We start from the raw sequence: 55778 nt of genomic DNA on the forward strand, positions 1-55778 counted from the left end.
GGGTTCACTGGCCTCAACGAAGTAGCCACAAAGCGGGCATTTGAAACCGGGCGGGCAGTCATGTTCCCGGGCGCATTGACCTTGAGTCTGATCTGTCAGGACCATTTCGCGTACCGCTTCGCAGCGGCTAATCGGGGCGTCAAAGAATGACATCGGAGTCTCCTTGTTTTTAGTGTGGGTATATTCAGTCTAGTCGGGATGTCAGCGATTACCATGAATGAATAAAAATACACGCAGCCATCATTGTCATGCTCAGTGTTCAAGGTGCCGCGAGAGCCACATTGTCAGATGCTGAGCAAGGTCTTCGCCAGGTGCCAACAAGTACATTTCATGCATGCCAAGTAGATGCGAGTCGGCTCGCTGGCAGGCGGTCTGGCCAAAACTGTCGTCAATGTCGAAGAGCATGAGCAAGGGTGCGACCAGCAAGTCGAGCGCCTGAGCGCCGGCACGGTCAATCAGGCCGCCGTGGCAGACCAGTGCTTTGACTTGCGTATCGCGCTGGGCGGTGGCGCGGATGGCAGCCGGGGCGACATCGCCACTGGTGAAGATGGCGAGCGTGAGTGTCTGCATGTCGCCATCGCTGCGAATCAGATCAAGGATATCGATCAGGCGTGTGGTGAGGCGCGGGACGTTTTGCGTGGCGTCAACAAACTGCATTTCCTGGGCCGTCAGTAGTTCCATCGTGAAAGTCGCGTAACCACTATCAAAACAATTCGCAGCGATGCTGATGTCAGCTTCGGTGTGATGCGATCGGACAATCAGAAGCAGCCCGCGTGGGGTGCCCGGGCATTCAAGCTGGCCATGCAGCGATCCATGCGGGGTTTGCAGCGTGATATGGCGATTCATCGGGATAGCTGGACGGGAATACGGAAGGGGCCGAAGGCACTGCCGTCACGGCCGAGTGTTTTGCCAAAATGACCGGCGATGGCCGTTTGGCAATGTGGACAATGCCCTTCGGCGCTCAGGTCGTAGCGCCGAATATCGTACCAGTCGCGAACAATCAGCGCGGCATGGCAATTCGGGCAGAAGGTGGTGCCGCCTTCGCTGTCGTGAACGTTGCCGGTGAAAACGTAGTGCAAGCCTGCATCAAGCGCGATGCGACGGGCTTGTGTCAGGCTGGCCGGCGGGGTGGGCGGAATGTCGCTCATCTTCCAGTCGGGATGGAACGCCGAGAAATGCAAGGGCACGTCCGGCCCGAGTTCTTTGGCTACCCAGGTAGCCAGTTCGTTGATTTCCTGAGGGCTGTCATTCTGGCCGGGGATTAGTAATGTCGTGATTTCCAGCCAGCACTCGGTTTCGTGGTGGATGTAGGCCAAGGTGTCGAGTACAGGCTGCAGGCGGGCGACACAGAGCTTGTGATAGAAATTGTCGGTGAAGGCCTTGAGGTCCACGTTGGCCGCATCCATGACCGCGAAGAATTCACGGGCCGGCTCCGGGTGGATATAGCCGGCAGTGACTGCCACATTGCGGATGCCCAATTCGCGGCAGGCGAGTGCTGTGTCGATGGCGTATTCGGCAAAGATGACCGGGTCGTTATAGGTGTAGGCCACTGCATCCGCGCCGTAATCTCTTGCGGCCCGTGCGATATCCTGCGGGCTGGCGCTGTCCATCAGGCGGTCCATGTCCTTCGATTTTGATATATCCCAGTTCTGGCAGAACTTGCAGGCGAGGTTACAGCCAGCCGTGCCGAAGGAAAGGATGCTGCTGCCGGGATAAAAATGGTTGAGCGGCTTTTTCTCGATGGGGTCGATGCAGAAGCCGGATGAGCGGCCATAGGTCGTCAGTTGCATGGCGCCATTGACCATCTGGCGGACAAAGCAGGCGCCGCGCTGGCCTTCGTGCAACTGGCAGTCACGCGGGCAGAGATCGCATTGCACGCGGCCGTCGGGCAGGGCGTGCCACCAGCGGGCGGGGTGGAGGGATTCGGCGGTCAACATGAATTTTCCTTCCATTTTTGAACCTGATAACGCTCAAGATGGACGTCCGGCCCCCAGTAATTGGCTGGCAGGCCGGATTTTTGTTTCAGGTGAGCCATGAAACTGACCGGATCGGGTAATTGTTCCCAGACCTGCGGCAGAAAGGTGGATCGGTGATTTCCTGCGGTGAAAATGACGCCATCGATTTCCGGCCTGAGCTGGGCCAGGGCATCAGCTTCGCTGGTGAATGACATTGCTTCAGCCGGGGTTAGCAGTGAAACTTCGACGCGGGTGTTCGGCAACTCTTCAGCATTCAAAGGCTTGAAACGAGGGTCACGGAAGGCGGCGGCGAGGGCGTTTTCATGCACGTCCTTGAGCACTGGCCGCCAGGCTTCCAGGCTGCCAATGCAACCACGCAGGTTGCCATGCTGGGTCAAGGTGACAAAGGTGGCGCCTTTTTCGTGCAGTTCCGGGCGATCCGCGTATGCCTTTGTCGGTTGTCCCAACCGGGCGTTGATGGCATTGCGGGCCAATGCCAGCAGGGTCTCTCCAATATCAGGCATGGCCCACCACCGGAAAACTGAAGGAGGCATAGCCGACCACCCGGTTTCGGTCGCCCGCGGTATCGCCGGAATTGCACATGCTGAGCAGCGTGGGAGTCAGGCCGCGCTGGCGGGCTGCGAGCAGCAGGCCATTGATCGGAAAGGCACCACAGGCCTGCTCTGGACGGATGTGGCAGTCGAGTTGAAGGATGTGCTGACAGGTGTCGCGGTCAACCTGTTGCGCAGTCCCGTAGGGCAGGAAATGCGACAGGTCTGAACTGACGACGATCAGTATTTCCGGGCCATCCCATAACTTATCGAGCACTTCTGCCACGGCTTCGGCCGTCGCTTCGCCAACCGCAAGCGGGACCAGCGTGAATTGTTCGAGCACGCGCTGCAGGAAGGGCAGGTGTACCTCGATCGAGTGTTCAAAGGCATGCACCTTGTCGCTGAAAACGATTTGCGGCAGGTTGGCGATGGCGGCAATGCCCGGTGCGTCGAGCCGGATGGTGCCGAGCGGCGTCGAAAATGCCTCGGCTTCGGGGAGGGCGATGCCGTTGACTGCCACCCGGTGCGTCGGCCCGAGCAGGATGACGCGGTGGATAAGCTTGGCCCACGGCTTAAGCGTGGCGTAGGCGATGGCCGCTGTCGAGCCGGAATAGACGTAGCCGGCGTGAGGCACGATCAGGGCCTTCGGTTGGGCAACTGTGTCGTTTTGTGTATTGGCGAGCAGTTGGTCGATGGTTGCAGACAGCTCGCCGGCGTCCGCAGGGTAGAACATGCCGGCAACGGCAGGAGGGCGGGTATTGATCATGGTCTACTCCTTAAATGAGCATCAATCCGGCAGCCATGCCGACGCCGATGCCGAGCAGGCCGGGCAGGGCGTGGCGGGCCAGCTTGCTGCCACCGATACTGAGCACCAGCCCGATCTTGAAGATCAGGTTGGCCGCCAGGGCCAGGGTTACAGCGATGACGGCATCGCCTCCGGCCAGTTTTTCCAGATTGAACAGATGCAAGGTGGACAATACGCTTGCATCAGCATCGGTCAGGCCGGATACCACCGCAACGATGAACAGGCCGCTATTGCCGGCGATATCCTGCAACCAGGCAGAGGCCAGCAGCACGAAGGCATAGAGCAGGCCGAAAGAGATGGCGGTCTTCAATTCGGTCGGGTTGCTGACTTCCGGCATCGGCAAGGCACCAGCACTGGCCAGGGCGCGCCAGCTATAGGCTGTCAAGGCGATGCCGGGCACGATACCGCAGGCGAAAACGGTGACGATGGGCAGGATCAGGGATGGCGCGACGATGCTGGCGATGATGCCGATACGGATCATCACCATGACGTTGGCGATCAGGATGACGATGGCCGACATGCGAACGAGGTCGGCGTGGGCGCGGGCGTGCCGGGAAAACATCATGGTGGTGGCGGTGGACGAGGCCAAGCCGCCGAAAATGCCAAGCAGCGCAGCACCGTAGCGGGTGCCGACAATACGCAATGCAAGGTAACCAGCCAGCGCGAGGCCGGAAATCAGCACCACCATGTACCAGATCTGCCGTGGATTGATGGCGTTGTAGGGGCCGAAATCCTCGCTCGGCAGAATGGGCAGAATGACCAGCGACAGCACAGCGAATTGCAGGATGGAGTTGATATCCTTCGGCGTGGTGCTCTCGCTGAACTGGCGAAGTTCCGCCTTGAAATAAAGCAGCACGGTCGTTGTGATGGCGAGCATGACCGCCAGCGTCGCGTAGCCGAACCAGACGGCCGCACCCAGACCGTAGGTGATTATGATGGCGGCCTCCGACGTGAAGCCGCGATATTGCTCTTCCTGCTGGGCAGAAAAATTCGAGGCAACCATGCTCCCCGAGGTGACGAGCAGCCCGGCCACCAGTAGCCAGGGTCCGCCTGTTTTTTCGCCAAGCAGCGCAAACAGGCAACCGAGCATCGCCACCAGGGCAAAGGTGCGCAAGCCGGCGGCGGCGTCCGGACGCCGTTCGCGTTCCATGCCGATGAGCAGGCCGATACCGAGCGCCGTCGAAAATGCCTCGACAGGCACAGCCAGTTCGGGAACGACGAAGCTCATGCGATTCCTCTTTTGTCTGCGTTCTTAAGTAAAATTAAGCCATGCCACGCCATTACGCAATCGTTCCCGCTGCCGGCAGCGGTTCCCGCTTCGGTGCCGAGAAGCCCAAACAGTATCTCGAACTGCTCGGTCGCCCCCTGATATTTCATGCACTGGCCGCCCTGACCGCCTGCCCGGCTATCGAACGCGTCTGGGTCGTGCTGGCACCGGACGACCCTTGGTGGCCGCAATATGACTGGAGTGCCCTCGGCTCGAAGCTCGAAACCGTGCGTTGTGGTGGCGCTACGCGTGCTGAGAGTGTGACCAACGGCTTGCGGGCAGCGTCCATGGTCGCTGCAGACGACGACTGGATTCTGGTGCACGACGCCGCCCGGCCATGCCTGTCGGCCGCCATGCTCGAAGCCCTGTTTGCCGAACTGGCCAACGACCCGGTCGGCGGCATCCTTGCCGTGCCGGTCGCCGATACGCTCAAACGGGCCGATGGCGAGCAACGCGTCGCCGCCACCGAGCCGCGCGATGGTTTGTGGCAAGCGCAGACGCCGCAGATGTTCCGCTACGGTCAACTGGAAAAAGCGCTCAAAAATGAAAATTCCGTGACCGACGAAGCCGGTGCCATCGAAGCGCTCGGCCTCAAGCCAAAACTGGTGCGCGCCGATTCGACCAATCTGAAAGTCACCTATCCGGCCGATCTTGCCTTGGCCGCCATGATCCTGAGGGCACGCAAATGAATTTCCGCGTCGGGCAGGGCTACGATGTGCACAAGCTGGTCGAGGGCAGAAAGCTGATTCTCGGCGGTGTCGAAATCCCGCATCCAACCGGTCTGCTCGGTCATTCCGATGCCGACGCGCTGCTCCACGCGATTACCGATGCGCTGCTCGGCGCCGTTGCGCTGGGCGACATCGGCCGCCATTTTCCCGATACCGACCCCCGCTACAAGGGCGCCGACAGTCGGGTATTGCTGCGTGGCGCGGTGGCCTTGCTGGCCGAAAAAGGCTGGCGACCGGTCAATGTCGACGCCACCCTGATCGCCCAGCAACCCAAGCTGGCGCCGCACGCCGCCGCCATGGTCGTCAATGTCGCAGCCGACCTCGGCATCCCGGTCGATTGCGTCAATATCAAAGGCAAGACCAACGAACGTCTGGGCTACCTGGGGCGTGAAGAAGCCATCGAAGCGCAGGCCGTCGTGCTGGTGGAACGTGTCGGCTGACTAGCAAAACAGCCCATGAGTCATTGCTGCTCCGCATCCGCCTGTGAAAACACGCAGCTGAAAAAACAGTGTTGCCCAGTGAATGGCAACGAATGCTCGGAAGTGTCAGCGCGAACTATTTCGCACCACATCCATGATGCTTGGCATTGGCAACCATCCGCCCATCGCTATTTTTTCTGCGATGACCCTGCGTGTGATGTTGTTTACTTCGGTGACAACGGTTCAATCATTTTCAGGTCACAATTAAGAACTCGAGTTGGCATCAAGGATTTATCGAACGATAGTCTCCTGTGCTACTGCTTCGGTGTCACAAAAGGCGATTTTCTGGCCGATCCAGCAACCAAGGATTTCGTCATAGCCCAGACCAAGGCAGGTTTGTGCGCATGCGATACCCATAATCCTTCGGGACGATGCTGCTTGAAAGATTTTCCCAAGCCTGTTGGAGAGTGACGGCAGCACACAACTGCGCGACAAAGGCTGACAAGCGGATAATTTCGACTGGGCAACAGCACTGAGATAGGGTGGTCAAATTAACGCGATTCCGAAAACGCCGACTGAAGGTCGCCAGCAAAATGCCGTCAAGCCGGCTACGGCGAGGGTTTTCTTTGCCCTCTGGCCAACCGCGGCGCTGGCGGATCAGCTGGGACGGGTTGCTCGCGACGCCGCTGCCCGATTTGGCGGTCGGGCCACCCGGCCGGACAGCATTCATCTGACGCTCGCCTTTCTCGGCAATGTGCCCGAGTCGCGTTTGGCTGAACTGGCGGTTAGCGCTGCTGGCATCCGGGCAGCAGGCTTTACTCTGACTATTGATCGGCTCGATTTTTGGGTGCGCAACCATCTTTTGTGGGCAGGTTGTTCGGCGCCACCTGGCCTTCTGGCTCAGCTGGCCGTCGATTTGCGCGAGATGCTGAGCGCCGCTGGCTTCAAGGCCGGGCGGACGGCAGGCGTATTTTCACCACATGTTTCGCTGGTTCGCCGGGTGCCGGAGGGGGCGGGGGCGTCTGATCTTTGTCCGCTGCCGATGGGTGAGTTGCGCTGGCCGTGCTCCCGTTTCGTGCTGGTTCGCTCGCAGCTGACGGCGACCGGTAGCGAATACCGGATCATCGGCGAATTTCCATTGCACGGGGAATCACATGAGTGACGGGCTGAGCCTGATTGAAGGCGCGCATACCTTGCGCAACGTTTGCCGCGATTTTCCGGAATGGCATCGGGGCCGCTCACCCTATGTTTTCTGGGCGCTCGATGTCGATTTTCCGGCGGTTCGGGCGCAGGTAAAGCGGGCTGGCGATCATCTGAGTGGTCTGTTGCTCGACAGCTATTCGCGGCAGCCGCATGTAACGCTTGAGCTGTGCGGCTTTCCGTCACACGCACCTGCGGGTGACGACGAGTTTAGCAAAGAGATGATTGATCGCCAGTGTTCTGCCTTGCGCGCGGCGCAAGTGCCAGCTTTCGAGATCATCATCGGTGGCTTGGCCAGCTTTTCATCGGCGCCGTTTTTGCAAGTGGCTGATTTTGCCGGGCGGATTGCGGCGGTGCGCAATTGCCTCGCGGTCGATGGCCGGCATCGCCTGCTTGGCCGTTATGTGCCGCACGTGACGGTCGGGTTGTATGCTGATGCATGGCCGGTGACGAACATTGCGGCACGCTTTGGCCAATATGTGGCGGGTGAGCCATCGCATTGCCAAATCGAGCGGGTCAGCCTGATGAGCTATTCGCCATCACTGATCGGTGGCGAACTGAGTGCCGTGGCTGACTTTCATCTGGCTAGTGGCGAGATGCGCTGGCATCGTTCGCTGCCTTGAAGAAATTTCAATTTTGGCCATTTTTTCCGGTCGACCGCAGCAAGCCGAATTGCGCTGGTGGCGGTCACTGCTTACTGCCAGAAAGCCCCGCCGAAATACCTGGGCAGCATGACTGAACTTGATCCCATGCAGCTTCTTTAGGGCAAAATAAAGGCAGGAGGTGAGTTATGGTTGCGAAAGGTCTTGTTGATACATTGCGGTCGATCATCGGTCCCAATACCGAGCGCCATGGCCTCACGACGCGCACGCTGGAACAACTGCGCGTGCAGCTGCGCGAATGCGCCGACGGGCAGGGCGGCGAAGTGTCGGCCCGCGGTCGGGCGGCGCGACTGGCTGAAACCTATCTGCAGCTGAATGAGGACGGGCGATATCGCTTCCTGAAATTGATCGCGGTGGAATTCGGCCCCGATCCCGCCCGCGTGGCGAAGGCGCATGCGGCCTACCAGAAGGCCGTGAGCACGCCGGAGCAGTGGAATGCCGAGGCGGCCATGCGCATGGCGATGCGTTCGTCGCGTACCCGCATACTCACGCAGTTCAACGCCATCCCGCAGGGTGTCAAGTTTCTGGTCGACCTGCGCGCCGATCTGTTGCGTTACCTGGAGAATGACCGCGAACTAGCGGTGCTGGATCGCGAACTGGAATCGCGCCTCTCGGCTTGGTTCGATGTCGGCTTTCTGGAATTGCAGCGGATTACCTGGAACTCCCCGGCGGCCTTGCTTGAAAAGCTGATCGAATACGAGGCGGTGCATGAGATCCGATCCTGGGCCGACCTCAAGAACCGGCTGGATTCCGACCGCCGGCTCTACGGATTCTTTCACCCGCGCATGCCGGCCGAACCGCTGATTTTTGTCGAAGTGGCGCTGACTGATCATCTGGCCGGTAACGTCCAGAGCCTGCTCGATGAACATGCGCCGGTTTTCGATCATCGCAAGGCCGATACGGCGATTTTCTATTCGATCTCCAACACACAGGTCGGTCTGCGTGGGGTGTCCTTCGGCAATTTTCTGCTCAAGCGCGTCATTGACGACCTCAAGCGCGATTTTCCGAAACTTGCCCAGTTCGCCACGTTGTCACCGATGCCCGGTCTGTCTGCGTGGATTCGCAGGAATCCGCAGGTATTGGCCGATTCCGGAATCGAGTTGCCGCTGGATGAACTCTCGGCCGGCACCTGGGCGAGCGACAAGAAGCTGGTCCGCAAATTGAACGACCCGTTGTCACGACTTGGCGCCCGTTATCTGGCCACCGCCAAGCAGGGCGGCGGCGAGAGCGGGCCGCCGGCTGATCCGGTGTCACGTTTCCATCTTGGTAACGGGGCGCGAGTCGAGCGGCTCAATTTTCTGGGTGACGCGTCCGCCAAGGGGTTCCGCCAATCATTCGGGCTGATGGTCAATTATCTGTACAGCCCGGAAGATATCGAAACCAACCTCGAAGCCTTCGCCGGTCAGGGAAGCATCGCGATGTCGGCAGCCGTGCGTCGGCAGGCGAGGACGCCAAAGCCGTAGGCGAGTGACGTGCGGGGTGGCTGACGGGAAAAGCAGATTTCGTTTTTGGCCAAATTTTCCGGTTGACCGCAGCAACTGTCCCGGCTTCTGTGAAGTTTTCGCTTTTGCCGACTAACTGGCCGCTTGCGCCGCATGCTGGTCGGCCAGCGTATTGCCGCGGCATGTCGAGTGGCCCTTGATCCAGGTGATAGCGGCGTTTTTCAGTACGCAGGTCACGCCTTGGCCTTCCAGCATCTGCAATAGCGCCGGGTCCTGCGCGCTTTCCGCCTCCTGAAATCGACGCAGGCGGATCACTGCATCCTGGTTGTCGGAAAACAAGGCAAGCCGGCGACCGGGGAACTGGCGCTGGGCCTCGCCAAGGGCAAACAAGGCAGCCTGCAGTTCAAGTTCATTGCTGCCGATGATGGGCACGGTCTGCGTCGAGACCAGCGCTTCACTCCCCGGCGTGGCAAAGAGGACGGCCGCCAGTCCGCCGTGTCGTTTCTGGCTGGCATCGCTGAAGACCAGCAGATGATCAGCGTACTGTTCGGCGAATCGCAGGGGCAAGGGGCCGGCTGACGGATGGATGACGCGAACTATCTTCTTTTTTCGGCGTTTGGGCATGGGGTAATAGGTTAATCGCAATTGCCCGATCTGCCACGCAGCGAACGGGAAGCGACAAAAATCTGCCCTGAAAAGGCGAAAGCCTCGCACCGGGGGGAGTGCGAGGCTTTCTGGACGGCCGGGGGGAGGGGGTGGGGGTGGGGCCGTCAGGCTGATGTCTGGTCAGCGCATGAGTACAAGATATGGGAGTAAGCCCCTGATTTCAAGTAACCGTTTGCAACAATACGTGTCGCTTTGTGCGGTGCAAAAAAATCACCATGGCGCCTGGCTGGCGGTGATTCGCTGCGGCCCAAAACGGGCGGCGAGGAAATCGAGAAAAACGCGCACCTTGGCTGATAAGTGATGGCGGGTCGGATAGACGGCATGAATGTCGGCAGATGCGCCGACCCACGGTGCCAGCACACGCACGAGGTCGCCACGGCGCAGGTCGGCGGCAATATCCCATTCCGAACGGAGCACGATGCCGTGCCCGGCCAGCGCCCAGTCGACGGCGATCTCACCATGATTGACCGCTAGCGGGCTGCGTACCTTGACCATGGTTTGCTGCTTGCCGTCAGTCAGTTGCCAGTTGTTGAAGGCGCGATCGTTTTCGCGGATCACGATGCAGCGGTGGGCGAGGAGGTCACGCGGTTCGAGCGGGACGCCATGTTGCGCCAGATAGTCCGGTGAGGCGCAGAGCAGGCGGCGATTGGTGGCGATCTTGCGGGCGAGTATGCGACTGTCGGGCGGCATGCCGAAGCGGATGCCGATATCGAGGGCATGTTCGGTGAGGTCGAGTGGACGGTCGGAGAGCTGCAGGATGATCTCGACATCGGGCCAGGTCTTGACGAAGTCGGAAATAAGCGGCGCCAGATGGCGGCGACCGAAGCCGAAACTGGCATTGATGCGCAGCAGGCCGCGCGGTGTGCCACGACTTTCGGACAGGGACCGTTCGAGATTTTCGATGTCACGAAGAATCTGGTCACCATCTTCCAGATAGCGTTCGCCCTCAGGGGTCAGGCTGAGCCGGCGCGTCGTCCGGTTGAGCAGGCGCACCCCCAAGCGCTTTTCCAGCGCGGCCAAGCGGCGACTGACGGCAGGCGGCGTTACACCAATGATCTGGGCAGCCGCGGCCAGACTGGGTTGCCGGGCGAGCAGGCTGAAAAACGCGAGATCCGGAGCGTCGTTCATTCGTGTGTTCAGGTTAATAATCAAGTAATCGATACGCCATTGTAGCTATTGAGAATTTCAATATCATGGGTTTTTTCCTGTTGACCGCAGCAGATGCCCTTACTTCCCCTGAACGACTTCGCATTGACCCTGGCGCTTGGCGCCGCCCTTGGCTTTTTCGGCGGGTTGTTCGGGATTGGTGGCGGCATCATTGCCATTCCTCTGCTGGTGCTTGGCTTCGGCATGGAACAGCCGCTGGCGCAAGGAACGGCGCTGGTCATGATGGTGCCCAACCTGCTCATCGCCTGGTGGCGCTATAGTCGGCGCCATCCGGCTGGTTGGCGGCCTGCATTGATCATTGGTATCTCGGGCACGTTGACGACCTGGCTGCTGGCCCATTTTTCAACCCGGCTTGACCCGCAAATCCTGCGCTGGCTGTTCAGTGGATTTATCTCGGTGCTTGCCCTGCGCATGCTGCTTGCCCGGCATCGCAGTGCTCAGGATGCGGCCGGCGCCATGCCGACCATGAGGGCCTTGCCGCTGATTGGTGCGATGGGTGGCAGTTGCATGGGGCTGCTTGGCATTGGCGGCGGTCTGGTCGCCACGCCTTTGCTGTCTGGCTGGCTGGGTCTTCGCCAGAGCATGGCGCAGAGCTTGTCGCTCGCTCTGGTGGCGCCCAGTTCAATCATCGCGCTGACCACCTATGCCGGTGCCGGGCACGTTGATTGGTCGATGGGCCTGCCACTGGCGGCTGGTGGATTGTTGACGGTCGCTTCCGGCGTCGCGCTGGCTTATCGACTGCCGGAGAAAAGGATGCGAACCTTTTTTGCCTGGATGCTGATGGCGACTGCTGGCTGGCTGGTGATTGGCCCCTTGCTGACGGCGGTTCGCTGATCAACGTTTTAATTGGTCTGGCTTTCTGAAACCTCTGTAAGGTTTTCCATCCATCCATCCGTTCGTGCCCGGAGCCGGCACCTTTCCAGAGATGCATTCAAATTCTTCGTCATAATTGACGTTGTCTTATTACCAAGGTGATAATTCAATATAAATTTGAAAGACGTCGTGCCAGCCTCCGGAATTCCCCCTTTCGCCCGCGTTGCATTTATTTTGGCCTGCTCCTTTCTTCCGGGGCCGTCGGCGCTTGCGGAAGTTCTGAATATTCCGGGGAGTGGCAATTCTGAATTTGTATTGGGTGAGCTGGCGAAGGCGTTTAATGCCCGTCAAACCGAGCATCGCGTGCTGGTGCCATCCTCGTCGGGTCATGCCGGGGCGATCAGGGATGTCAGCGAAGGGGTCGCGGCAATGGGCCGGGTGGGCCGTCCGCCGAGCCATGAGGAGAGGGCCAGTGGGCTGTATTATCTTCCGCTGGGGCGGGATGCGGTGGTCGCCGTAGCGGGGGCTGCGGTGACGGCCAAGGGGCTTTCTTCCGATCAGCTCGCCGCCGTGTTCGCCGGAAAAATTAGCAACTGGCGTGATCTGGGTGGTCAGCCAGCTCCTATCCGGGCGATCGGCAAGGAGAGTTCGGATGCTATCCGCCGTCAGCTGCCGAATCGATACAAGGACCTTGTTTATGCCGATTCGGTCAAGATCGTGCATCTCGATCCACATTTGATTGATCTTCTTGATCGCTATCCCACCAGTTTTTCAATCGTGAATCGTTCCGCGCTGGCAGCCTGCAAGACCAAAGTGGTCATGCTGACGCTGGATGACATTGAGCCCAGTTATGAAAATCTGATCAGCGGGCGTTATCCGTTGACCATGGAATTTGGTCTGGTTTATCGCACCGGCGAGATATCGCCGGCTGGCAAGGCTTTCGTTGAATTTGTTCGCTCGCCGGAAGGTGCCGGAATACTTCGCAAGTATGGCGTGCTGGTGAACGGTGGTGGCAAGCAATGATGCCTGTCCGCAGAAGGAACCACCTTCGTCTGGCCCTGATGCTGCTGATCATCGGGCTGGTGGCGGTTTCTTACTGGGCATCAACCTGGGTGGCCGGCAATTTGTTGAGTCAGTCTTTGACACGGCGAGCCGAGGAAAAGGCGCAAACGGTCAGCCTGGCGCTTGAAAGCTTGATCGCTGCGCAGAATCGACATCTGCAAATCACGGCCAGTCTTACCGCCAATCGCAACAGTCTGGGGAGAAGCCTTGAGCATGTCGATGCAGCAGGCGCGCAGGGGGTGATCAAGGAAGTGCTTGATCGTTCTTTGCAGGATTCCGGCGTGGCATTTCTTGAGATGGTCGACAGGGATGAGCGCGTTGTGTACCGCACCAATCCGACTGAGGCGCCGACCGATCCGGCTATAAGCTGGGGGGCGTTCGAAGCGCTCTCCGGGCGCAATATCGTGTCAGGGGCAGTTGAAATGGGGTTGCTCACCCTGCGTGCCAGCGAGCCGGTCTATCACGGCAAGGATGTGGTTGGTGCGGTGACGGCGGGGCTGCGTATCACCCCGGATTTGCTCAAGGAGATTACCCGGAACCTGGCGGCGGATATTGCACTGCTTTCCCGGGAAGGCAAGGTCCTGGCCGCAAATTCGGAGAGTGTCGGGCATGTCGATGTTCAGGCGATCAACGAGGCGTTTTCGCAGAAAATTGCGATCTATCGCCACGACGATCAAGCACTGAAAACTCGCGGGTATTTTCCCGTAGTCTTGATTGATAGTGCTTACATCATGGTGGTTGATACCGACAGCGAGCTGGCCTATCGGCAACTGGCACAGGCAAGCCGGCGGGGCTCGCTGATTTTTCTCGGTATTGCGCTTTTGAGTCTTGTGCTCGGCTTACTGTGTCTGCGCTGGATTCTCCGTCCCTTGCTCCGGCTTCGGCAGCGAGCCGAAACATTGGCGCTCGAATTGACGGGCAGCAAGATTCAGGCTGATTCACGATGCGACATTGCTGCGGTGATCGAGGTGCTCGATGGCTTGCCTGAACGCCTGGCGAGCCGCAATGCAGAACTGCTCGCCGCTGGCGCTAAAGCCGAGGCGGCCAGTCGGGCGAAAACCCAATTTATTGCCAATGTCAGTCATGAAGTACGGACGCCGATGAACGCCATTATCGGGATGAGCCATATCCTGTCCCGCAGCATTCAGGATCCCGCGCAACGCGACAAGCTGGACATCATTCGCCATGCGGCTGATCAACTGCTGGAGTTGCTCGACAATATTCTCGACCTCTCCAGGCTGGATTCAGAGCGCATGGATCTTGAACAGCACCCATTCAGCTTGGCGTTGCTGATGCGCCATCTCGAAGCGCTGGTCAGCCGCCGGGCCGCGGCCAAGGGCTTGAAACTGATTTTCGATATTGACCGCAAGTTGCTGGACAAGGTTCTGGTCGGCGATGCGCTTCGCTTGCAGCAGGTTCTGGTCAATCTGGTCGGAAACGCGATCAAATTTACGCATCAGGGTAGTGACCGTGGCTATTCATCAGGAAGACGAAAGCGCTGCCCAGCTACGCCTGGGTTTCAGTATCACCGATACGGGGATCGGTATCCAGCCGGCGTATATACAAGGAATCTTTGCGCCTTTCGAGCAGGTGGATGGTGCCATGACCCGGCAATTCGGCGGGTCGGGTCTGGGGCTGACGATCAGCCAGCGCTTCGTCCATTTGATGGGGGGCAATATCGAGGTAGCGAGTACGCCCGGGACCGGCAGTACCTTCTCGTTCTCACTCGAATTTGCGAAGCCTGAAGCACCGGGCGATAGTGCGATGCTGATCGAAGTATCGGGAGCCGAGGCAGAAAAGCGCTTGCGGGCGGATTTTCGCGGCACCCGTGTATTGCTGGCGGACGATGATCTGGTCAATCAGGCCATGGTTCAGGAATTGCTGCGCGATGTTGTCGGATTTCACGTTGATCTCGCGGTTGACGGCGAACAGGCGCTGGCGCTGGCTGAAGCGCATGAGTATGCCTTGATCCTGATGGACATCCAGATGCCGAAGATGGATGGACTGGAAGCTACCCGGCGTATTCGCCGATTGCCGGGTTATGTCTTTGTGCCGATCATCGCGATGACTGCCAACTCCTTTGCAGATATCCGTGCATCGTGTTTCGAAGCAGGCATGAACGATTTTCTGAGCAAGCCGGTGGCGCCGGAACGGCTCTTCGTGACCTTGCTGACCTGGATGCAGACGGTGCTCAAAAGCTGATTTTCGGTGCTTGTTCCCGCGATGTATTTGCGGCGGGAAAAGTCCTTCGGATTGAGGCCATCTGCTAATATTCGCCCTCATTTTTCAGGCGTTTCTCCTTGTCCTCCCTGCAGGAAATTTTCTCTCCGGACGGCCCTCTGGCCAAATCCATTGGCGGCTATCGCGTGCGCGATCAGCAGGTCGATATGGCCGAGCGCATTGCCGCTGCCATCAAGGGTTGTGCGGTCTTCATTGCCGAAGCCGGTACTGGCACAGGCAAGACCTTCGCCTACCTTGTTCCGGCACTGCAGTCGGGCGGTAAAGTGATCGTGTCGACGGGCACGAAAACCTTGCAGGACCAGCTGTTCAACAAAGATTTGCCCATGGTCCGCGACGCCCTGAAGGCCCCGGTCAAGATCGCGCTCCTGAAGGGCCGGGCCAACTACGTTTGCCCCTACCACCTGCAACACGCGATCGCTGACGGTCGTTTCCTGACCCGCGAGGATGCCGCCGACGCCCGCCGTATCTCGGTCTTCGCCAAAACCACACAGAGCGGCGACAAGGCCGAGTGCATCGAGGTTTCCGAGAACTCGCCGGTGTGGAGCCACGCCACCTCGACGCGCGACAACTGCCTCGGCCAGGAATGCCCGGACTACAAGGAATGTTTCGTCATGCAGGCGCGGCGCGAGGCGATGGCGGCCGATCTGGTCGTCGTCAATCACCACCTGTTCTTCGCCGACGTGATGCTCCGCGACGAAGGCATGGCAGAGCTGCTGCCGGCCTGCAATACAGTTATCTTCGACGAAGCGCACCAATTGCCTGAGGTCGCCACGCTGTTCTTTGGCGATACCGTTTCGACCGCCCAAGTGCTTGATCTGGCTCGCGACACCCGTGCCGAAGCGCTGACCTCAGCCCGCGATTGCCTGGCTTTGCCGGAAAGCAGCAAAAAGCTGGAAAAAGCGGCCAAGGACCTGCGGCTGGCCGTCGGCGTCGACACCGGTCGCTTCTCCTACGGTCAACTGGAAGAAAAGCCCGAATTTGCAAATTCTCTGAAGGCACTGGAAGACGAAGTGGCCGCCTTTGCCGCCTTGCTCGAAACGCAGGCTGAGCGAGCCGAAGGTCTGGAGAAGTGCTGGCAGCGCGCCACCGAGTTGGCGCAGCGCCTGGGCCAGTGGCGGAACCTGAAAGATCTCAGCTACGTGCGCTGGGCCGAGGCCTTCACGCATTCGCTGCAACTCACCTCGACGCCGCTCAACGTGGCCGAAATCTTCCGCAAGCAGATGGGTGGCCATCCGCGGGCGTGGATTTTCACCTCGGCCACCCTGGCCGTGCAGGGCAAGTTCCACCATTACTGCGCCGAACTCGGCCTCGGTGACCCGGATTCCGCCTGCTGGCACAGCCCTTTCGATTACGACAACCAGGCCATCCTCTACGCGCCGCTCGGCATGCCCGACCCGAACGCCTGGAACTACACCGACGCTGTCGTCGACGCCGCGTGGCCGGCTGTCAAGGCAGCCAATGGCGGGGCCTTCTTCCTATGCACCAGCCTGCGCGCCATGCGCCGGACGCACGAATTGCTCAAGGCCAAGCTCGAAGACGAAAACATCGACATGCCGCTGCTGGTGCAGGGCGAGGGCAGCAAGAACGATCTGCTGCAACGCTTCCGCCACCACGGCAATTCGATTCTGGTTGGTAGCCAGAGCTTCTGGGAAGGCGTCGACGTACGCGGTGAAGCGCTGTCGCTCGTCGTCATCGACAAGATTCCCTTCGCGCCGCCCGATGACCCGGTCCTCTCGGCCCGTATCGAGCAAATGAAGCGCGAGGGCCGCAACGCCTTCATGGAATACCAGCTGCCGCGCGCCGTCATCAACGTCAAGCAGGGCGCCGGCCGCCTGATTCGCGACGAGACCGACAAGGGTGTGCTGATGATGTGCGATCCACGACTCATATCAAAGCCCTATGGCCGCCGCGTCTGGCAAAGTCTGCCTCCGATGAAACGGACCCGCGAACTGCAGGTCGTCCTCGACTTCTTCGCCAACCGGTAACCCGGATGAAAAACACCTTCGAGCAACTGCGCACGCAGCAACCGCAATTCTTCTCCGGCGCCACCATCACCATTGAGTCGGCCGCCATGCAGGCCATGGCCGGCATCATCACGGCCATCGAATCGGTCATCGCCATGCCGGCCTACCAGGCGCATGCGCTGGCCCAGGCGCCGGAAATTGCCCGGCTGCCGACCAAGGCGCGTGGCGTGTTCATGGGCTACGATTTTCACTTGACCGAAACCGGCCCGAAACTCATCGAAATCAACACCAATGCCGGCGGTGGCCTGCTCAATGCGTATCTGCTGGCGGCGCATGGGCGGATGGAAGAGGGCGCAAGGATTCGCGACGAGTACGTCGCCATGTTCCGCGAAGAATGGCGTCTGGAGCGCGGCGATGTGCCGCTGCAACGCATCGCCATCGTTGACGAGAATCCGGCTGAACAGTTTCTGGCCCTTGAGTTTCAATTGTTCAAGGAACTCTTCGAGCAGCACGGCATTGCCACCGTGGTCGTCGATCCAGCCGACTTTACCAGCGGGGGCAATCAGCGTTTGGAGTCCGGCCAGCCGGTCGACCTGATTTACAACCGTCTGACCGACTTTTCTCTCGATGCTACGGTCAACCGGAAAATTCGCTCAATTTTCGAAAATTCCGGCGTGGTGCTGACGCCGCACCCACGCGCCCATGCGCTGTATGCCGACAAACGCAACCTGATGCAGTTATCCAATGAGGCCGCGCTCGAGGCGCTGGGCGTTACTGAAGCTACCCGCCAGACCTTGCTCGCCGGCATTCCGAAAACTGTCGCCGTAAGGCTCGAGCAGAGCGAACAATTCTGGGCCGAACGCAAGCGCTGGTTCTTCAAGCCGCCCGCCGGCTTTGGCGGTCGCGCCGCCTACCGGGGTGACAAACTGACCAAGCGGGTATTCGAGGAAATCCTGCACGGCGGCTACATTGCGCAGGAAATAGCGCTGCCGTCCGAGCACGCCGTGCCGGTTGACGGCGTAGCGGCAACGATGAAGGCTGACATCCGCTGCTACGTCTATAACGGGCGCACGCAACTCGTCGCCGCACGCATCTATCAGGGTCAAACCACCAATTTCCGGACACCGGGCGGCGGTTTTGCCCCGGTTTTTGTCGCCTGAACGGTTAAAATCCGCTCATGAAAGTATTTGGTATTGCCGGCTATTCCGGCTCGGGCAAGACGACCTTGCTGGAAAAGCTCATTCCCCAGCTCACTGCACGCGGCCTCACTGTGTCGGTCATCAAGCATGCCCATCATGGCTTCGACATAGACCGTCCGGGCAAGGATTCCTTCCGCCATCGTGAAGCCGGTGCCACCGAAGTGCTGCTCTCCTGCGGCGACCGCTGGGCGCTGATGCATGAGCGACGTGACGAGCCGGAGCCGACGCTCAATGAACTGATCGGCCACCTGTCACCCTGCGACCTCGTGCTGATCGAAGGCTTCAAGCAGGAACCGGTGCCCAAGCTGGAAGTCTATCGCCCTGAAAACGGCAAACCGCCGCTCTTTCCCGAGCGCAGCGACATCGTTGCCGTGGCCACCGACGCAGACATCGCCACCGACCTGCCCAAGCTGCCGCTGAACGATTACGCCGCGATGGCCGATTTCGTCATGAACCACCTGAATTTGCAGGAACGCCCATGCTGAGTTTTGAACAAGCCCTGGAAAAACTGCTGGCCGCTGCCCAGCCGGTCGAGGAAACCCGCTCGCTGCCGCTGACGGCGGCGCTCGGCCGCATTCTCGCCGTATCCCAGCAATCCACCGTTGCCGTCCCGCCGCTCGACAATTCGGCCATGGATGGTTACGCCGTGCGCGTTGCCGACATCACCGCCGCAGGCATCTGCCTGTCGGTCAGCCAGCGCATTCCGGCCGGCACGGTCGGCACGCCGCTGCAACCCGGCACGGCAGCGCGAATTTTCACCGGTGCCCCGGTGCCAACTGGCGCCGACGCTGTGATCATGCAGGAACGCTGCGAGCATGGCGAAAATGGCGTGGTCATCAACCACGTGCCGCATACAGGCGAGAACATTCGCCGGGCTGGCGAAGACATCTCGGTCGGCGCCGAAATCCTCAAGGCCGGCGTCAAGCTGCGCCCGCAGGAGATCGCGCTCGCCGCCTCGGCTGGCTTACCGGAATTGCCGGTTTTCCGGCGCGTGCGTGTCGGCGTCTTCTTCACCGGCGACGAATTGGTCCAGCCGGGCGAGCCGCTGCCGCCGGGTGCTATCTACAACTCCAACCGCTACGCGCTGCGCGCCTTGCTCGAAGGCATGGGTTGCGAAGTCCGTGACCTCGGCGCCGTCGCCGATACGCTGGAAGCAACCCGCGACGCGCTGCGCCGCGCCGCTGCCGACAACGATCTGGTGCTGACCAGCGGCGGTGTTTCGGTCGGCGAGGAAGATCACGTCAAGCCGGCCGTCGAGGCCGAAGGCCGGCTCGACATGTGGAAGATCGCCATCAAGCCCGGCAAGCCGCTGGCCTTCGGCGAAATCCATACTGCCGATGGCAAGGCCTGGTTCCTTGGCCTGCCGGGCAACCCGGTCGCTGCCTTCGTTACCTTCCTGACCATGGTTCGGCCGTTCATCCTGCGTTTGCAAGGTGCCGGCAGTGTTTCGCCACGCGTTCTCAGTTTGCCCTCCGCTTCCGTCTGGAGCAGGGCCGACGGCGCTCGCCTAGAATTCCTGCGCGGCCGGATCAACGACGATGGCGCCTTCGAACTGTACAAGAGCCAGGGCTCGGCCGTCGTTATCTCGCTGTGCTGGAGCGATGGGCTGGCGCTCAACCCGCCGGGCAACACCATCGCCATCGGCGATACGGTGAGCTTTGTTTCCTTCGCGGAGCTGCTGTCGTGAGCGTCAAGGTTCTCTACTTTGCCGGCCTCAAGGAAGCCCTCGGGCTGCCCGGCGAAACCATCGATCTGCCAGCCGGAGTCGCCACCGTCGGCGCGCTGCGTGACTGGCTGGTGGGGCAGGGTCGCGACAAGCTGGCCACCGCCAAAAACCTGCGCTGCGCCGTCAATCAGGACATGGCGAAACTTGATGCCACAATAAAGGATGGCGACGAAATCGCCTTCTTCCCGCCGGTAACTGGCGGATAAAAATAGAAAGAACAAAAATGTCCATCCAATGGTTCCCGGGGCACATGACCCAGGCCCGCAAAAAGGCCGGCGAGACGCTGGCCGTGGCCGATGTCGTGGTCGAAGTACTCGACGCCCGCCTGCCGCAGGCGAGCAGCAATCCGATGATCCACGAGCTGCGCGTCTTCCGTCAGCGCCCGTGCCTCAAGCTGCTCAACAAGGCCGATCTGGCCGATCCCGAAGCCACCAAGGCCTGGCTGGCCTATTTCGACGCCCAGCCCGGCGTCAAGGCCGTAGCCATTTCGTGCAAGAAAGCCAGCGACGTGGCGCGCATCCCCGGTCTGGCCCAGAAGCTGGCGCCGCACCGCAACGACGCGGTCAAGCCGCTGCGCCTGATGATCATGGGCATTCCCAACGTTGGCAAATCGACGCTGATGAACGCGCTGGTCAAGAAAAAGGTCGCCGCAGTCGGTGATCAGCCGGCCGTCACCAAGAGCCAGCAACGCATCGACATCAGCAACCGCCTGACCCTCTACGACACCCCCGGCATGCTCTGGCCGAAGATCGACCACCCCATCGACGGCCTGATGCTCGCCGCCAGCCATGCGGTGGGCGTCAACGCCTATATCGACGAAGAAGTCGGCACCTGGCTCGCCAACTACCTGCTTGAGGTCTATCCCAAGCTGCTCATGGCGCGCTACGGCTTTGCCACCGAAGACATGGATGCCGTCGGCGTCATCGAAGCCATCGGCAATAAGCGCGGCTGCGTCATCAAGGGGCGGGGCGGCGAAATCGATATGGAAAGAGCCGCTGCCATCCTTATCCTCGACTACCGCTCCGGCGCCCTCGGCCGCATTAGCCTGGAAACCCCCGCGCTCAGAGCATCACGGCAGGCTGAACTGAAGGCAGCAGGGCGCCTCAAGGAAAATCCCGACCTGGCGACTGACAAAGGAAACGACTGATTTTTGATTGGCATGTTTTCTGAAACGCCCGCTATTGCAGCTTTTCAAAAGCTTTGTATATAATGCGCGCCCTGCCGGTTGCATGACTCGCAGCACCGTTCCTCGATAGCTCAGTTGGTAGAGCGCCGGACTGTTAATCCGTAGGTCCCTGGTTCGAGCCCAGGTCGGGGAGCCAGAAATACCAATGATCTAGACCGCTTAGGCGGTCTTTTTCATTTCTGACCGTGGCAAAAACGTGACAAGCTTTACCACGTTCTTACCCCCAACCTCATTCGATCCGCGACGCTGCTTCGGCCATATTCTCCGTAGCAAACTTCGCATAGCGATCCACAATCTGACGCGACTGGCATTGGTGCCTGGTTCGGGTAAGCGCCTGAGGTCACAGAGGACATAGCGGGAGTTTTTGCTATGTGCGCCAAGAGACAGATTAGCCAAGACCTGGCTCATATGCTGTCTCCATTCCAGCCTATCGCAGTCATTATTGCGGGGAATCGGCGCTGCAGTATCGCTGCGCAATTCCGGTGAAGAAAGCGGCATTATCTGCCGCGGCGAAAGTACTACTCCCCTCAAGGAACATCATGAACAAGATCAATATGAACGTAGCTGCACTGGCAGTTGCCCTGGCTTTCAGCGCTGGTGCCATGGCAGAAGGCATGTCCAAGACTGATTACAAGGCTGCCAAGGAGAAGATTGCAGCCGAGTACAAGACCGCCAAGACCTCCTGCGGGTCGCTATCAGGTAATGCCAGCGATATATGCAAGGCTGAGGCCAAGGGCAAGGAAGAAGTTGCTGAAGCCGAGCTCAAGGCCGCTTATGAGCCGACGCAAAAGCATCAGTATGAGGCGCGGGTTGCCAAGGCCGAGGCAGATCGTGCCGTAGCTATCGAGAAATGTGATGACCTGGCTGGTAATGCCAAGGATGTGTGTGTCAAGGAAGCCAAAGCTGCAGAAACCACCGCCAAGGCAGATGCCAAGGCACAGATGAAGGCTACGGAAGCTAACACTAAAGCAAACGAAAAGACTGCTGATGCCCGAAGTGATGCCCGCAAGGCTGGTTCTAATGCCCGCAAGGATGCCGCTGAGGACAAGAGCGATGCAAATTACGCAGTCGCCAAGGAAAAGTGCGACACGTACTCGGGTACCGCCAAGGATTCTTGCCTGAGCCAGGCAAAGGCACGTTTCGCAAAGTAACTATTGATGCCAGACCTGGCGTCAAACACGAAGTTTATAAGGAGGTAATTCCATGAAAACCATGCAGAGAGTTTCGCTCAATGCTGTTGTAGTGGCAGCCTTACTCGGTCTTGGAGCCTGTTCGGGAATGTCGCAACAGGGACAGAATACCGCCGTCGGAGCCGGTGTCGGGGCCATTGGTGGTGCCGTTCTGACCGGCGGAAGTACTGCCGGAACCCTAGGTGGCGCTGTCGTTGGCGGCGTCATCGGTCACGAAGTTACCAAGTAATGGCGGGTGATCAAATGTGATGCGCCCGGCCGACATGGTTGGGCCATCCTTTGCTCGCTGGCATCAGGAGAAGCAAATGATCAAATCAGGAAAAACAATCGCAGCAGCCGTCATGATGGCTGCGTTGCTGGTTCCTTTAAGCGGCTGCCAGAAAAAAGAAGGGCCGGTCGAACAGGCTGGCAAGAAAGTCGATCAGGCCACTGAAAAAGTGGGTCATGAGATTGAAAAGGCCGGTAGCAAGATTCAGGATGCTGCCCAGGGTGACAAGAAATAGGCGTAGCAATGGACAAAGAGGTTTCAGTATGAACATGAATTTCTTCCTGCTTGCAGTGCTTCTGGCTGGTTCGACGCTACCAGCACGTGCTGCCGAGGTAGGTGTATCGGTTTCAGTCGGTCAGCCCGGTTTCTTTGGTCGCCTCGATATCGGCGATTATCCTCGGCCACAGCTCTTATATTCGCAGCCACGCATGATCCGGCGTGGCCCATCTGGCCGCCCTCCGGTCTACATGCATGTTCCTCCGGGTCATGCCAAGAACTGGCGTCGGCACTGTGCCGCCTACAACGCCTGCGACGAGCGGGTCTATTTTGTCCGTGATGGCTGGTACAACAATGAATACGTTCCGCGTCATCAGCAGCGCAACCGTTCTCGTCAGGATGAGCGTCATGATGGACGGCGTGATCAACATCGCGGGAACGACCATGACCAACATCGGTGAGGCAGATCATGACTAATTTCACCCAGACGTTCGCAAGCCGGTTTGGATTGATTGCGGTGATGTTCGCCCTGCAATGCTCGCCAGTGCTTGCTGTTGAAGTAGACGACGCGGCAAAAAGCAATGTGACCAGTAGCCCTCAAGAAGCGATTTCGTGGATCAGCGGTGGCGTTGGCGACGAAGCTATGGCTGAATTGCATAAGGTATCCACAGCCTATAATGTTCACCTGCTGCTGACCGGCGCCAGCGGAAATTATTTGGCTGGCGTTCCATTTTCGATCAGTCGCAAGGGAAAAGTCACAGTTTCCGGGGTGACAGAAGGGCCGTTGCTGTACCTGAAATTGCCATCAGGCAGTTATCAGATTGCCGTTGAACTCGACGGGGCATGGCAATCCAAACGCATTCAGACGTCAACCTCAGGAAAAGCAACCAAGGTTCGCTTTGTTGCCAAGGACAAGTAAGAAGTTTGGCGACCGAGTTGGCGAATTGGTATTTGTCAGGAAAGATCGAGTCGGCGTCAAGGTCGCATGATCAGCTTCAACCGCCACCTCTGGCTGCGATTCCGTAAAATTGCCGCGCCTTACTGGTTCGGTGAGGAAAAATGGCAGGCTAGGCGATTGCTTGTCCTGCTGATTTTATTGCTGCTCGCTCAGACGGGGTTTGCTGTACTGTTCAATGAGCAGACTGGCGAATTTACTTCGGCACTGGCAGCGAAGGATATTGACCGATTCTGGCTTTCCATTCAGAAAAGCTTGGGAATTCTTGCGTTTGGCGTGCCGGCTTTTGGGTTTTACTACTATGTTCGCGACCTGCTTGCGCTGCACTGGCGGCGGTGGCTAACGCGAGATTTTCTTGGCGAATATTTTAGCGGTCGCGCCTATTACGAACTGAATGCCAGTGCCGATATCGACAATCCGGATCAGCGGATTGCCGAGGACATCAATACTTTTACCCAGCGCTCGTTGCAGTTCCTGATGGTGTTGTTCGGGGCGCTGCTTCAATTGCTGGCGTTCTCTGGCGTCCTTTGGACGATTTCCAGAGAACTGGTCTTTTTTCTGATTATCTATGCGACCGTCGGCACGGTGGTGACGTTGCTGGTATTTGGCAAAATCCTGATCGGATTGAACTTCTATCAACTCAAGCGCGAAGCCAACTTTCGTTTCAGCCTGGTCCGTATCCGCGAGAACGCTGAAGCCATAGCCTTCTATCGCGGCGAGGCGCGCGAATCCGCTCTGGTTGGTGGCTATTTCAACGAAATATTTAAAAACCTCAGCAAGCTGATTCGCGTACAACTGAAATTGAACCTCTTCCAGTTTGGCTACAGCTCGCTCACTGTCGTTCTGCCCAGCGTCATCATTGCCGAACGGGTGATCTCTGGAGAGCTTGAAGTTGGCCGTGCTATCCAGGCAGCTGGTGCCTTTGCCGCCATCCTTAGCGCACTGACGGTAATCGTCGACAACTTCGACAACCTCAGTAAATTTGCGGCCGGGATCAGGCGTCTCGACACCTTCCGGACGTTTCTTCTCAATAGTGGTGGGGCCTCCTCGCGCAAATCACGCGCGATTCAGTTTGGGTTTGCCCCGGATATTTCCATTGCCAAGCTCACACTGCAGACACCTAATCACGAGCGGACGCTGCTCGAAAACTTGTCAATGAGTATTTGCCCAGGGCAAGGCTTACTGATTGTTGGCCCCAGTGGTTGCGGCAAGAGCTCACTGTTGCGCGCTATAGCCGGGTTATGGCGCTCGGGGAGCGGCTGCATTATCGGGCCAGATAGTCAGGAAATGCTCTTCCTGCCACAACGGCCGTACATGGTTCAGGGAAGCCTGCGCGACCAGTTGCTTTACCCGAATGTGGAGAAAGTGCTGTCCGATACGGAACTGCTCAATGTGCTGAAACAGGTGAATCTGCCGGACATCGCCGATAATTTTGATGGTCTTGATGCCGTTCTCGACTGGGGCAAAGTTCTGTCAGTGGGGGAGCAGCAACGCGTGGCGTTTGCCCGCGTCCTGTTGAATGGCCCGCGCTACGCCATCCTTGACGAAGCGACCAGTGCCCTGGATATCGCCAATGAAGAGAGCTTGTATGAGTTGCTGGAAGCAAGCAGCACGACGCTGGTCAGCGTTGGCCATCGTCCGTCGATATTGAAATACCACTCACAGGTATTGGAACTGACCGGTGATGGCGCCTGGAGGTTGTATGCAGCGGCCGACTATCACTTTGAGTAATTCCTCGCTGGATTTGTCGCCAAATTCTTGAGCGAAGGGCGTGAAGTGCTATTTCGCGCGTCTTTGTGTGCCACCGAACGGAGCATATGGAGGCATCGGTGTACTTTTGGCTGGTAGCTCCCGGTGCTTGTATGGCTGCCAAGCGGATGGGCTTTCACTCAATAGCCAGGAGGAATTCTCATGAAATATTCAATCATCTTTGCTGCGGTCTTGGCTGCTTTGGCGGTCACAGCTTGCAATAAACCGACCGTCGTTACGCCGACCGTGGTCACCGTGCCTGTTCCTGGGCCGGCAGGACCAACCGGTGCTACTGGTTCGAGCGGCATGACCGGGCAGACCGGATCCAGCGGTCCAACCGGCTCAACCGGTGAGCAAGGTAAAACTGGTGGTGATACGGTGGTCGTCATTCCGCCAGCCCCCGCGCCGGCACGCTGAGTTTCCGGCAAAGCAGATCAGAGTCCGGCAGTGAAAGTGGAATCCCGCTTTTGCTGCCATCGCAGGGGAAGTAATTTGTGTCCAGATTGAGCCAGATAAATTCGCCGTGCAAACTGTCCGTAACGATAGCCGCTCTTCTGTTTGCCGCGGTGGGTTGCGCGGCATTGCCGGATGCGGATGTCATCATTGCTCGGCATTCCGCGCAGGCCGCCCGTTTCGAGAATGCGCGTGGGGCGATCTCGGCCCAGAAAAGTGCTGCGATCATCGCCACCCTGAAAAGCAAGTCCGGCGACATTGATATCGTCGACAAGCAGATCGCGCTGGAGCAAGCCGTCGTCGGCAGCCCCTTGGTCGTGGGCAACAAGGTCACCCTGCTGCAGGATGGCGCGGCGACTTATGCCGCCATGTTTGCCGCAATCCGGGCCGCTCGGGATCATATCAATCTTGAGTCCTACTTCATTGAGGACGATGAAATCGGCCGCCAGTTTTCCGACTTGTTGTTGGCGCAGCAGCACCGGGGCGTTCAGGTCAATGTGATCTATGACAGCTTCGGCGGCATCAATACGCCACAGGCTTTTTTCGACCGCTTGCGCGAGGCGGGCATCAACGTACTTGAATTCAACCCCATCAGTCCTATTGCCGGAAAAGGCCAATGGCGGTTCAACAACCGTGATCATCGAAAGCTTCTGGTTGTCGACGGGCGTGTGGCATTTATTGGCGGCATCAATATCAGCAATGTCTATTCATCAAGCCCGGGGTCACGGCGCGCCAAAAAGGTGACCGAAAATGCAATCGACTGGCGTGATACCGACTTGCAAATTGAGGGGCCGGTGGTCGCTGACCTGCAAAAGCTGTTTATGGAAACCTGGGCCAAACAGCAAGGCAAGCCGCTTTCCAAAAAAGACTATTTTCCCCGGTTGACCGCGCAAGGCAAGGATATCGTCCGCGCTATCGGCAGCACGCCGGACGATCCCTACAGCCTGATCTACCTGGCGCTGATTTCGGCTATTGGCAATGCGGAAAAACAGATTCAGCTGACCAATGCCTACTTCGTTCCTGATCCTCAATTGATCAAGGTGCTGATCGATGCTGCTGAGCGTGGAGTCGATGTGCAACTGATCTTGCCCGGTCACTCCGATTCGCAAATTGTCTTTCAAGCCGGACGTTCTAATTATTCAAAGTTGCTGAAGGCGGGCGTCAAAATTTTCGAGCGAGGCGGGGCGGTGCTTCATTCCAAGACGGCTCTGATCGATGGCATTTGGTCATGCGTCGGTTCGACCAACCTCGACTGGCGCAGCTTTCTCGATAACGACGAAGTCAATGCCGTTGTCCTTGGTCGTGACTTTGCTAGTCAGATGACAGCCATGATCGCCAGAGATCTTGGGGCATCAGAGGAGATCCGCCTGGCTGACTGGGAAAAACGCTCCCTGCTGCTACGCGTCAAGGAGTGGGGGGCCAGCCTACTGCAGAGATTGCTTTAGGCGCGCATTAACTTCGGGATCATCGTTTACGCAATAACGGCCAAGGAAGTGGGAATCACGGTCAATTTGCTTCCTCTCGTCACAACATCTGTGCCCTGGCGCACAGACCCCCAAACAGAACTGGATAACGATGATATTAGAGAGCCTCGTTACAGGCTTTTTGATGTCATTTGTCCGGTAAAAAGGAGGGAATCGCCATGTTGCAATATGCAATTGTGTTTTTCATCGTCGCCCTGATCGCAGCGCTATTTGGCTTTACCGGTATCGCAGCCGGGGCTGTAGAAATTGCCAAAATTCTGTTTTTCATCTTTTTGCTATTGTTTCTGGTCTCCCTCGTGATGGGTTTGATGCGGCGGAAGTGATTCCCTTGAATACAACGATTGAATACCCATTAGCAGTTCTCTGTGTGAATGTTTCTGGCGGAACGAACTGGGCACGTAGCCTCGGTAACTCGGAGGCGCAGTATGCGATTGAGCGCTGCTCCAAGCGCATTTGGCGCGCTGTTGAAAATTACGGTGGTCGTCTGGTGGAGCGCCAAGGCAGCAAAGTCATGGCGTTTTTTTCCAACGGTGCCGAAGCATTTAGATCTGCCGTTGAGATACATCACAGGGTAGCGGAGTTGCCGCCGCATTCTGGTTTTCCGCTGGCGGTTGGCATTGGACTGTGCACCGGACATAAAAGTCGGGAAGGCAGATATTTTCCAGTTGAAGGTGACAATCCTGCTGCCAAGCTTTCTGCCGTCGCGTTACCTGGGCGCATCCTGATTAGTGTTCCTCGACGGGCCAAGCTTTTTCCCTGGCTTGAAATGGCGGGGAGCAGTGTGCCAGACGTCGTACTTAACTGTGGCAAGCGGCGTTTGGGTGTCTTTCAGGTTCCCTCGAAAGATACAGACCAGATGGTATTAAGGCTGCCCCTGGCAGATGCTGATGATGGAGCGGGGCGGCTCCGTCTGCGCTTTCGGGGACGCGCAATGGTCCTTGATGAAAGTCAGCCTGTTACACGGATTGGCAGGCTGCCTGACAGCGATGTCATCGTTCGTGATACGCGCTGCTCCCGCGAACATGGCAGAATCGAACGACGTCTAGACCGGTTTGTATTTGTCGATCAAAGTACGAATGGCAGCTTTGTGACACTGGAAAGGCAGCCGGAGGTATTTGTTCATCGCAAGGAAATGCTTTTGTTTGGCCGAGGCATGCTTAGCTTTGGCGGATCAGCTCTAGCCAAGGGAGCTGAAGTCGCGCGATTTCAGACGCTGGGACTTGCTGGCTAGCAAATCTTGAAGGACAGAGTCGCTTCTATAAGGCTAACGGATTCGAGTGCGCGGCCTTGGTGGCTTAATTTGATTGGAGAACCGATCACTTCACGCGCAGGTTGCCTTCCCAGTCGCAACTGAAGGAACGGCAACGATAGCGTTGGACAGGTGTGAACAGACTTAACACCAAATCAATAAAACGTCGGGGAATGCGGTTTATTGAACTGTTGCACACGGGACACCGCCTTGGATTGGGAGACAGCGTGTAATTTGTGTTTGGCAGTGTTGTCATGAACGCTCGAAATCGGTCGAAAAGCCGCATAGATCAGACTGACTCAAGGCAGGAATGCGATCTGTTCGCTGGCGCGCACAGTTCGAAATGGCTCGTTTTTTCAGCGCTTGAAACTCAAGCGCGATTTTTCTTAGTGTTCGCCAGCGTACCGACTACCTCTACGCAAACAGGGTTTCATACGTACTCCTTCTAAGGATGAAACCAGCATGCTCTATTCGATTGACCTAATCGCGGCCGGTTCTCTTGTTGTCGACCATATGCTTCCGGTATTCATGTTATTTGTTGCTCTGGCACTGGCCATCGTCTTCATCGACTGAAAGGGACTTGCTCCTTTGCGCCTATGTGGCTTGGCGTACAGTGTTTGCCAGGCAGTCGCTCTATCGTGAGTTCACATTGGTGATGGCACCAGTGAATGATCTATCAGGAGATTTTCATGAACCAGAAACCCAAAGAGCCGCCCCACAAGACTGGGCAAACACCGCCTTCCTATTCGGAAGATGTGATCAAGCAGAAACAGAAGGCTGAACAGCGTGAGATCGCTGGCCGGCACAAGAATAGTGGTCCCAAGGATCATAAGGGCGCCCGTTAAGGCGACGGCATGTCCGAGACGACCGAGAAAAATTTCACGATTGTTTGCGTTGGCGGCTCGGCCGGTGGGCTTGATGCCTATATCCGACTATTGCGAAATCTGCCGGCAGATATGGGCGTGGCAATTGTCATCGTCAATCACATTACGATGATGCCGACCCAACTCCATGAAGTGCTTCCTCGCTTCACTACGATGCCAGTAGATTTAATATCGGACAATTTGTTGATTGAGCCGAACCGGGTATTTATCATTCCGGCAAACCGGGATTTACATGTCGAGGCGGGAGAGTTCCAGCTCTGGCCGATTTCAAAGCCGCACGGCTGGCCCGATGTGATCACGGTCTTCCTCCGCTCGCTGACCAGGCACTGGGATGGCCAGTTGATCGCAGTCATCGTTTCTGGCTACGACGGTGATGGCGCTGAAGCACTTTGCGGCATCAAGGAAGTCGGCGGCATCACCATAGCCCAGAAACTCAGCACGGCGATTCAGCCGGACATGCCTGAGAGCGCCATTGCAAGCGGCTGTATCGATTTCATCCTTTCACCAGAGGCGATCGCTCAGAAAATCATCCGAATTGCCCACCTCCCGACTTAAATGACGGCAGACATTGAACGCATTCAAGGCTGGGCAAGTATTTTTGCCATGTGTGCGCAAGCGAACTGAAGCCCCTGCTGTGTAGACGGAATATAAGCATCACGGCATAGCCTGTCTGCAACTGAAACCGAGCGGTGCCGAAGCAAAATCTTATGACAGCACAATCCATCACCGTAAAGGATAGACACCATGTATATCAAACTAGCTGCAAGCGTTCTCGTAAGCACTGCACTGATGCTTCCTATGGCCGGCTATACAGCAGACTCGGAGCATTCATCAGCATCCACAATGGTTAAGGACTCGGTCATTACCACCAAGATCAAGGCGGAGCTGGCGGCCGAAAAAATGTCCAGCCTCGTCCATATCAGTGTCGATACTGACAACAAAGGCGCGGTGACGCTAGGCGGCACAGCAAGTAGCAAGGCTGCGGTAGACAAGGCAGTTTCCATTGCCAAAGCCGTAAAAGGTGTAACGACAGTCGACAATCAGATCAAGGTTGTTGCGGATAAATAAGCGCGCTTTGATGAGATTCACCTCGCGTTTCGGAGCGCGATATAGTGCCGAGAAGCGCGAAAAGGAGTTGTGATGAAGGGTTTTGTTCAGAATATCGAAAGTCTCGCCGTTGAGAATGTGAATTTTCGCAAAGTGATATATACGGCAAAGAATTCCCAGCTTGTCCTGATGTCGCTTAAACCCCAGGAAGATATCGGGGCCGAGATTCACAAGGTTGACCAGTTCTTTCGCGTCGAGGAAGGCGCCGGTGAGGCTGTGCTAAATGGCGCCCGAACGGCGATTCAAGCCGGCTTCGCGGTTCTGGTACCGGCGGGGGTGAATCACAACATCATCAACACCGGGACAGTGCCAATGAAGCTTTATACGCTCTATGCCCCGCCCAATCATCGGGATGGCGTTATCCACAAAAGCCGGTCGGATGCTGAGGGTGATACTGAGCACTTCAACGGCAAGACAACTGAATAGTCAGTGAAGGTTTACCTGAACGACGCAGGAATAATCTCTCAAGGAGAACGATATGGATGTATTAAGCAACCATCGAGGACGCCAGGAAAGACGCCAAAGTGTTTCAGTACTGGCCGTCGGATGCTTTGACCGGCGTCACATCGCAGAACGCCGACTACCTGAGATGGAGGTGCTGAGGCTATCAGACGTCGATTGGCAAGGGTATTTCGGTGCTTCTATCAAGCAGTCTGAAAAAACGGAACACAAAATACTTCAAGAAACTGATGGGTTTGATAAAACGCACAACAGCTATTAATGGCCGGACTTGGTTTTGACCTGGTTTTTGGTCTAGGCGCTGGCGGCGATAACAAGGTGAATTTGACACCGGATTCCATGTATCAAAAAAATGCCCAGTACGGTCTGGCCGTTCTGGGCAAAGTAAAGAAGGTGTTCAAATAGAGGCGGGGAATTGAACACCTGTAGCCATCTTGTCTTGCCTTGCGAACTTGATCTGTCTGCTTGCGCACATAGCGGATGGACAGAACGATCCATCAGAAAGTTAAGCCGAATCCCGGCCAATAGTACTGAGCAGATCCAGAGTCAGGCGTGCTTTATCCGCGGTGAACAGGCCATGCACCATCCTTTATATTCAATCAACGTTTCTTGGTGTGATGGCGCACAGATGCATCGGGAAGTGTGGACTAGCCTGAACATCTATCCGTAACCTACGGAGTCCCCAAAGGAGACAAACATGGACGAATATCGCCATCACGTATCAGGTTTTTTTGCTCACCGCGCCGAGGCTGAAAGCGCGCTTTCCAGTCTCGTCGCACGCGGCCTGCCACGCGCACAATTGCAGCTGTTCGAGGCCGAATCGGGCCCGGCAGTTGCCGAGATCAAGGGCGAGAACAATGAAGTTCTGACCAACGTATTGGTCGACGGCGCCATTGGCACCGCGGTAGGTACCGGCATCGGCGCTCTGGCACAACTCGCCTTGGTGGCAGGAAGTGTCAGCCTGTTCGTCGCCAGCCCCTTGATTGCCCCTCTGGTCATGTTGGGCTGGGGTGCCAGCCTCGGGGCTTTTGTCGGTGCGGCGGCGGGTGCCACCACCGGTGTCGAACACAAGGATGGCTGGCTATCCGACCTGGTTCGCGATGCTGTCGCCAGCGGTCAGGTCGTGCTGGTGGCGCAGACGAGAACTATGGAAGAAACGGAAACGGCACGCGAAGTCATTGAGGCCGCCGTCGGTGAATTCAAGGACACGGTCAGTACGGTCTAAACCCAGGTCAGCGGCTTCAGTGACGTATCGTTCGCTCTGGATAGGCAAGTAATGACAAAACCGTTTCATGCGATGTCTTGGGGCGTCTGTTTGGCAGCTATTTCCCTTGCAGCCTGCGGCGAAATGGCGACGCTGCCAGTCTCGGCCGGAAGTGGGCTGCATCCGACGTTGCCGTCGCCGGTGCAGACCGTGATACCAACGGTCAATATCGCGTCGCCGATTGGTTGGCCGGTCGGGGTGAAACCGATTGCAGCGCAGGGTACCCGTGTCGCTGCGTTTGCCGGTGGTCTAAACCATCCCCGCTGGCTGTATGTCTTGCCCAATGGCGATGTGCTGGTGGCGGAGACCAACGCACCGCCCAAGCCGGATGACGCCAAAGGCTTCAAGGGTTGGGTGACGGGCCTGATGACAAAGCGGGCAGGGGCTGGTGTGACCAGTGCCAACCGCATCACACTGCTGCGCGACAGCAATGGTGACGGGCTAGCCGATTTTCGTTCGGTACTGCTTGAGGGGCTGAATTCCCCGTTTGGCATAGTTTTGGTGGGCAACGATCTCTACGTGGCCGACTCGGATGCCGTACTGCGTTTTCCCTACGTGGCTGGCGACACCCAAATCACCGTTCCGGGTAACATGGTGGTGGCGCTCCCGGCTGGGCCGATCAATCACCACTGGACCAAAAACCTGATTGCTAGTCCGGATGGAAGCAAGCTCTACGTGACGGTCGGCTCGAACAGCAATGTCGCCGAGCGCGGGATGGATGTTGAGGCTGAGCGAGCGGCGATCTGGGAAGTGGAGATCAAAAGCGGGGCGCACCGGGTTTTTGCCTCAGGTCTGCGCAACCCGAATGGCCTCGCCTGGGAAAAGCAGAGCGGCACGTTGTGGACTGTGGTCAATGAGCGCGACGAACTGGGCAGCGATCTGGTTCCCGATTACCTGACTTCAGTCCGCGACGGCGGCTTCTATGGATGGCCTTATAGTTACTTCGGCCAGCACGTTGATGACCGCGTCAGCCCGCAGCGCCCCGATCTGGTTGCTGTGGCGATCGTTCCGGATTACGCGCTCGGTCCGCACACAGCGTCGCTGGGCTTGGCGCCTTCCTCGGGAACGACCCTGCCATCCCGTTTCGCCAACGGCATGTTCATTGGCCAGCATGGGTCGTGGAATCGCAGTCCGAGCAGTGGCTATAAGGTAGTCTTTGTTCCCTTCGTTGGCGGAAAGCCCAATGGCGATTTGCCGGTCGATATACTGACCGGATTTCTCGACGAGCAAGGCCGGGCTTATGGCCGGCCGGTCGGGGTCGCACTCGACAAGCGCGGTGCCTTGCTGGTGGCTGACGATGTCGGCAATGTGGTCTGGCGGGTGACTGCCCCGTGATTGACTGGCTGCGCCTTCAAACCGTCGGTACGTCTCGTGGCAGACCCGGTTTCCGGGCACGTTGGGCAAACCACCAGCAGCCTCCGGTTAGCCCCGCGCCGAAGACGAGGTGGGTGAGCAGCGTCACCCAGTCACGGGCGACCGAGAACCACGGGAAGAGCAGCGTAAAGCCATACAGATTGACGACGTAAATACCCAGCCCGTATCAGGCGACCAGCGGCTGCTGACGGCGTGGTTCGCCATACGCGGTATTGGTTCGATCTACTACCTGATGTTTGCCCTGAACCATGGGCTCTCCGGCAGACTGAGCGATCAGGCCATCAACATCACGTTGTCTGCGGTTGCTGCATCAATCATCCTGCACGGCATTTCGCTAACGCCCTTGATGTCACTCTATGCCAGGCGGCAGGCTGGCAAGAGCCGGCGCTCCCGTTCAGAGAACCGACGTCATGAAATTCGCTGACCGCCCAGCTTCGGCATCGGCCAGCAGGCAAGCGTCGTTGCGCACGGCATGCGCTATGGGAAGATTGGCGCCTTGCTGCCAGGCGAACAAGGCGGATGATTTTTCTGCACCGGTGACCAATACCAATTGCATGCGGCAGGCCCGCAAGGTCTGAAAATTTAGGCTGACGCGCTCGCTGGGTGGCTTCGGAGTGTCGTGCACGGCAATCACAGGAGCAAGGTGGTCTTCGTTTGTAGAGAATAGACTGGCGGTGTGCCCATCTTCTCCCATGCCGAGTATTACAAGATCAAAAGGTTGCCGATTAAGAACAAGTTCTGAATATTCAGTCGCAGCGCGTATAGCACCGTGTTCAGCCGGAATAGGGTGAATCAGCCCATCCGGAATTGCCACGCGTGAAAGCCAGATGTCATGTGCCATGTGTGAGTTGCGTTCGGCGTGGTCTGCCGGCAGGCAGCGCTCGTCACTCCAGAATATTTCCCATGCGCGCCAGTCTTGAGGCATGCCGGCGAGCAGTTCATAGGTCCGTCGTGGCGTGCTGCCACCGGCCAGAACTATGCGAAATATCTGACGATCCCGGATGGCTGCTTCAGCTTCGGCGATGACAATGCGGCAGGCCTGAGCAGCAACATCTTCCGAATTTGGCAAAATTTTGCTGTTGACCGGGAGCATCAGTGTTCGCCTTCCGGTTTGCCGTTGCAGCTTAGTGTCTGCCGCCATTCCCGATCCGCCTGGCCAAATATCCGGTCCGCTGCTTTTGGCCCCCAGCTGCCGACCGGATACTGCAGTGGCGGGCGCTCGTCGTCGGCCCAGCCGCGCAGGAAAGGATCGACAATATTCCACGCCGCCTTGACTTCGTCATAGCGCAGGAAGAGGGAGCGATCACCTTGAATGACATCCATCAGCAACTCTTCGTAAGCGTCGGCCTTGCGTTCGCCGGGATTGCCGACCGATGCATCCATGGATATCTGTCGGGTAAGGGTTTCCTGACCAGGCACCTTGGCGGAAATTTCCATCTGCACCGCATCGTCCGGCTGAATGCCGATGAGCAACCAGTTCGGATGCACGGCGGAGGCACCGGTGCCTTGGAAGAGCTGCATTGGTGGTTCGCGAAAGCGCACTGCAATCATCGATCGGCGCTCCTTGAGGCGCTTGCCGGTGCGCAGGTAGAAGGGCACGTCACGCCAGCGCCAGTTGTCCACGTATAGTTTCAGTGCGGCGTAGGTTTCCGTATGGCTGCCCGCGGCGACGCCGGCTTCCTGCTGATAGCCGGCGTACTGCGCGCGCACTGCATGGCTGGCGAGATCAAGCTGGTCGACCGGGCGTATTGATCGCAGCACTTTGACCTTTTCGTCACGAAGCGATTCGGCTTCCAGCGATACCGGTGGTTCCATCGCCAGTAAAGCCAGCACCTGAAGCAGATGGCTCTGGATCATGTCGCGCGTTGCTCCGCCATGCCGGTCATAGTAGTTGGCCCGTCCATTCAGACCGATGGTTTCCGCGTGCGTGATCTGAACATGGTCGATGTAATGGCGGTTCCACAGCGGTTCCAGAATCATGTTGGCAAAACGCAAGACCAGCAGGTTCTGCACGGACTCCTTGCCGACATAATGATCGATGCGGTAGATCTGCTCTTCATTCAGGCGTGTATTGAGTTCGTGCTGCAAGTCGCGGGCGGATTGCAGGTCGTGGCCGAACGGCTTTTCGATCACCATCCGTCGCCAACCGGTGCGCTCCGCCAACAAGCCGGCCTGCGCCAGCCTGACGGTGATCGGCACGTAGAACTCGGGGCTGACCGAGAGGTAGAAAATTGCGTTGTTGCCGCATTCACTGGGTCCCATCCAGGCTCCCAGCGCCTGATAGAAGGCCATGTCTTCCAAGTTGCCGGGAAGATAGTCGAGGCGTTGGAGAAAGCTGTCCAGCAACCCTGCGTCGACAGCATCAAGATGATTCCGTACCTCGTCGCGCCAGCCATCCTGTTGATATGGCGTACGGCCACAGCCCAGAATACGTACGTCTGGTGCCAGATACCCAAGGCGGTGCAATTGGTACAAGGCGGGCAGCAGCTTCGCCATTGCAAGATTGCCGGTCGCCCCGAAGATGACATAGACGTGTGATTCGGTGGCGCAACTCATGACTGAATCTCCTCCCCGCCATCGCCCAGCCAGCGGGTATGAAAATGCGCGGTCTCGTCCCGGTCGATTCGCTGGTAGGTGTGCGCACCAAAGAAATCCCGCTGCGCCTGAATGATGTTGGCCGAGCCATTGGCACAGCGATAGCCATCATAAAAAGACAGCGCTGAGCTCAGTGCCGGCGCTGCCACGCCGTGTTCGACAGCCAGCATCACCGCCTTGCGCCAGCCAGCTTCGGCGTTTTTTACCTCGGCTGCGAAGAACGGATCCTGTAGCAGGCTGGGCGGCACTGGGTCGCGTTCAAAGCTGTTCTTGATATCGCCCAGGAAGCGGCTGCGGATGATGCAACCGGCACGCCAGAGCAGGGCGATGTCGCCGAATGGCAGGGCCCAGCCGTTATTCTCGGCAGCGGCCTGCATAAGCATGAAACCCTGAGTGTAGGAAACCAGTTTCGCGGCGTATAGGGCATCGTGCAATGCGTCGAGATACTCCGTGCGTTCCGATGCTGGCGCCACCGTCTGGATGCTGCCGAGTATGGCAGCTGCCGCAACCCGCTCTGATTTACGTGCCGACAACATGCGGGCATGGACGGCTTCGCTGATCAGGGTCAGCGGAATGGCGTTATCGAGCGCATCCTGCGCGGTCCATACGCCGGTGCCTTTTTGCCCGGCCCGGTCGAGAATCTTGTCGACCAGTGGGCTGCCGTCGCGGTCGCGCTGACGCAGTATCCGGCCGGTAATTTCGATCAGATAGGATTCAAGGCGACCACCATTCCAGGTCGCGAAGCAGTCGGCCATTTCATCGTGACTGAGGCCAAGCGCATGCTGCATCAGGTGGCAAACTTCGGCGATCAACTGCATGTCGCCGTATTCAATACCGTTGTGAATCATCTTGACGTAATGGCCGGCGCCGCCATTGCCCAGCCATTGGCAGCACGGTACGCCATCCACCTTGGCGGCGATGGCCTGGAACATGTCGCGGATGCTCGGCCAGGCGGCAGCAGCGCCACCGGGCATCAGCGACGGCCCAAAGCGGGCACCGTCCTCGCCACCGGAAACACCCATGCCAACAAAGTGAATGCCCTTGGCTGCAAGCGCCTGCCAACGACGGTCGGTGTCCTGATAGTTGGAGTTTCCGCCGTCGATCAGGATGTCTCCGGGCTCCAGCAAAGGCAGTAGTTGTTCGATGATTGCCTCGACTGCGCCACCGGCAGTCACCATCAGCAGAATTACCCGGGGCGAGCCAAGTTGGCTGACCAGTTGCTGAAGATTGTCGGCAACGCTGATGGCCCGGCCTTGTCCATGGGTATGGATGAATTCTGATGTAACCGCGCTCGTACGGTTGTACACGCTAAGGCGGTAGCCCTTGTCACTCAGATTGAGCGCCAGGTTGGCGCCCATCACGCCAAGGCCAACGATACCGATGTCTGATTTGGTCATGCCAGCGCCCACCTTCGTGTTGTTCGTGCCGTTATCGAAATGACCACGCTTTGGTCGGGAGATTCCTCCCGTCTTAAAGAATGAAATGGGTATTGATGAAATTTGATTTGTTGCCCAGCACGATGGCATCGAGCAGCTTTTTCGACGCCTCGGTCTGCTTGGCGGCGACCATGGTGCGGATCGAGAAGGCGCGCAGTGCGTCATGGACGGACAGGGTCCCTTCGGCTGAGTCCTTGCGGCCGACGAAGGGGAAGACGTCAGGGCCGCGCTGGCACTGGCAGTTGATATTGACCCGGCAGACCTGATTGACCAAGGTGTCGACCAGGGAGGCGATCTGCCCCGGATCGCTGCCGAAGATGCTGACCTGCTGGCCGTGGTCGGAGGTGATCACGTAGTCGAGCGGCGTTTCAATATCCTCGAAGGTGGCGACCGGGATGATCGGGCCGAACTGCTCCTCGCGATAGAGCTTCATGCCTGCCTGTACCGGAAAGAGCACGGCCGGGTAGAACAGGGTTTCGACCGTGTTGCCACCACCAGTGTTGACTACACGGGCGCCTTTGCCGATGGCATCGGCGATGCATTCGTTCATGTAGGCAACCATTTCCATCTCGGGCAGCGGTGTCAGCATGACACCGGGCTCCCACGGCATGCCGATGACCAGCTTGCCGACTTCTTCGCAAAAGCGGCGCAGGAAAACTTCGGCAATCGACTGGTGCACGAGAATCATTTTGATGGCTGTGCAGCGTTGACCGTTGAAGGACAGCGCGCCGGTGATGCATTCCTTGACCGTCAATTCGATGTCGGCATCGGCCATGATGATCGCCGCGTTCTTGGCACCGAGGCCGAGAATGGCGCGCAGGCGATTGGTTTTCGGATGTGATTTCTTGAGCTGGTCGGCAACTTCGGAAGAGCCGATCAGGGCCAGCACGTTAACCTTGCCGGAGCCCATGATGTGCGGCACGACGACGTGGCCCTGGCCGTAGACGCCCGGCGGGAAGGCGCTGCGGAAGGCTTCGAGCATCGGGTAATAGAGCAGCACGCCGAAGCGCGGCGGTTTGAAGAGGACGACGTTGCCCATGATCAGCGCTGGAATCAGCGTGCTGAAGGTCTCGTTCATCGGGTAGTTGTACGGCCCCATGCACAGCGCGATGCCGACCGGCGATCGGCGAATCTGGGCGATCGTGCCGTCGACGATCTCGAAGCGCGAGTTGCTGTTGTCTAGCCGTTTCAACTCCTCGACGGTAGCGCGGATGTAGTCGATGGTACGGTCGAATTCCTTCTGCGAATCGGCCAGGCTCTTGCCGATTTCCCACATGATCAGGTTCACGATCTCGCGCCGGCGGGCGACGATCTGGTTGGTGAAATCGCCGACGCAGGCGATGCGCTCGGCCACCGACAGGTTCGGCCAGGCGCCGCGGCCATGATCGTAGGCGGTTACTGCGGCGGCCAGTGCGGCATCGGCCTCGACCGTACCGGTGACCGGCACGCTACCCAGTTCGACATGGGTCAGCGTGCCGTCGGCACCCTGCACGCAGACCGGCGAATGCACCGTCCGCGTCTCGCCCTTCCAGATCCGCATTTCGCCGTTGATCAGGATGGCGCGCTGGTGGATGGGCGCGAGGATGCGGCAGTCGACTGGAATGTCGTTTTCGCGGGGAAAAAGTGCAGTCAGCTGGTCAGCGGTTTTCATGTCTTAGTAGCGATTCGGGTTGTTCGGGCGTCTGTCGTCACGGTCCTGAACACCATCGCGATCATGATCGCGATGCGAAGCACCATCACGATCGCCACGGTGTACTCCGCCGTTCCTGTTGGGGCCATCATAGACATAGCAACCGGACAGGAGGCTGCTGACAGCAAGCATCAATACGAGTAGTTTTTTCATGATTTTTCCTGACTAGGGTTTGAGTGTTAAGGACATCGTGATTTGGGTCTTCAGCTACTTTGATACTGGACATTCGTCCTTGGTGAAATGGGTAATCGAATTGAAGTAAATGGTGGTGATCGCGATTACTCCGTCGATCATTTCCAGGCCAGCGGTGGCCGTGGCCTTCCGCCAAGTGCTCGATACAATGTGTTTTATGGTGATTCCTTGAGGGCCATTCAATTGGCGATGCGCATCGGCTTGCCCGGCAATTGCGCCCGAATTTCGCCCTTCGGGTAGGCCTGGCTATGTACGTTGACGTACAAATTGCCGACCAGGTACCGGGCGTACTGGGCCTTGGTGAGTTTCGCGTTGGCGGGTACGGTGAAAACCTTGTCGCCTGTCTTGATCAGGGTGATGACTATCGGTCCATTGACCCCCGCGGCAGCCTCGTGAATATGTGCCATCGTCGGCTCCATGCCGGAAACGTCGATGCTGCCGCTGATCGAACGATCCGGCTCAATATCGATGTTCACCAAACCTGTTGCCATGGTGTTGACGGAAGGCACTTCAAATAGGCCGGTCAGGGACGTCGAGATCACCGAATCGGCATGGAGACTGGCACTAGCCAGCAGCATAGCTAGCGACAAGAGGGGCCTGAGCAGGCGGGTGGGCAGTGATAGCGCAGTCATTTGAATTCACCTTCGGGAGTGATTCGGAGTGTGGATGGTGCGCCGGTACGGCAGGTGTTTCTGTCTGCCAACACACACAGGCTGAATTTCCCGGTGTCTATGTGGGCTGGCGCACGGAATTCCTTGTTCCTGGCATGCATAGTCATGGCGACTGCACTTGGCTGGTCAGCCATTGGAGAGCGCAAATGAATCACGAAATTGAACGAAATCCCGGCACTTTTCATCCCGCCAGTCCATCCGGTCGTCATTGCCGAACATCGATTTTCCCAATGGTGAATGACGGGTTCGATGCCTGCCTTGAAGCGTTGATGTTTGTGCCTGCTGAAGCAATGTCGGCAGACATCGATACCTCAGCGTTCTGAGCAAGGAAATCCGATGGAGTTCAAGGACTACTACAAGATCATGGGGGTGGCACGCGACGCGACCCAGGACGAGATCAAGCGCGCCTATCGCCAGCTAGCTCGCAAATTCCATCCGGATGTCAGCAAGGATCCCGATGCCGAGGTGCGCTTCAAGGAACTCGGCGAGGCCTATGCCGTACTCAAGGATATTGAGAAACGGGCTGCCTACGATCAATTGGGTGCCAACTGGAAGGCTGGTCAGGATTTCCGTCCGCCGCCTGACTGGAATGCCGGCTTCGAGTATTCCGGCGATGGCTCACCGGGAGGCGATGCGGCTGATTTCAGCGATTTCTTCGAATCGCTCTATGGCCGTGGTTTTGCCGGGGGGCAGCGAACCCATCAGGATTTCCATGCGCGAGGTGAGGACAGGCATGCCAAGGTTGTAATTGACCTGGAGGATGCCTACAACGGCGCTACTCGAGTGATCACGCTGCGCACCCCGGAGGCGGGTGCCAACGGTCGGGTGTCGATGCGCTCGCACCAGCTGAATGTGACCATTCCGCGCGGCGTCCGCGCCGGGCAGCATATCCGGCTGGCCGGGCAGGGCGCACCGGGCATCGGTCAGGGCAAGGCGGGCGATCTCTATCTGGAAGTGGCTTTCAATCCCCATGCTCATTTCCGCGTCGAGCAGCGCGATGTCTTTCTCGACCTGCCGCTGGCACCTTGGGAAGCGGCCTTGGGGGCAACGGTCAGTGTCCCGACGCCGAATGCTACGGTCGACCTGAAAATTCCGCCAAATTCGAAATCCGGCGGCAAGCTGCGGCTCAAGGGCAGGGGCATTCCGGGCAGCACGCCGGGCGATTTCTACGTGGTTCTGCAGGTGGTGCTGCCGAAAGCCGAGAGTGATGCCGACCAGGCTCTGTACGCCAGCATGGCCGAGCAGTTCAAATCCTTTAACCCGCGATCCGGACTGGGAGCGTAAGCATGGACAACGACAAGATGCTGCCGCAAGCAAGCGCGATCATTCTTGAAGAGCAAACCAACCTGACCATCAGTGAAGTCTGTCAGGCCTGCGCCGTGCGCGTCGAAACTATCCTTGAGCTGGTCGACGAGGGCGTTTTGTTACCCATCGGCCGTGAACCGCATCGCTGGCGCTTCACGGGCACCCACCTCAGGCGGGCGACGGTGGCCATCCGGCTGCAGCGCGATCTCGGTGTCAATCTGGCCGGCGCCGCGCTGGCCATGCAGTTACTGGACGAACTTGAAGCACTGCACGTCCGGCTGCGCAAAGTCGGCGTCCAATAACACCAATCAAGGATAAATAAATGCTCACAACTCATACGCCGCTGGCTGCTGACGAACTAGACCTGATGAACGCCTGGTGGCGCGCCGCCAACTACCTGTCAGTTGGACAAATCTACTTGCTCGATAACCCTCTGCTCAAGCTGCCGCTGACCCTGGCGCATATTAAGCCCCGCCTGCTGGGGCACTGGGGAACGACACCTGGCCTGAACTTCATTTACGTGCACATGAACCGGGCGATCAAGCAGCATGACCTGAACATGATCTTTATCGCCGGCCCCGGCCACGGCGGCCCGGCGGTCGTCGCCAATACCTATCTGGAAGGCAGCTATAGCGAGTTCTACCTGCATATTTCGCAGGATGAGGAGGGCATGCGCCGTCTGTTCCGCCAATTCTCCTTCCCTGGCGGCATTCCAAGTCACGCCTCGCCGGATACGCCGGGATCGATCCACGAAGGCGGCGAATTGGGCTACGCGCTGTTCCATGCCTACGGTGCGGTGTTCGACAACCCGCATCTGATTACCTGCTGCGTCGTTGGCGACGGCGAGGCGGAAACCGGGCCGTTGGCGACTTCCTGGCACTCCAACAAATTCCTCAATCCGCAGACCGATGGCGCGGTGCTGCCCATCCTGCACCTTAACGGCTACAAGATCGCCAACCCGACCATCCTGGCCCGGATCAGTCACAGCGAGCTGGAATGTCTGTTCGTTGGCTACGGCTACCAGCCAATCTTTGTCGAAGGTGACGACCCGGAAACCATGCATCAATTGATGGCAGCCGCGGTCGATACGGCCATGGCCAGCATTTCGGCAATTCAGCGCAAGGCACGCGAAGGCGGCGACATGACCCGCCCGCGCTGGCCGATGATCATTTTGCGTTCGCTCAAAGGATGGACCGGGCCGAAAATGGTCGATGGCAAGAAAAGTGAAGGCTCCTGGCGCTCGCATCAGGTGCCGTTCAGCGACATGGACAAGCCGGAACACGTCGCATTGCTGGCTGAATGGATGGCGTCCTACAAACCATCCGAGCTGTTCGACAACAATGGCCACCTGAATGCGGATATCTCTGCCTTGGCGCCAGTCGGTGAGCGACGCATGGGTGCCAATCCGTACGCCAACGGTGGCACCTTGCTGCGCGAGCTACGCCTGCCCAATTTCCGGGACTACGCTGTTGCGGTACCGACGCCGGGCGGCTCCGTGGGCGAGGCAACGCGCACCATGGGCGTCTTCCTGCGCGACGTGATGCGCCATAATCCCGATAATTTCCGCGTCTTCGGGCCGGATGAAACGGCTTCCAACCGACTCGGCGCCTTGTTCGAAGTTACCGACCGAACCTGGATGGCTGAGCATCTGGCTGATGACGATCATCTGGCTCCCGATGGCCGGGTGATGGAGATTCTTTCCGAGCACGCCTGTCAGGGGTGGCTCGAAGGCTACCTGTTGACGGGAAGACATGGCCTGTTTTCCTGTTACGAAGCCTTCATTCACATCATCGATTCGATGTTCAACCAGCACGCCAAGTGGCTAAAAGTTTGCAGCGAAATTCCCTGGCGGCGGCCGATCGCCTCGCTCAACATCCTGCTAACGTCACACGTCTGGCGGCAGGACCACAATGGCTTTTCGCATCAGGACCCGGGATTCATCGACCATGTGGTCAACAAGAAGGCGGACGTCATTCGGGTCTATCTCCCGCCTGACGCCAACACGCTGCTCTATGTCACCGACCAGTGCCTGAAGAGCCGCAATCTGGTCAATGTCATCGTTGCCGGCAAGCAGCCGGACTGGCAGTGGCTGGACATGGAAGCGGCGATCAACCACGCCAGCGCCGGCATCGGCCTGTGGGAATGGGCTTGTAACGACCAGCCGGGAGAGCCAGACATCGTGCTGGCGTCGGCCGGCGATGTGCCGACATTAGAAGTGTTGGCGGCCGTTGCCATCCTGCATCAATTAGTACCGGAACTGAAAATCCGCTACATCAATGTCGTCGACCTGATGACCCTGCAGCCGAAGGAAGAGCACCCGCATGGCCTGTCCAGCGATGAGTTCGACTCGCTGTTCACCACCGACAAACCGATCATCTTCGCCTACCACGGTTATCCATGGCTGATTCACCGGCTGACCTACCGGCGTACCAACACCAACCTTCACGCCCGTGGCTACAAGGAGGAGGGTACGACGACGACGCCTTTCGACATGGTCGTACTCAATGAACTTGACCGTTTCCATCTGGTCATGGACGTTGCAAAACGCGTACCGAAACTACATGCCCAGTCAGCGCACATCAAACAGGCGATGCGCGACAAACTCAATCAGCACGCGCAATACATCCTTGAGTACGGCGAAGACATGCCGGAAATCCTCAATTGGCAGTGGCCGGGGGCAAAATCATGAGCGAAAACCCGCTACTGGCGCTCAAGGCTATCGGCCAGCATGTCTGGCTCGACAATCTGTCGCGCACCTTGTTGCGCGAGGACGGCCTGCAGCGCCTGATCAAAGAAGATGGTGTTGGTGGCGTAACGTCAAATCCATCCATTTTTGAAAAAGCCATCGCCAACAGCCGCTATTACCGTGAAGACCTGGAGCACCTGCGTGGCCAGGGTCTGGATGCCGAGGCTTGTTACGAATCGTTGGTCATAGCCGACATTCAGGCCGCCTGCGCCATGTTGCGGCCAGCCTTTCAGGCCAGCCGTGGTGAATCGGGTTATGTCAGTCTCGAAGTGTCGCCGGAGCTTGCCAACAATACGGCAGGCACTGTTGCCGCCGCACGGCGTTTGTATGGCCTGGTCGACCGCGACAACGTGCTGATCAAAGTCCCGGCGACACCTTCCGGAATTGAGGCTTTTTTCCGGTTGACCGTAGAAGGTCTGTCGGTGAACGTCACTCTCATCTTCTCACTCGCTCAATATGAAGCTGTAGTACAGGCATACCTGCGTGGCGCGCTGGGCTGGCTGGAAAGCGGAGGCCGAGCGCGGCACTTGCGTTCGGTCGCCAGCGTTTTTCTCAGCCGCGTTGATAGCGTCGTTGATGAACGGCTGAATACGCTCGGTACCCCGCATGCCGCCCGCCTCATGGGTCGATCCGGTGTTGCCCTGGCCAAATGCTGCCACGGGCGTTACAGGGAAATTTTTCATGGGCAGGACTTTGCCTTGCTCCGGTTGGCTGGCATTCGGCCTCAGACACCCCTGTGGGCCAGCACCGGCACCAAGAACAGGGCATACAGCGATGTGCTTTACGTCGAGTCGTTGATTGGTCCGGAAAGCATCAATACGCTTCCCGAGTCAACGCTGGCGGCCTTCCGCAAGCATGGGCAGGCCGCCAATTGCCTGCAACACGGACTGGACGAAGCGCAAAACCACATCCGGGCATTGCTCGAACTCGGGATCGATCTGGGTGCTGTCGGCGAACGCCTGCAACTGGATGGTGTTCAGTCGTTTGCCGAGGCCTATCAAACGATATTGCTCAGCCTGCAGGCGCCGGAAGAACATGCCCGGGCGGAACACTGAATCCGGTACTCAACTTCGTCCCCGGCATTGTAATTGCGCACAGTGCTTCAACCGTAGCAGGGCAATGCTTTGAAAGATGACGAAAATGTAATGCTGCAGTCAGCCTTATGTGGCTATCGGGAGCGCATGCTGATCTCAGTCACCAAAGGAGTCGGAAATGAAACGCTCTCTGAAAGCCTTCACTTTTTTGTCGCTTTTCTCCACCGCAGTCCGGGCGTCGGCATGGCGACCGGTGCAACGCCTTGATCTCGTCAGATCAATAAGGACTAAAGGAGAGATTGATGTACGGATATGAGCACGGCGGTATGGCGTGGGGTTGGCCCGGCATGATCCTTATGTGGCTGATTCCAGTGCTGCTGATTGTCTTGGTCGTTCGCCTGTTGGCCGGAAAAAAGGGCGAGCCACCGGGCCGGGCGCGGCAGATTCTCGACGAACGCTATGCCGCCGGAGAGATCGAACGTGAGGATTACCTCAAGCGAATTGAGGACTTGAAGCGCTAAGCCGCACTAGCACCGCCAAAGACAGTTGCAGAATCGCCAGCAGCATGGCTATCTGGCCTGATGCCCAGCGGGTCCGAAGTTAATCCCGGCCGATGACCACCTTTCGGTTGTGCAAAGAAAGAGGTACCGCAATGAATCATCCCGCCGATTCGACACCCGACCACGCCCAGCAGAATCTTCAGGCTGAAGGCCACAATCCCTCGCCTGCCGCCAGCGCCAAGGATCCGGTCTGCGGCATGTCGGTAACGCTCGGCATCGGCAAGCCTAGCCTCGAACATGGTGGCCAGACCTACCATTTCTGTTCGGCAAAATGTCATGACAAATTTCAGGCCGACCCGGCGGCGTATCTGAGCGGTGAGTCAAAGAAAGAAGCTGCAGTGGCACCGAAAGGGACGAAATACACCTGTCCCATGCATCCCGAAATCGTCCGCGACGCCCCCGGCGAATGCCCGAAATGCGGCATGGCGCTCGAACCGATGGGCGTGCCGGCGGACGATGCGGGGCCGAATCCGGAATTGGTCGATTTCAAACGGCGCTTCTGGATCGGCGCGGCGCTGACCGTGCCACTGATGGTGCTGGCCATGGGGCCGATGATCGGCCTGGGTTTCATCCGCCAGGCCTTGGGCGAGCAATGGGCGCAATGGCTTGAACTGGCGCTGAGTACGCCCGTGGTCTTGTGGGCCGGCTGGCCGTTTTTTGTGCGCGGCGTGAAATCAGTCGTCAATCACAGTCTCAACATGTTCACGCTGATCAGCATGGGGGTTGGCGCTTCCTATCTCTTCAGTATTGTCGCGGTATTCGCGCCGGGGCTTTTCCCGGATGGCTTCCGCGATGCCCAGGGTCATGTCGCCGTCTATTTCGAGGCCGGCGCGGCGATTATCGTTCTGGTGCTGCTCGGCCAGGTCATGGAACTCGGCGCCCGCGAGCGGACCGGCTCGGCGATTCGGGCACTGCTCGATCTGGCGGCCAAGACCGCGCGAGTGATCCGGTCCGATGGCCGCGAGGAAGATGTCCCGCTCGACGAGGTGGTGGTCGGCGACCACCTGCGTGTACGGCCCGGCGACAAGATCCCGGTCGATGGCGTGGTGCTCGAAGGGCACTCGTCGGTCGATGAATCGATGATCTCCGGCGAACCGGTGCCGGTCGAGAAAAGCGTCAAGGACAAGGTGACCGGCGCCACCATCAACGGTACTGGCTCCTTCGTCATCGAAGCACAGCGGGTCGGCGCTGACACCGTGTTGAGCCAGATCGTCGACATGGTGGCCAATGCCCAGCGCTCGCGGGCACCGATCCAGAATGTCGCCGACTCGGTGGCCGGCATTTTTGTGCCGGCGGTCATCGCGGTCGCCATTCTCGCCTTCATCGCCTGGTCGATCTGGGGGCCGGCGCCGGCCATGGCTTACGCGTTGGTTTCTGCCGTTTCAGTGCTGATTATTGCCTGCCCCTGCGCGCTCGGACTGGCGACGCCGATGTCGATCATGACGGCCACCGGGCGTGGTGCCCAGGCCGGCGTTTTAATCAAGAATGCAGGGGCGCTCGAGGCCTTTGCGACGGTCGACACGCTGATTATCGATAAAACCGGCACGCTGACGGTTGGCAAACCGAAGCTGGTTGCCGTGCTGTCGGCCGACGGCCACGACGAAAACGAAGTTTTGCGCCTCGCCGCCAGCCTGGAACGCGGCTCGGAACACCCGCTGGCAGAAGCAATCGTTGCCGGGGCCGAAGAGCGTGGCGTCGAACTGGCCGATGCAGAGGATTTTGAGGCGCTCACCGGCAAGGGTGTCAAGGGCAAGGTCGACGGCAAGGAAGTCGCGCTCGGCAACGCCAAAATGCTGGCCGAACTAGGAAAAAAAGGAGGGGAGTTCGTGGCGATGGCCGACCAGCGGCGAGATCAGGGCGAGACCGTCATGTTCGTCCTCGTCGGCGGTGAAATCGCCGGTTTGCTCAGCGTCGCCGACCCGGTCAAGGAAGGCACGCCGGCGGCGCTCAAGGCGCTGCATGCGGAAGGTCTGAAAATCATCATGGCGACCGGCGACAACGAACGAACAGCCCGTGCCGTAGCCGGGCCGCTCGGTATCGACGAAATCCGCGCCGGGGTACTGCCGGCCGAGAAGGCACAACTCATCAAGGAACTGCAAGCCAAGGGACACAAGGTGGCGATGGCCGGCGACGGCGTCAATGATGCCCCGGCATTGGCCTAGGCCGATGTCGGTATCGCCATGGGCACCGGCGCCGATGTGGCCATCGAGAGTGCCGGTTTCACGCTGGTCAAGGGTGACCTGAACGGTATCGTCAGAGCGCGCCGCTTGTCGCAAGCGACCATGCGCAACATCCGCCAGAACCTGTTCTTTGCGCTGATCTACAACGGGGTCGGCGTGCCCATCGCCGCCGGCGTGCTCTACCCGTTCTTCGGCATGCTGATCTCACCGATGTTCGCAGCCGCCGCAATGAGCCTTTCGTCGATCTCGGTCATCACCAATGCACTTCGCTTGCGCCGGATTGAGATTTAAGGGTTCGAGCGCAATTCAGTGAGGAACAGGGTGAGCGGATTGGCGCAAGATAACCGACCCGGGCTGAGCGAATGCTACGGTCAACCGAAAAAAACGGCCAAAATTGAAATTTTCGTGATCCGCCATTTTCAATCAAAAAAGACAGACGAATGGCTCAGTTGTGGCCGACAAAAACAGACTTCCGAACTGATTGCGGTTCAGTGACAGGTATCCGAATGGCGTTGTTACTGAGAGCGTCTTCCCAAGAACACCACGTCGACCGCAGTGCCTAACTGCAGCACAGGTAAATCGTGAAGAATTTTGATTACTCTCCCGATTGAAAATACGGTTTGAATATTAACGGGAGGTCGCTTTTGCCCGAGCTAACTACTGATTTCTCATGTTGACCCAATAGCGATCAAATATTTTCTAACCAATGAAACTTGAACATGGGGCTGGCGATTGACTTGACGACCTGCGTTTTAGCAGCGCACTTGCTACAGCGCCTCCCATGAGAAGCAACAGCGTATTCGGTTCGGGTACATCGTTGTTCGGGTCCGTGTTTCTTTCCAGGGCATAAAGTCCCAAACGAACAGAACCCTCACCTAGCATGACGTTATATCCACCGCCTGAAATCAACTGCTTGTAACTATCCTTCAATGGTTCTATGTCGCTTGGCCCCAGTACCCAAATAGGCAAAGCGCCCCAAAATCATCGATTCATGGCGCTATCGCCCACGTCCTTGGCCGCGATCATCGTTGTTGTCGCGTTCTCGTGGTTGCCCGCCACGTTGTCCGGGTTCCATTTGGCGGTTAGCCGATCTGTCCTCGTTGGGTCGCTGCCCCCGTTGTGGGTCTGGTGCCGCTTGCGGATGCCGGTTTTCGCTGCTTTGATCTCCCAATGGCTTTTGGTTAACGCGAGGGGCAGGGCGCTCTTCGGAACTTGGCCCCCTCTGCTGTTGTCCCTGCAACTCCGGGTTGTCGCGTGCGCGTTGGCGCGGCTGCTGGGCTGACGGTGCATTGCGTCCTGCTGACTGAGCCGGGTTGGGTTCCATTGCCGGCAACGCGGAGTTTTTTCCTCGCGATGACTCCTGCCTTCCTCGCTGAACCGGTTCTGGTTGATTTTTAGCAGACGCAGCTGGTTTGATTTGCTGGCGAACGAGCGGATCACGCGCTTCGTGGCGGTAGTTGCGTTTTTGCAATATGGGTTGCTGATCCCGGGATGGATAACTATCTCCGGAATATTTACGCTGATACGTCGGTAGCGGAGCCGGTGCCGGCATGGCTTTGTGATTCCAGCGATTCCATCCACTTCTGCGCTGAGCCCAGTCATTGCCCCAATGATCACCCCAACGCGGCGGCGAATTGGCTTGCCAGCCGACGAAGAAAGCTGGCGGACTGCGGTAATAGCGTACCGGAACGCGCAGCAGGTAAAGCGGAACGAAGTCCGGATCGACTGCCATCCACGGCCCGTTGTACCAGGAGCTCGAATACCAGCGATTCGTCTCAAAGACCCAATACATGCCGTCGTAGAAGAAATAGTTGGAATTCAGGCCGGAAGCGTAATAAACCGGGTAACCCGGCACGCGCACCAGATTTGGATAGGACGACAGGCTGATGCTGAGGTTATCCGCCTGGAAGCCAAAACTGAAGTTGACCTGAGCCGGCGCTGGCATCGCAAAATGGAGCAGCATTCCGAAAATAATCAGTTGTTTGCGCATTGCCTTTCTCCTTGTCGGCCGCCGGGAAATGGCGATTTATCACTTACGCTTGCCCGATAGCCGATGAAAAAGCGCCCGCAGGCGCCCAATTCCATGCTTACTTGAATTTTGACTGAGCTTCAGTCAGACCGGCCTTCAGGTCATCCCACATCCGGTCAGTGGTTACTTTGACCTGCACCCAAGCTTCACCGCTCGCCTTGCCGAGTTCCTTCATCTTGTCGGCGGTGGCATGCTGCTTGGCGCGCAATGCATGAATGTCCTCTGCTCGCGCTATTCTCATATCGGCCGCGAAGCTGTCCATTTTGGCTTCCAGCAGATTGACCTGGGCGCTCCACTCCTTGATTTGCGCGTCCATCTTTTCCTTGTATTGCTTGTGCAGTTCCATGATTTTTCCTTGGGAGCTAGTGGTTAGTTCGACCTTAATTGGCCGGCGTGACAACGAGTTGGTTATTGACATCTCTGACACCGCTGATCGCCATCGCTCGGGTTGCGGCTTTTTCACTGTTGGCTTTCGTATCAACCGTACCAGTCAGCGTGACGACGCCTTTGATTGTGTCGACACTGATTTTCAGTGACTTCAGGCCAGTTTCGCCCATGAGCTCGGTTTTTACTCGCGTGGTGATTTCCGTGTCATCGAATACTTGAGCGCTTTTTTCACCTTGTTCAGTCATCTTGTTTTCAAATTTGTCGAAGGTCTCGCCAACCTTTTTCCCTGTGTCGCTGGCCGCCTGGTCGATTTTTGCACCGGCTTGCTCGGCTGTACCAGGCTTGTCGCATGCGCTCAAGCCGAATGCCAGAAGTAGTGAAATGGCGATAAAGGTGGTTTTGTTTTGGGTCATGTAGTGATTTCTCCTGTGTGGTTTGTCTAGATCTTGCCGAGCAGGAGCAGGACGAGCAGGATCATCAGGAGCAGTCCGATGCCGCCGCTCGGTCCGTAGCCCCAGCCCCGACTGTGCGGCCAAGTTGGAATGGCACCGACCAATAGCAGGATAAGAACGATCAACAGAATGGTTCCCAGGGTCATTTCTCTCTCCCAATAATTTCAGGGCACAGACAATCTATGCCGTGGAGATCATGTTAGCGACACCAGGCGCAAGGTCTGTTCGCTAGCACACAGAGCTGGCCCCGTTTGTTTGGACAGGATTGCCACGGAGATAAGTGTAGCCCTGCGCTGGTAGCGTTATCCACGGTGGCGTCTGCCGAAGGTCCGTTTAGACCGTAGGCTGACGACGCGGTGGGTAACGCGGGGGTCATGCAGCCAAGCCTTTTGTCGGCAGGCCAGCGAAGTAAATCATATCCGGCGTCTTGCCACCAAATGACTGATGCGGCCGCCGGGTGTTGTAGAACTGGATGTAGTTACCCAGACCTGCTTTTGCCGCCGAAACGCAGTCGTAGGCTTTGAGATACACCTCCTCGTATTTGATACTTCGCCACAGCCGCTCGACAAAGACGTTATCGCGCCAGCAGCCTTTGCCATCCATGCTGATCTGGATACTGTTAGCTTTGAGCAGGCCGGTGAATTCGGCGCTGGTGAACTGACTGCCCTGATCCGTGTTGAAGATCTCCGGTCGGCCATAGCGAGTGATCGCCTCCTCAACCGCCTCAACACAGAAATCCGTGGTCAGCGTGTTGGAGAGCCGCCAGGCCAGCACCCGACGGCTATACCAGTCGATGACGGCACACAGATAAATGAAGCCCCGGCGCATCGGAATGTAGGTGATGTCGGTGGCCCAGACCTGGTTGGCCCGATCGATCACACGATTCCTGAGCAGATACGGGTAAATCGGATGCTTGGCATGTCGCTGACTGGTGTTGGGCTTGCGGTAAATTGCCTCGACGCCCATTTTATTCATCAGCGTCTGCACCCGTTTTCGACCGATGGCATGCCCGTCATGGCGCAGCAGATCCCGTAGCATCCGGCTGCCGGCAAAGGGGAACTCCAGGTGCAGCTCATCGATCCAGCGCATCAGCGCCAGATCTTCTGGCGAGACCGGTTCGGGCGTGTAATACGCCGTCGAGCGAGCAATGCCGAGAACCCGGCATTGCCGGACAACCGGAAGATCATGGCTGCGGTCGATCATCGTCTTGCGCTCAGCATGCCCGCTTTGGTGAGCGCTTTTTCTAAAAAATCATTTTCCAGTGCCAGATCTGCGATCTTTAGCCGCATCGCTGTGGTGTCGGGTGAGTCGGCCTTGGCCCCGCTGTCACCGAAGACTTGCGATGAGCGCTCCAGCAACTGCGTTTTCCAGTCGGTGATCTGGTTGGGATGGACATCAAACTGCTGGGCCAACTCGGCCAGCGTCTTGTCCCCTCGCAAGGCGGCAATCGCCACCTTCGCCTTGAACTCCGGCGAGTGATTCCGCCGTTTCCTTCTCGTCATGCTCTTGCTCCTCAGTCAAGCCGCTACGCGGCCGTGGGTGAAGCAAGGCTATCACTTATCTTACTGTCCAAATTTCTGGGGCCAGCTCTCACAGACCGGAGATCGGGCGATGGGCAACATTGAATCAGTGCATGCAGCGTGCATCCCCTCCAGATAGGGTTGCCCCCCGTACTCCGTTTTTCCACCTTTTGAACCATTCAGGAGAAATCATGACGACCGAAATCAGCAATATTCCAGGAATCACTGAAAGTCCGCAGGAAGCGCTTACTCGTGATTTCAAGAAAATCCTGGGCAAGGCAGACCACCTGCTAAGGGATGCCGGACACTCAGTTGCCGAAGAGTTTTCCGCAACACGCCACGCTATGTCAGAGAAGGCCAGCGGCGCTGCGAACGCCACGCAGGAATACGTGCTCGCCAACCCTTGGAAATTGGTCGCGGTGGCTGCCGCTGTCGGCATCTTCTTTGGCGCCTTGATCAGCCGCCGCTGATTCATGGATAGATATTCCAAAAAATCAGGAGCCACAAATGTCCAGTGTCGGTTATCACGAACCGGTAAGCGAATTACCCGCCGAAACCCGCGACATGCATCGCGCGCTGGTTTCATTGATGGAGGAGCTGGAAGCCATCGACTGGTACAACCAGCGTAGCGTCACCTGTCAGGACAGCGAGCTGAAGCGCATTCTCGAGCATAACCGCGATGAGGAAAAAGAGCATGCCGCCATGCTTCTGGCGTGGATACAGCGCAAGGACGAGCATTTTTCGGGACAGCTAAGTGAATACCTATTTACCGGCAAATCGCTTGCTCACGACTGAGTCGCCTTTGATTCTGAATTCTCGCTGGAAGGAAGGTAATGACCAATGCTGCGCAGCATGTACTCCTGATTGAAGACGATGCCAATGACGCCAGCTTGATCGAAACAGTACTGGTGCACACGGGCGAGCAGCCGTATCCTGTCAAACGGGCGGCATGCCTGTCCGATGCACTGGTGCTTCTGGCCAAGGAACACTTCGAAATCATCCTGCTTGACCTCAGTCTGCCCGACGGATGCGGCATCGAGGTTTTTGCGCAGGTTTCGCGGGCAGCGCCGAGTGCCTTGATCCTCATTCTGAGTTCGCCGGCAGATGAGGAAACCGCGCGGCTGGCCGTGCAAAAAGGCGCCGACGATTATTTCGTCAAGGATCAGGTCGATGTCCACTGGTTGCCACGCACTATCAACTATCTGGTCGAGCGCAAGATAACCCGACAAGCGTTGACGCTCAGTGAAGCGCGTTTTCGCGCCATGAGCGATGCGTCTCCGCTAGGTATCTTCGTTTCGGATATTGACGGTGAATGCGTCTATACCAACGAGGCGTATCACAAGATATCCGGACTAAATCTGGAGCAGACGCTGGGCACCAACTGGAGCATGGCCATTCATCCTGATGACCGCCAGCGCGTCCTGCACGAATGGCGGTCCGCTGCACTGGGCGAAGCAAAGTTCAAGTCGGAAGCGCGTTTTTTGCGGGCTGATGGCAGCATCGTCTGGGCGCGGCTGAAGATGCTTTGTTTGAGGAAAAGGAGCGCGCCCAGGTAACGCTTAATTCGATTGGTGATGCTGTCCTGACGACCAATCTACCGGGCAATGTGACTTACCTGAATCTCGTCGCTGAAACGATGACTGGCTGGTCACTTGAAAAAGCCTTTGGCCGGCCACTCGCGGATGTTTTCAAAATCATCGATGGTGCCACGCACAAGGATGCGCCGAATCCTGCCCAACTAGCCATACGCGAGAACCGTACAGTCGGTCTGGCGGCTGACAGTGTCCTGGTTCGTCGTGACGGCATTGAGTCGCCTATCGAGGATTCGGCGGCGCCCATCCATAACCGGGATGGCCAGGTGGCCGGTGCTGTCATCGTTTTTCACGATGTCAGCGAGTCGCGCGCCATGGCGCTGAAGATGGCGCATCTGGCCCAGCATGATTTTCTGACCGGCTTGCCTAACCGGATGCTGCTGACCGAGCGGCTTTCACGAGCTATCGGGCAAGCCCGCCGGCACAGCAAACGGGTCGCCCTGATGTTTCTCGATCTCGATTATTTCAAGCACATCAATGATTCACTTGGGCACACGGTTGGCGACCTGTTGCTGCAAGTGGTGGCCGAGCGCCTGAAACTCTGCGTCCGTGATACCGACACGGTTTGCCGACAGGGTGGTGATGAGTTCGTCATCTTGCTTACTGAAATCGAGCAGACGCAGGATGCTGCGCCGATCGCCGAAAAACTCCTGGCAGCCTTCGCCGAACCTTGCGTGCTTGGTGGGCATGAGCTTCACATCACCCTCAGTATCGGTATCGCCATCTATCCCGACGATGGACAGGATGCCGATGAAGTGATGAAAAACGCTGATACAGCGATGTATCACGCCAAGGCCAGCGGCCGGAACAACTACCAGTTTTTTGCGACAGAGATGAATACCCGCGCTGTCCAGCGGCTGTTTATAAAGGGCAACCTGCGTCGCGCCTTGAAACAGAACGAGTTCCTGCTTTACTACCAACCCAAGATTGATCTCTCCACCGGGCTGATGATCGGTAGCGAAGCCCTGATACGCTGGAAAGATCCGGAGCATGGGCTGATCTATCCCAATCAGTTCGTGCCGATCGCCGAAGAGTCGGGCTTGATCGTGCCGATTGGTAGTTGGGTGCTGCGCGAAGCCTGCCGCCAGGTTTGTGCCTGGCAGGATTCCGGATTATTGGTGGTGCCGGTTGCCGTCAATATTTCGGCGGTCGAGTTTCGCCACAAGAACTTTATCGAGGGCGTGGCGCTGATCCTCTCGGAAACCGGCATGCTGCCCAGTTATCTTGAACTGGAATTGACCGAAAGCATCCTGATGCAGGATGCGAAATCCTCAGAATTCGTTCTCGAATCGCTGAAAGCGATGGGCATGCAACTGGCCATCGACGACTTTGGGACCGGCTATTCAAGCCTGAGTTATCTGAAGCGTTTTCCGATCAATACGCTGAAGATCGACCAGTCGTTTGTCCGCGATATCGCTGACGACGCCGATGATGCCAGTATCGTCAGCGCGATGATTGGTATGGGGAAAAGCCTCAAGCAGCGCGTCATTGCCGAAGGGGTCGAAACCGAAGCGCAGCTTTCCTTCCTGCGCGCCCTGCAATGTGATGAAGGGCAGGGCTTTCTGTTCGGACATCCCTTGCCTGCCGAAGAGTTTGAGCGCCTGTTGCTGAAAGTACAGGAATTGCCAGGGTAGAGCGTGCGATGCCTGCCATCGTGCTTCCCCAAAACTTTCAAAATTAGCTG

62 protein-coding genes, 1 tRNA gene and 4 pseudogenes are annotated in these 55778 nt (G+C 57.9%); 48 read left to right on the plus strand and 19 right to left on the minus strand.

Annotated elements, in window-relative coordinates; genetic code table 11:
* Positions 1–252 precede the first annotated feature (252 nt).
* From IPJ12_13955 to IPJ12_13975, 5 genes are read right to left on the minus strand one after another with little or no spacing between them, the layout of a single operon-like run.
* The gene (locus IPJ12_13955; protein ID MBK7648227.1) at positions 253–846 is read right to left on the minus strand and encodes a hypothetical protein; all 594 of its coding nucleotides are present in this window, start codon (positions 844–846) and stop codon (positions 253–255) included.
* Entirely contained in the window at positions 843–1937 is a 1095-nt protein-coding gene (gene amrS / locus IPJ12_13960; protein ID MBK7648228.1) for an AmmeMemoRadiSam system radical SAM enzyme, read from the minus strand. The genes IPJ12_13955 and amrS overlap by 4 nt, the downstream gene beginning before the upstream one ends.
* A complete protein-coding gene (gene amrA, locus IPJ12_13965) occupies positions 1931–2479 on the minus strand; it encodes an AmmeMemoRadiSam system protein A (GenBank protein ID MBK7648229.1) in 549 nt (182 codons plus the stop codon). The genes amrS and amrA overlap by 7 nt, the downstream gene beginning before the upstream one ends.
* Complete coding sequence (amrB, locus tag IPJ12_13970) at positions 2472–3272, minus strand: AmmeMemoRadiSam system protein B (GenBank protein MBK7648230.1); 801 nt, start codon at positions 3270–3272, stop codon at positions 2472–2474. The genes amrA and amrB overlap by 8 nt, the downstream gene beginning before the upstream one ends.
* Positions 3273–3282: 10 nt before the next feature.
* On the minus strand, positions 3283–4539 hold the full coding sequence (locus tag IPJ12_13975; GenBank protein MBK7648231.1) for an MgtC/SapB family protein: 1257 nt from the start codon (positions 4537–4539) through the stop codon (positions 3283–3285).
* 41 nt (positions 4540–4580) lie between these two features.
* Here IPJ12_13975 and IPJ12_13980 point away from each other — a divergent pair, with 41 nt between their 5' ends.
* The 6 genes from IPJ12_13980 to IPJ12_14005 all read left to right on the plus strand — a co-directional run bounded on the left by IPJ12_13980 (position 4581) and on the right by IPJ12_14005 (position 9050).
* Positions 4581–5267, plus strand: coding sequence for a 2-C-methyl-D-erythritol 4-phosphate cytidylyltransferase (locus tag IPJ12_13980; protein ID MBK7648232.1), 687 nt, complete (start codon positions 4581–4583; stop codon positions 5265–5267).
* Entirely contained in the window at positions 5264–5746 is a 483-nt protein-coding gene (locus tag IPJ12_13985; protein ID MBK7648233.1) for a 2-C-methyl-D-erythritol 2,4-cyclodiphosphate synthase, read from the plus strand. Before IPJ12_13980 ends, IPJ12_13985 begins: the two co-directional genes overlap by 4 nt.
* 15 nt (positions 5747–5761) lie before the next feature.
* On the plus strand, positions 5762–6196 hold the full coding sequence (locus IPJ12_13990; protein MBK7648234.1) for a hypothetical protein: 435 nt from the start codon (positions 5762–5764) through the stop codon (positions 6194–6196).
* 79 nt (positions 6197–6275) lie between these two features.
* Positions 6276–6887, plus strand: coding sequence for an RNA 2',3'-cyclic phosphodiesterase (gene thpR, locus IPJ12_13995; protein ID MBK7648235.1), 612 nt, complete (start codon positions 6276–6278; stop codon positions 6885–6887).
* Positions 6880–7548, plus strand: coding sequence for a 2'-5' RNA ligase family protein (locus IPJ12_14000; GenBank protein MBK7648236.1), 669 nt, complete (start codon positions 6880–6882; stop codon positions 7546–7548). Before thpR ends, IPJ12_14000 begins: the two co-directional genes overlap by 8 nt.
* A gap of 167 nt (positions 7549–7715) precedes the next feature.
* Complete coding sequence (locus IPJ12_14005; protein MBK7648237.1) at positions 7716–9050, plus strand: malonyl-CoA decarboxylase; 1335 nt, start codon at positions 7716–7718, stop codon at positions 9048–9050.
* A gap of 111 nt (positions 9051–9161) precedes the next feature.
* On the opposite strand, the gene IPJ12_14010 is transcribed toward IPJ12_14005, so the two are convergent.
* Both IPJ12_14010 and IPJ12_14015 read right to left on the minus strand, forming a co-directional pair.
* Positions 9162–9653: a hypothetical protein gene (locus IPJ12_14010; protein ID MBK7648238.1), complete on the minus strand. Its 492-nt coding sequence runs from the start codon at positions 9651–9653 to the stop codon at positions 9162–9164.
* Between the two features lie 252 nt (positions 9654–9905).
* Positions 9906–10823 (minus strand): LysR family transcriptional regulator, encoded by a 918-nt coding sequence (locus IPJ12_14015; protein ID MBK7648239.1) that lies wholly within the window; start codon positions 10821–10823, stop codon positions 9906–9908.
* 93 nt (positions 10824–10916) lie between these two features.
* On the opposite strand from IPJ12_14015, the gene IPJ12_14020 reads away from it, so the two are divergent.
* From IPJ12_14020 to IPJ12_14170, 31 genes and pseudogenes are all read left to right on the plus strand, one after another.
* Positions 10917–11696, plus strand: a complete 780-nt coding sequence (locus IPJ12_14020; protein ID MBK7648240.1) for a sulfite exporter TauE/SafE family protein — start codon at positions 10917–10919, stop codon at positions 11694–11696.
* Between the two features lie 168 nt (positions 11697–11864).
* The gene (locus tag IPJ12_14025; protein ID MBK7648241.1) at positions 11865–12698 is read left to right on the plus strand and encodes a substrate-binding domain-containing protein; all 834 of its coding nucleotides are present in this window, start codon (positions 11865–11867) and stop codon (positions 12696–12698) included.
* Positions 12695–13390: pseudogene (locus tag IPJ12_14030) on the plus strand (hypothetical protein). Before IPJ12_14025 ends, IPJ12_14030 begins: the two are co-directional and overlap by 4 nt.
* A gap of 78 nt (positions 13391–13468) precedes the next feature.
* Positions 13469–13984: pseudogene (locus IPJ12_14035) on the plus strand (hypothetical protein).
* Between the two features lie 223 nt (positions 13985–14207).
* Positions 14208–14939, plus strand: a complete 732-nt coding sequence (locus tag IPJ12_14040) for a response regulator (protein MBK7648242.1) — start codon at positions 14208–14210, stop codon at positions 14937–14939.
* Positions 14940–15124: 185 nt separating this feature from the next.
* Positions 15125–16963: an ATP-dependent DNA helicase gene (locus IPJ12_14045; protein ID MBK7648243.1), complete on the plus strand. Its 1839-nt coding sequence runs from the start codon at positions 15125–15127 to the stop codon at positions 16961–16963.
* A 5-nt stretch (positions 16964–16968) separates the two neighbouring features.
* Entirely contained in the window at positions 16969–18102 is a 1134-nt protein-coding gene (locus tag IPJ12_14050) for a hypothetical protein (GenBank protein ID MBK7648244.1), read from the plus strand.
* A gap of 17 nt (positions 18103–18119) precedes the next feature.
* On the plus strand, positions 18120–18626 hold the full coding sequence (gene mobB / locus IPJ12_14055; GenBank protein ID MBK7648245.1) for a molybdopterin-guanine dinucleotide biosynthesis protein B: 507 nt from the start codon (positions 18120–18122) through the stop codon (positions 18624–18626).
* Complete coding sequence (locus IPJ12_14060; protein ID MBK7648246.1) at positions 18620–19828, plus strand: molybdopterin molybdotransferase MoeA; 1209 nt, start codon at positions 18620–18622, stop codon at positions 19826–19828. Before mobB ends, IPJ12_14060 begins: the two co-directional genes overlap by 7 nt.
* The gene (gene moaD / locus IPJ12_14065; protein MBK7648247.1) at positions 19825–20073 is read left to right on the plus strand and encodes a molybdopterin converting factor subunit 1; all 249 of its coding nucleotides are present in this window, start codon (positions 19825–19827) and stop codon (positions 20071–20073) included. Before IPJ12_14060 ends, moaD begins: the two co-directional genes overlap by 4 nt.
* Before the next feature lie 17 nt (positions 20074–20090).
* Positions 20091–21014, plus strand: a complete 924-nt coding sequence (gene ylqF / locus IPJ12_14070) for a ribosome biogenesis GTPase YlqF (protein ID MBK7648248.1) — start codon at positions 20091–20093, stop codon at positions 21012–21014.
* Positions 21015–21113: 99 nt separating this feature from the next.
* Positions 21114–21189 (plus strand) — tRNA-Asn (locus tag IPJ12_14075).
* 403 nt (positions 21190–21592) lie between these two features.
* Positions 21593–22204, plus strand: coding sequence for a hypothetical protein (locus tag IPJ12_14080; GenBank protein MBK7648249.1), 612 nt, complete (start codon positions 21593–21595; stop codon positions 22202–22204).
* A 52-nt stretch (positions 22205–22256) separates the two neighbouring features.
* Positions 22257–22472, plus strand: coding sequence for a glycine zipper 2TM domain-containing protein (locus IPJ12_14085; GenBank protein ID MBK7648250.1), 216 nt, complete (start codon positions 22257–22259; stop codon positions 22470–22472).
* 76 nt (positions 22473–22548) lie between these two features.
* Complete coding sequence (locus IPJ12_14090; protein ID MBK7648251.1) at positions 22549–22746, plus strand: hypothetical protein; 198 nt, start codon at positions 22549–22551, stop codon at positions 22744–22746.
* Positions 22747–22780: 34 nt separating this feature from the next.
* Complete coding sequence (locus IPJ12_14095) at positions 22781–23188, plus strand: hypothetical protein (GenBank protein ID MBK7648252.1); 408 nt, start codon at positions 22781–22783, stop codon at positions 23186–23188.
* Between the two features lie 8 nt (positions 23189–23196).
* Positions 23197–23646: a hypothetical protein gene (locus IPJ12_14100; protein MBK7648253.1), complete on the plus strand. Its 450-nt coding sequence runs from the start codon at positions 23197–23199 to the stop codon at positions 23644–23646.
* A 66-nt stretch (positions 23647–23712) separates the two neighbouring features.
* Entirely contained in the window at positions 23713–25413 is a 1701-nt protein-coding gene (locus tag IPJ12_14105) for an ABC transporter ATP-binding protein/permease (protein ID MBK7648254.1), read from the plus strand.
* Positions 25414–25593: 180 nt separating this feature from the next.
* Positions 25594–25848: a hypothetical protein gene (locus IPJ12_14110; protein MBK7648255.1), complete on the plus strand. Its 255-nt coding sequence runs from the start codon at positions 25594–25596 to the stop codon at positions 25846–25848.
* A 95-nt stretch (positions 25849–25943) separates the two neighbouring features.
* Entirely contained in the window at positions 25944–27329 is a 1386-nt protein-coding gene (gene cls, locus IPJ12_14115) for a cardiolipin synthase (GenBank protein MBK7648256.1), read from the plus strand.
* Between the two features lie 197 nt (positions 27330–27526).
* The gene (locus tag IPJ12_14120) at positions 27527–27691 is read left to right on the plus strand and encodes a DUF1328 domain-containing protein (protein MBK7648257.1); all 165 of its coding nucleotides are present in this window, start codon (positions 27527–27529) and stop codon (positions 27689–27691) included.
* Positions 27692–27696: 5 nt separating this feature from the next.
* Complete coding sequence (locus tag IPJ12_14125) at positions 27697–28599, plus strand: FHA domain-containing protein (protein ID MBK7648258.1); 903 nt, start codon at positions 27697–27699, stop codon at positions 28597–28599.
* A 707-nt stretch (positions 28600–29306) separates the two neighbouring features.
* Positions 29307–29462, plus strand: a complete 156-nt coding sequence (locus tag IPJ12_14130) for a hypothetical protein (protein MBK7648259.1) — start codon at positions 29307–29309, stop codon at positions 29460–29462.
* A gap of 9 nt (positions 29463–29471) precedes the next feature.
* Positions 29472–30056 (plus strand): chemotaxis protein CheB, encoded by a 585-nt coding sequence (locus IPJ12_14135; GenBank protein ID MBK7648260.1) that lies wholly within the window; start codon positions 29472–29474, stop codon positions 30054–30056.
* Positions 30057–30245: 189 nt separating this feature from the next.
* Positions 30246–30569, plus strand: coding sequence for a BON domain-containing protein (locus IPJ12_14140; protein ID MBK7648261.1), 324 nt, complete (start codon positions 30246–30248; stop codon positions 30567–30569).
* Between the two features lie 72 nt (positions 30570–30641).
* On the plus strand, positions 30642–31034 hold the full coding sequence (locus IPJ12_14145) for a cupin domain-containing protein (protein MBK7648262.1): 393 nt from the start codon (positions 30642–30644) through the stop codon (positions 31032–31034).
* Between the two features lie 52 nt (positions 31035–31086).
* The gene (locus IPJ12_14150) at positions 31087–31329 is read left to right on the plus strand and encodes a hypothetical protein (protein MBK7648263.1); all 243 of its coding nucleotides are present in this window, start codon (positions 31087–31089) and stop codon (positions 31327–31329) included.
* Positions 31329–31472 carry a hypothetical protein gene (locus IPJ12_14155; protein MBK7648264.1) on the plus strand — a complete coding sequence of 48 codons (144 nt, stop codon included), beginning with the start codon at positions 31329–31331 and terminating at the stop codon, positions 31470–31472. The genes IPJ12_14150 and IPJ12_14155 overlap by 1 nt, the downstream gene beginning before the upstream one ends.
* 292 nt (positions 31473–31764) lie before the next feature.
* A complete protein-coding gene (locus tag IPJ12_14160) occupies positions 31765–32292 on the plus strand; it encodes a hypothetical protein (protein ID MBK7648265.1) in 528 nt (175 codons plus the stop codon).
* A gap of 123 nt (positions 32293–32415) precedes the next feature.
* The gene (locus IPJ12_14165; protein ID MBK7648266.1) at positions 32416–33666 is read left to right on the plus strand and encodes a sorbosone dehydrogenase family protein; all 1251 of its coding nucleotides are present in this window, start codon (positions 32416–32418) and stop codon (positions 33664–33666) included.
* A 109-nt stretch (positions 33667–33775) separates the two neighbouring features.
* On the plus strand, positions 33776–34129 hold the full coding sequence (locus tag IPJ12_14170) for a hypothetical protein (GenBank protein MBK7648267.1): 354 nt from the start codon (positions 33776–33778) through the stop codon (positions 34127–34129).
* Here IPJ12_14170 and pgl read toward each other — a convergent pair.
* The 6 genes from pgl to IPJ12_14200 all read right to left on the minus strand — a co-directional run bounded on the left by pgl (position 34100) and on the right by IPJ12_14200 (position 40250).
* Entirely contained in the window at positions 34100–34798 is a 699-nt protein-coding gene (gene pgl, locus IPJ12_14175) for a 6-phosphogluconolactonase (protein MBK7648268.1), read from the minus strand. The two genes, IPJ12_14170 and pgl, sit on opposite strands and share 30 nt — an antisense overlap.
* Positions 34798–36261 (minus strand): glucose-6-phosphate dehydrogenase, encoded by a 1464-nt coding sequence (locus tag IPJ12_14180; GenBank protein MBK7648269.1) that lies wholly within the window; start codon positions 36259–36261, stop codon positions 34798–34800. Before IPJ12_14180 ends, pgl begins: the two co-directional genes overlap by 1 nt.
* Positions 36258–37697, minus strand: a complete 1440-nt coding sequence (gene gnd / locus IPJ12_14185; protein ID MBK7648270.1) for a decarboxylating NADP(+)-dependent phosphogluconate dehydrogenase — start codon at positions 37695–37697, stop codon at positions 36258–36260. The genes IPJ12_14180 and gnd overlap by 4 nt, the downstream gene beginning before the upstream one ends.
* A 73-nt stretch (positions 37698–37770) precedes the next feature.
* Complete coding sequence (locus tag IPJ12_14190; GenBank protein MBK7648271.1) at positions 37771–39387, minus strand: NADP-dependent glyceraldehyde-3-phosphate dehydrogenase; 1617 nt, start codon at positions 39385–39387, stop codon at positions 37771–37773.
* A gap of 3 nt (positions 39388–39390) precedes the next feature.
* A complete protein-coding gene (locus IPJ12_14195; GenBank protein ID MBK7648272.1) occupies positions 39391–39579 on the minus strand; it encodes a hypothetical protein in 189 nt (62 codons plus the stop codon).
* Between the two features lie 218 nt (positions 39580–39797).
* Positions 39798–40250, minus strand: coding sequence for a CHRD domain-containing protein (locus IPJ12_14200; protein MBK7648273.1), 453 nt, complete (start codon positions 40248–40250; stop codon positions 39798–39800).
* A 185-nt stretch (positions 40251–40435) separates the two neighbouring features.
* Here IPJ12_14200 and IPJ12_14205 point away from each other — a divergent pair, with 185 nt between their 5' ends.
* The 8 genes and pseudogenes from IPJ12_14205 (at position 40436) to IPJ12_14240 (ending at position 48405) form a co-directional block, all read left to right on the plus strand.
* Positions 40436–40612 carry a hypothetical protein gene (locus tag IPJ12_14205; GenBank protein ID MBK7648274.1) on the plus strand — a complete coding sequence of 59 codons (177 nt, stop codon included), beginning with the start codon at positions 40436–40438 and terminating at the stop codon, positions 40610–40612.
* 13 nt (positions 40613–40625) lie between these two features.
* Positions 40626–41573 (plus strand): DnaJ domain-containing protein, encoded by a 948-nt coding sequence (locus IPJ12_14210; GenBank protein ID MBK7648275.1) that lies wholly within the window; start codon positions 40626–40628, stop codon positions 41571–41573.
* A 2-nt stretch (positions 41574–41575) separates the two neighbouring features.
* Positions 41576–41896 carry a MerR family transcriptional regulator gene (locus tag IPJ12_14215; GenBank protein MBK7648276.1) on the plus strand — a complete coding sequence of 107 codons (321 nt, stop codon included), beginning with the start codon at positions 41576–41578 and terminating at the stop codon, positions 41894–41896.
* Positions 41897–41916: 20 nt separating this feature from the next.
* Positions 41917–44283 (plus strand): phosphoketolase family protein, encoded by a 2367-nt coding sequence (locus IPJ12_14220; GenBank protein ID MBK7648277.1) that lies wholly within the window; start codon positions 41917–41919, stop codon positions 44281–44283.
* A complete protein-coding gene (gene tal, locus IPJ12_14225; GenBank protein MBK7648278.1) occupies positions 44280–45395 on the plus strand; it encodes a transaldolase in 1116 nt (371 codons plus the stop codon). Before IPJ12_14220 ends, tal begins: the two co-directional genes overlap by 4 nt.
* A gap of 69 nt (positions 45396–45464) precedes the next feature.
* Complete coding sequence (locus IPJ12_14230; GenBank protein ID MBK7648279.1) at positions 45465–45641, plus strand: hypothetical protein; 177 nt, start codon at positions 45465–45467, stop codon at positions 45639–45641.
* A gap of 35 nt (positions 45642–45676) precedes the next feature.
* Positions 45677–45895, plus strand: a complete 219-nt coding sequence (locus tag IPJ12_14235) for an SHOCT domain-containing protein (protein ID MBK7648280.1) — start codon at positions 45677–45679, stop codon at positions 45893–45895.
* A gap of 236 nt (positions 45896–46131) precedes the next feature.
* A pseudogene (locus IPJ12_14240) lies at positions 46132–48405 on the plus strand (heavy metal translocating P-type ATPase).
* 408 nt (positions 48406–48813) lie between these two features.
* Here the strand turns inward: IPJ12_14240 and IPJ12_14245 are convergent.
* From IPJ12_14245 to IPJ12_14270, 6 genes are all read right to left on the minus strand, one after another.
* Positions 48814–49044 (minus strand): PEP-CTERM sorting domain-containing protein, encoded by a 231-nt coding sequence (locus IPJ12_14245; GenBank protein ID MBK7648281.1) that lies wholly within the window; start codon positions 49042–49044, stop codon positions 48814–48816.
* A gap of 67 nt (positions 49045–49111) precedes the next feature.
* Positions 49112–50104 carry a hypothetical protein gene (locus IPJ12_14250; protein MBK7648282.1) on the minus strand — a complete coding sequence of 331 codons (993 nt, stop codon included), beginning with the start codon at positions 50102–50104 and terminating at the stop codon, positions 49112–49114.
* 97 nt (positions 50105–50201) lie between these two features.
* Complete coding sequence (locus IPJ12_14255) at positions 50202–50489, minus strand: hypothetical protein (protein ID MBK7648283.1); 288 nt, start codon at positions 50487–50489, stop codon at positions 50202–50204.
* A gap of 34 nt (positions 50490–50523) precedes the next feature.
* Positions 50524–50943, minus strand: a complete 420-nt coding sequence (locus tag IPJ12_14260; protein ID MBK7648284.1) for a BON domain-containing protein — start codon at positions 50941–50943, stop codon at positions 50524–50526.
* A 26-nt stretch (positions 50944–50969) separates the two neighbouring features.
* Entirely contained in the window at positions 50970–51128 is a 159-nt protein-coding gene (locus IPJ12_14265) for a DUF3309 domain-containing protein (protein MBK7648285.1), read from the minus strand.
* Positions 51129–51354: 226 nt separating this feature from the next.
* Positions 51355–52484 (minus strand): IS3 family transposase gene (locus tag IPJ12_14270; protein ID MBK7648286.1). Its coding sequence is split into 2 segments (ribosomal slippage): positions 51355–52226 and positions 52226–52484, totalling 1131 coding nucleotides; the frame shifts between segments, so codons are not numbered across the junction.
* Between the two features lie 209 nt (positions 52485–52693).
* Here IPJ12_14270 and IPJ12_14275 point away from each other — a divergent pair.
* The 3 genes and pseudogenes from IPJ12_14275 (at position 52694) to IPJ12_14285 (ending at position 55728) form a co-directional block, all read left to right on the plus strand.
* On the plus strand, positions 52694–52972 hold the full coding sequence (locus tag IPJ12_14275; GenBank protein MBK7648287.1) for a DUF883 domain-containing protein: 279 nt from the start codon (positions 52694–52696) through the stop codon (positions 52970–52972).
* Positions 52973–53009: 37 nt separating this feature from the next.
* Entirely contained in the window at positions 53010–53297 is a 288-nt protein-coding gene (locus IPJ12_14280) for a ferritin (protein MBK7648288.1), read from the plus strand.
* A gap of 38 nt (positions 53298–53335) precedes the next feature.
* Positions 53336–55728 (plus strand): annotated as a pseudogene (locus IPJ12_14285) (EAL domain-containing protein).
* The last annotated feature ends 50 nt before the right edge of the window (positions 55729–55778 follow it).

The sequence above is a fragment of the Betaproteobacteria bacterium genome (assembly GCA_016709965.1).
Classification (GTDB): Bacteria; Pseudomonadota; Gammaproteobacteria; order Burkholderiales; family Rhodocyclaceae; genus Azonexus; species Azonexus amarohabitans.

Bases quoted from the DNA above. Each gene is read 5' to 3' on its own strand.
- IPJ12_13955 (MBK7648227.1), bottom strand. From the start codon at position 846: ATGAATCGCCATATCACGCTGCAAACCCCGCATGGATCGCTGCATGGC.
- amrS (MBK7648228.1), bottom strand. From the start codon at position 1,937: ATGTTGACCGCCGAATCCCTCCACCCCGCCCGCTGGTGGCACGCCCTG.
- amrA (MBK7648229.1), bottom strand. From the start codon at position 2,479: ATGCCTGATATTGGAGAGACCCTGCTGGCATTGGCCCGCAATGCCATC.
- amrB (MBK7648230.1), bottom strand. From the start codon at position 3,272: ATGATCAATACCCGCCCTCCTGCCGTTGCCGGCATGTTCTACCCTGCG.
- IPJ12_13975 (MBK7648231.1), bottom strand. From the start codon at position 4,539: ATGAGCTTCGTCGTTCCCGAACTGGCTGTGCCTGTCGAGGCATTTTCG.
- IPJ12_13980 (MBK7648232.1), top strand. From the start codon at position 4,581: ATGCCACGCCATTACGCAATCGTTCCCGCTGCCGGCAGCGGTTCCCGC.
- IPJ12_13985 (MBK7648233.1), top strand. From the start codon at position 5,264: ATGAATTTCCGCGTCGGGCAGGGCTACGATGTGCACAAGCTGGTCGAG.
- IPJ12_13990 (MBK7648234.1), top strand. From the start codon at position 5,762: ATGAGTCATTGCTGCTCCGCATCCGCCTGTGAAAACACGCAGCTGAAA.
- IPJ12_14000 (MBK7648236.1), top strand. From the start codon at position 6,880: ATGAGTGACGGGCTGAGCCTGATTGAAGGCGCGCATACCTTGCGCAAC.
- IPJ12_14005 (MBK7648237.1), top strand. From the start codon at position 7,716: ATGGTTGCGAAAGGTCTTGTTGATACATTGCGGTCGATCATCGGTCCC.
- IPJ12_14010 (MBK7648238.1), bottom strand. From the start codon at position 9,653: ATGCCCAAACGCCGAAAAAAGAAGATAGTTCGCGTCATCCATCCGTCA.
- IPJ12_14015 (MBK7648239.1), bottom strand. From the start codon at position 10,823: ATGAACGACGCTCCGGATCTCGCGTTTTTCAGCCTGCTCGCCCGGCAA.
- IPJ12_14020 (MBK7648240.1), top strand. From the start codon at position 10,917: ATGCCCTTACTTCCCCTGAACGACTTCGCATTGACCCTGGCGCTTGGC.
- IPJ12_14045 (MBK7648243.1), top strand. From the start codon at position 15,125: ATGGCCGAGCGCATTGCCGCTGCCATCAAGGGTTGTGCGGTCTTCATT.
- IPJ12_14050 (MBK7648244.1), top strand. From the start codon at position 16,969: ATGAAAAACACCTTCGAGCAACTGCGCACGCAGCAACCGCAATTCTTC.
- mobB (MBK7648245.1), top strand. From the start codon at position 18,120: ATGAAAGTATTTGGTATTGCCGGCTATTCCGGCTCGGGCAAGACGACC.
- IPJ12_14060 (MBK7648246.1), top strand. From the start codon at position 18,620: ATGCTGAGTTTTGAACAAGCCCTGGAAAAACTGCTGGCCGCTGCCCAG.
- ylqF (MBK7648248.1), top strand. From the start codon at position 20,091: ATGTCCATCCAATGGTTCCCGGGGCACATGACCCAGGCCCGCAAAAAG.
- IPJ12_14080 (MBK7648249.1), top strand. From the start codon at position 21,593: ATGAACAAGATCAATATGAACGTAGCTGCACTGGCAGTTGCCCTGGCT.
- IPJ12_14085 (MBK7648250.1), top strand. From the start codon at position 22,257: ATGAAAACCATGCAGAGAGTTTCGCTCAATGCTGTTGTAGTGGCAGCC.
- IPJ12_14090 (MBK7648251.1), top strand. From the start codon at position 22,549: ATGATCAAATCAGGAAAAACAATCGCAGCAGCCGTCATGATGGCTGCG.
- IPJ12_14095 (MBK7648252.1), top strand. From the start codon at position 22,781: ATGAATTTCTTCCTGCTTGCAGTGCTTCTGGCTGGTTCGACGCTACCA.
- IPJ12_14100 (MBK7648253.1), top strand. From the start codon at position 23,197: ATGACTAATTTCACCCAGACGTTCGCAAGCCGGTTTGGATTGATTGCG.
- IPJ12_14105 (MBK7648254.1), top strand. From the start codon at position 23,713: ATGATCAGCTTCAACCGCCACCTCTGGCTGCGATTCCGTAAAATTGCC.
- IPJ12_14110 (MBK7648255.1), top strand. From the start codon at position 25,594: ATGAAATATTCAATCATCTTTGCTGCGGTCTTGGCTGCTTTGGCGGTC.
- IPJ12_14120 (MBK7648257.1), top strand. From the start codon at position 27,527: ATGTTGCAATATGCAATTGTGTTTTTCATCGTCGCCCTGATCGCAGCG.
- IPJ12_14130 (MBK7648259.1), top strand. From the start codon at position 29,307: ATGAACCAGAAACCCAAAGAGCCGCCCCACAAGACTGGGCAAACACCG.
- IPJ12_14135 (MBK7648260.1), top strand. From the start codon at position 29,472: ATGTCCGAGACGACCGAGAAAAATTTCACGATTGTTTGCGTTGGCGGC.
- IPJ12_14140 (MBK7648261.1), top strand. From the start codon at position 30,246: ATGTATATCAAACTAGCTGCAAGCGTTCTCGTAAGCACTGCACTGATG.
- IPJ12_14145 (MBK7648262.1), top strand. From the start codon at position 30,642: ATGAAGGGTTTTGTTCAGAATATCGAAAGTCTCGCCGTTGAGAATGTG.
- IPJ12_14150 (MBK7648263.1), top strand. From the start codon at position 31,087: ATGGATGTATTAAGCAACCATCGAGGACGCCAGGAAAGACGCCAAAGT.
- IPJ12_14155 (MBK7648264.1), top strand. From the start codon at position 31,329: ATGGCCGGACTTGGTTTTGACCTGGTTTTTGGTCTAGGCGCTGGCGGC.
- IPJ12_14160 (MBK7648265.1), top strand. From the start codon at position 31,765: ATGGACGAATATCGCCATCACGTATCAGGTTTTTTTGCTCACCGCGCC.
- IPJ12_14165 (MBK7648266.1), top strand. From the start codon at position 32,416: ATGGCGACGCTGCCAGTCTCGGCCGGAAGTGGGCTGCATCCGACGTTG.
- pgl (MBK7648268.1), bottom strand. From the start codon at position 34,798: ATGCTCCCGGTCAACAGCAAAATTTTGCCAAATTCGGAAGATGTTGCT.
- IPJ12_14180 (MBK7648269.1), bottom strand. From the start codon at position 36,261: ATGAGTTGCGCCACCGAATCACACGTCTATGTCATCTTCGGGGCGACC.
- gnd (MBK7648270.1), bottom strand. From the start codon at position 37,697: ATGACCAAATCAGACATCGGTATCGTTGGCCTTGGCGTGATGGGCGCC.
- IPJ12_14190 (MBK7648271.1), bottom strand. From the start codon at position 39,387: ATGAAAACCGCTGACCAGCTGACTGCACTTTTTCCCCGCGAAAACGAC.
- IPJ12_14195 (MBK7648272.1), bottom strand. From the start codon at position 39,579: ATGAAAAAACTACTCGTATTGATGCTTGCTGTCAGCAGCCTCCTGTCC.
- IPJ12_14200 (MBK7648273.1), bottom strand. From the start codon at position 40,250: ATGACTGCGCTATCACTGCCCACCCGCCTGCTCAGGCCCCTCTTGTCG.
- IPJ12_14205 (MBK7648274.1), top strand. From the start codon at position 40,436: ATGAATCACGAAATTGAACGAAATCCCGGCACTTTTCATCCCGCCAGT.
- IPJ12_14210 (MBK7648275.1), top strand. From the start codon at position 40,626: ATGGAGTTCAAGGACTACTACAAGATCATGGGGGTGGCACGCGACGCG.
- IPJ12_14215 (MBK7648276.1), top strand. From the start codon at position 41,576: ATGGACAACGACAAGATGCTGCCGCAAGCAAGCGCGATCATTCTTGAA.
- IPJ12_14220 (MBK7648277.1), top strand. From the start codon at position 41,917: ATGCTCACAACTCATACGCCGCTGGCTGCTGACGAACTAGACCTGATG.
- tal (MBK7648278.1), top strand. From the start codon at position 44,280: ATGAGCGAAAACCCGCTACTGGCGCTCAAGGCTATCGGCCAGCATGTC.
- IPJ12_14235 (MBK7648280.1), top strand. From the start codon at position 45,677: ATGTACGGATATGAGCACGGCGGTATGGCGTGGGGTTGGCCCGGCATG.
- IPJ12_14250 (MBK7648282.1), bottom strand. From the start codon at position 50,104: ATGCGCAAACAACTGATTATTTTCGGAATGCTGCTCCATTTTGCGATG.
- IPJ12_14255 (MBK7648283.1), bottom strand. From the start codon at position 50,489: ATGGAACTGCACAAGCAATACAAGGAAAAGATGGACGCGCAAATCAAG.
- IPJ12_14260 (MBK7648284.1), bottom strand. From the start codon at position 50,943: ATGACCCAAAACAAAACCACCTTTATCGCCATTTCACTACTTCTGGCA.
- IPJ12_14265 (MBK7648285.1), bottom strand. From the start codon at position 51,128: ATGACCCTGGGAACCATTCTGTTGATCGTTCTTATCCTGCTATTGGTC.
- IPJ12_14275 (MBK7648287.1), top strand. From the start codon at position 52,694: ATGACGACCGAAATCAGCAATATTCCAGGAATCACTGAAAGTCCGCAG.
- IPJ12_14280 (MBK7648288.1), top strand. From the start codon at position 53,010: ATGTCCAGTGTCGGTTATCACGAACCGGTAAGCGAATTACCCGCCGAA.